The sequence below is a fragment of the Mesorhizobium sp. M0998 genome (genome assembly GCF_040318885.1).
Lineage (GTDB): Bacteria > Pseudomonadota > Alphaproteobacteria > Rhizobiales > Rhizobiaceae > Mesorhizobium.
Map to the genome: position 1 here is coordinate 1 of NZ_JAMYND010000010.1, position 53861 is coordinate 53861.

Annotated in this window: 59 protein-coding genes, 1 tRNA gene and 2 pseudogenes (1 of these 62 running past the window's edge); 36 read left to right on the plus strand and 26 right to left on the minus strand. The window is 62.0% G+C overall.

Going from position 1 to position 53861, the window contains the following annotated elements; translation table 11 throughout:
• Positions 1 to 159: 159 nt before the first annotated feature.
• Both NKH59_RS11600 and NKH59_RS11605 read right to left on the minus strand, forming a co-directional pair.
• Positions 160 to 300 (minus strand): DUF1127 domain-containing protein, encoded by a 141-nt coding sequence (locus NKH59_RS11600; RefSeq protein WP_023678493.1) that lies wholly within the window; start codon positions 298 to 300, stop codon positions 160 to 162.
• Between the two features lie 132 nt (positions 301 to 432).
• Entirely contained in the window at positions 433 to 1443 is a 1011-nt protein-coding gene (locus tag NKH59_RS11605; protein WP_352471150.1) for an NAD(P)H-quinone oxidoreductase, read from the minus strand.
• A gap of 124 nt (positions 1444 to 1567) precedes the next feature.
• On the opposite strand from NKH59_RS11605, the gene NKH59_RS11610 reads away from it, so the two are divergent.
• From NKH59_RS11610 to NKH59_RS11620, 3 genes are all read left to right on the plus strand, one after another.
• Complete coding sequence (locus NKH59_RS11610) at positions 1568 to 1762, plus strand: DUF1192 domain-containing protein (RefSeq protein WP_023678495.1); 195 nt, start codon at positions 1568 to 1570, stop codon at positions 1760 to 1762.
• A 96-nt stretch (positions 1763 to 1858) separates the two neighbouring features.
• Entirely contained in the window at positions 1859 to 3106 is a 1248-nt protein-coding gene (locus NKH59_RS11615) for an MFS transporter (protein ID WP_352683429.1), read from the plus strand.
• Positions 3107 to 3137: 31 nt separating this feature from the next.
• The gene (locus NKH59_RS11620) at positions 3138 to 3425 is read left to right on the plus strand and encodes an ArsR/SmtB family transcription factor (protein WP_023678497.1); all 288 of its coding nucleotides are present in this window, start codon (positions 3138 to 3140) and stop codon (positions 3423 to 3425) included.
• Between the two features lie 143 nt (positions 3426 to 3568).
• On the opposite strand, the gene NKH59_RS11625 is transcribed toward NKH59_RS11620, so the two are convergent.
• A complete protein-coding gene (locus tag NKH59_RS11625) occupies positions 3569 to 4225 on the minus strand; it encodes a glutathione S-transferase family protein (protein WP_353021950.1) in 657 nt (218 codons plus the stop codon).
• 59 nt (positions 4226 to 4284) lie between these two features.
• Positions 4285 to 5136 (minus strand): alpha/beta fold hydrolase, encoded by an 852-nt coding sequence (locus tag NKH59_RS11630; RefSeq protein WP_353021952.1) that lies wholly within the window; start codon positions 5134 to 5136, stop codon positions 4285 to 4287.
• Between the two features lie 97 nt (positions 5137 to 5233).
• Here NKH59_RS11630 and NKH59_RS11635 point away from each other — a divergent pair, with 97 nt between their 5' ends.
• The 3 genes and pseudogenes from NKH59_RS11635 to NKH59_RS11645 all read left to right on the plus strand — a co-directional run bounded on the left by NKH59_RS11635 (position 5234) and on the right by NKH59_RS11645 (position 6574).
• On the plus strand, positions 5234 to 5758 hold the full coding sequence (locus NKH59_RS11635; RefSeq protein ID WP_353021954.1) for a winged helix-turn-helix transcriptional regulator: 525 nt from the start codon (positions 5234 to 5236) through the stop codon (positions 5756 to 5758).
• Between the two features lie 75 nt (positions 5759 to 5833).
• The gene (locus NKH59_RS11640) at positions 5834 to 6064 is read left to right on the plus strand and encodes a hypothetical protein (protein ID WP_023678501.1); all 231 of its coding nucleotides are present in this window, start codon (positions 5834 to 5836) and stop codon (positions 6062 to 6064) included.
• Positions 6065 to 6161: 97 nt separating this feature from the next.
• Positions 6162 to 6574 (plus strand): annotated as a pseudogene (locus NKH59_RS11645) (GlcG/HbpS family heme-binding protein).
• Positions 6575 to 6584: 10 nt separating this feature from the next.
• Here NKH59_RS11645 and NKH59_RS11650 read toward each other — a convergent pair.
• The 3 genes from NKH59_RS11650 to NKH59_RS11660 all read right to left on the minus strand — a co-directional run bounded on the left by NKH59_RS11650 (position 6585) and on the right by NKH59_RS11660 (position 8266).
• Entirely contained in the window at positions 6585 to 6986 is a 402-nt protein-coding gene (locus NKH59_RS11650; RefSeq protein ID WP_353021956.1) for a hypothetical protein, read from the minus strand.
• Between the two features lie 199 nt (positions 6987 to 7185).
• Complete coding sequence (gene rpmF / locus NKH59_RS11655; RefSeq protein WP_006203806.1) at positions 7186 to 7368, minus strand: 50S ribosomal protein L32; 183 nt, start codon at positions 7366 to 7368, stop codon at positions 7186 to 7188.
• Between the two features lie 139 nt (positions 7369 to 7507).
• Positions 7508 to 8266, minus strand: a complete 759-nt coding sequence (locus tag NKH59_RS11660; protein ID WP_353022123.1) for a biosynthetic peptidoglycan transglycosylase — start codon at positions 8264 to 8266, stop codon at positions 7508 to 7510.
• A 79-nt stretch (positions 8267 to 8345) separates the two neighbouring features.
• On the opposite strand from NKH59_RS11660, the gene NKH59_RS11665 reads away from it, so the two are divergent.
• Positions 8346 to 9263, plus strand: coding sequence for a polyprenyl synthetase family protein (locus tag NKH59_RS11665; protein ID WP_352457948.1), 918 nt, complete (start codon positions 8346 to 8348; stop codon positions 9261 to 9263).
• A 169-nt stretch (positions 9264 to 9432) separates the two neighbouring features.
• On the opposite strand, the gene NKH59_RS11670 is transcribed toward NKH59_RS11665, so the two are convergent.
• From NKH59_RS11670 to tkt, 3 genes are all read right to left on the minus strand, one after another.
• Complete coding sequence (locus NKH59_RS11670; protein ID WP_353021959.1) at positions 9433 to 11322, minus strand: potassium/proton antiporter; 1890 nt, start codon at positions 11320 to 11322, stop codon at positions 9433 to 9435.
• Positions 11323 to 11539: 217 nt separating this feature from the next.
• Positions 11540 to 12550: a type I glyceraldehyde-3-phosphate dehydrogenase gene (gene gap, locus NKH59_RS11675; protein WP_353021962.1), complete on the minus strand. Its 1011-nt coding sequence runs from the start codon at positions 12548 to 12550 to the stop codon at positions 11540 to 11542.
• Between the two features lie 158 nt (positions 12551 to 12708).
• A complete protein-coding gene (tkt, locus tag NKH59_RS11680; protein ID WP_353021964.1) occupies positions 12709 to 14700 on the minus strand; it encodes a transketolase in 1992 nt (663 codons plus the stop codon).
• A 260-nt stretch (positions 14701 to 14960) separates the two neighbouring features.
• On the opposite strand from tkt, the gene NKH59_RS11685 reads away from it, so the two are divergent.
• From NKH59_RS11685 to NKH59_RS11700, 4 genes are all read left to right on the plus strand, one after another.
• Positions 14961 to 15233, plus strand: a complete 273-nt coding sequence (locus NKH59_RS11685) for a DUF4164 domain-containing protein (RefSeq protein ID WP_006200774.1) — start codon at positions 14961 to 14963, stop codon at positions 15231 to 15233.
• A gap of 4 nt (positions 15234 to 15237) precedes the next feature.
• Positions 15238 to 15603 carry a cell division protein ZapA gene (locus NKH59_RS11690; protein WP_254816554.1) on the plus strand — a complete coding sequence of 122 codons (366 nt, stop codon included), beginning with the start codon at positions 15238 to 15240 and terminating at the stop codon, positions 15601 to 15603.
• Between the two features lie 174 nt (positions 15604 to 15777).
• Positions 15778 to 16437 (plus strand): peroxiredoxin, encoded by a 660-nt coding sequence (locus NKH59_RS11695; RefSeq protein ID WP_023678511.1) that lies wholly within the window; start codon positions 15778 to 15780, stop codon positions 16435 to 16437.
• Between the two features lie 150 nt (positions 16438 to 16587).
• On the plus strand, positions 16588 to 17460 hold the full coding sequence (locus tag NKH59_RS11700; RefSeq protein WP_352471144.1) for an MBL fold metallo-hydrolase: 873 nt from the start codon (positions 16588 to 16590) through the stop codon (positions 17458 to 17460).
• Between the two features lie 182 nt (positions 17461 to 17642).
• Here NKH59_RS11700 and NKH59_RS11705 read toward each other — a convergent pair whose 3' ends face one another.
• The 3 genes from NKH59_RS11705 to NKH59_RS11715 all read right to left on the minus strand — a co-directional run bounded on the left by NKH59_RS11705 (position 17643) and on the right by NKH59_RS11715 (position 20729).
• The gene (locus tag NKH59_RS11705; RefSeq protein WP_352471143.1) at positions 17643 to 18155 is read right to left on the minus strand and encodes a hypothetical protein; all 513 of its coding nucleotides are present in this window, start codon (positions 18153 to 18155) and stop codon (positions 17643 to 17645) included.
• Between the two features lie 434 nt (positions 18156 to 18589).
• Positions 18590 to 19501: an RNA polymerase sigma factor RpoH gene (rpoH, locus tag NKH59_RS11710; RefSeq protein WP_023678514.1), complete on the minus strand. Its 912-nt coding sequence runs from the start codon at positions 19499 to 19501 to the stop codon at positions 18590 to 18592.
• 187 nt (positions 19502 to 19688) lie between these two features.
• A complete protein-coding gene (locus tag NKH59_RS11715; RefSeq protein WP_352613500.1) occupies positions 19689 to 20729 on the minus strand; it encodes an RluA family pseudouridine synthase in 1041 nt (346 codons plus the stop codon).
• Positions 20730 to 20755: 26 nt separating this feature from the next.
• Between NKH59_RS11715 and NKH59_RS11720 the strand changes: the two genes are divergently transcribed.
• The 3 genes from NKH59_RS11720 to NKH59_RS11730 all read left to right on the plus strand — a co-directional run bounded on the left by NKH59_RS11720 (position 20756) and on the right by NKH59_RS11730 (position 21708).
• Complete coding sequence (locus NKH59_RS11720; protein ID WP_352540246.1) at positions 20756 to 21139, plus strand: fimbrial protein; 384 nt, start codon at positions 20756 to 20758, stop codon at positions 21137 to 21139.
• The gene (locus NKH59_RS11725; protein WP_353021967.1) at positions 21136 to 21543 is read left to right on the plus strand and encodes a VOC family protein; all 408 of its coding nucleotides are present in this window, start codon (positions 21136 to 21138) and stop codon (positions 21541 to 21543) included. Before NKH59_RS11720 ends, NKH59_RS11725 begins: the two co-directional genes overlap by 4 nt.
• Positions 21544 to 21633: 90 nt before the next feature.
• Positions 21634 to 21708: transfer RNA gene (locus tag NKH59_RS11730), tRNA-Glu, on the plus strand.
• A gap of 512 nt (positions 21709 to 22220) precedes the next feature.
• Here the strand turns inward: NKH59_RS11730 and NKH59_RS11735 are convergent.
• Positions 22221 to 23288: an adenylate/guanylate cyclase domain-containing protein gene (locus NKH59_RS11735; protein ID WP_353021970.1), complete on the minus strand. Its 1068-nt coding sequence runs from the start codon at positions 23286 to 23288 to the stop codon at positions 22221 to 22223.
• Between the two features lie 114 nt (positions 23289 to 23402).
• Between NKH59_RS11735 and NKH59_RS11740 the strand changes: the two genes are divergently transcribed.
• From NKH59_RS11740 to tolA, 4 genes are all read left to right on the plus strand, one after another.
• Positions 23403 to 23843 (plus strand): SRPBCC family protein, encoded by a 441-nt coding sequence (locus tag NKH59_RS11740; protein ID WP_008873905.1) that lies wholly within the window; start codon positions 23403 to 23405, stop codon positions 23841 to 23843.
• Between the two features lie 407 nt (positions 23844 to 24250).
• On the plus strand, positions 24251 to 24832 hold the full coding sequence (locus NKH59_RS11745) for a VOC family protein (protein WP_353021972.1): 582 nt from the start codon (positions 24251 to 24253) through the stop codon (positions 24830 to 24832).
• Between the two features lie 27 nt (positions 24833 to 24859).
• On the plus strand, positions 24860 to 25726 hold the full coding sequence (locus NKH59_RS11750) for a glutathione S-transferase family protein (protein ID WP_352821290.1): 867 nt from the start codon (positions 24860 to 24862) through the stop codon (positions 25724 to 25726).
• A 377-nt stretch (positions 25727 to 26103) separates the two neighbouring features.
• A complete protein-coding gene (gene tolA, locus NKH59_RS11755; RefSeq protein WP_353022124.1) occupies positions 26104 to 26490 on the plus strand; it encodes a cell envelope integrity protein TolA in 387 nt (128 codons plus the stop codon).
• A 137-nt stretch (positions 26491 to 26627) separates the two neighbouring features.
• Here tolA and NKH59_RS11760 read toward each other — a convergent pair whose 3' ends face one another.
• Positions 26628 to 26843 (minus strand): hypothetical protein, encoded by a 216-nt coding sequence (locus tag NKH59_RS11760; RefSeq protein ID WP_023678527.1) that lies wholly within the window; start codon positions 26841 to 26843, stop codon positions 26628 to 26630.
• Positions 26844 to 27176: 333 nt separating this feature from the next.
• Between NKH59_RS11760 and NKH59_RS11765 the strand changes: the two genes are divergently transcribed.
• On the plus strand, positions 27177 to 28148 hold the full coding sequence (locus NKH59_RS11765) for a DUF2865 domain-containing protein (RefSeq protein WP_353021975.1): 972 nt from the start codon (positions 27177 to 27179) through the stop codon (positions 28146 to 28148).
• A gap of 83 nt (positions 28149 to 28231) precedes the next feature.
• Here the strand turns inward: NKH59_RS11765 and NKH59_RS11770 are convergent, their stop codons facing one another.
• Positions 28232 to 28585: a hypothetical protein gene (locus tag NKH59_RS11770; protein WP_352540241.1), complete on the minus strand. Its 354-nt coding sequence runs from the start codon at positions 28583 to 28585 to the stop codon at positions 28232 to 28234.
• Positions 28586 to 29239: 654 nt separating this feature from the next.
• On the opposite strand from NKH59_RS11770, the gene pstS reads away from it, so the two are divergent.
• Genes pstS through phoB form a run of 6 tightly spaced genes read left to right on the plus strand, consistent with a single transcriptional unit; the run spans position 29240 to position 34451 of the window.
• Complete coding sequence (gene pstS / locus NKH59_RS11775) at positions 29240 to 30301, plus strand: phosphate ABC transporter substrate-binding protein PstS (RefSeq protein ID WP_352685935.1); 1062 nt, start codon at positions 29240 to 29242, stop codon at positions 30299 to 30301.
• 59 nt (positions 30302 to 30360) lie between these two features.
• Positions 30361 to 31350, plus strand: coding sequence for a phosphate ABC transporter permease subunit PstC (gene pstC / locus NKH59_RS11780; protein ID WP_352634128.1), 990 nt, complete (start codon positions 30361 to 30363; stop codon positions 31348 to 31350).
• Positions 31351 to 31353: 3 nt separating this feature from the next.
• Entirely contained in the window at positions 31354 to 32205 is an 852-nt protein-coding gene (gene pstA, locus NKH59_RS11785) for a phosphate ABC transporter permease PstA (protein WP_353021978.1), read from the plus strand.
• Positions 32202 to 33005 carry a phosphate ABC transporter ATP-binding protein PstB gene (gene pstB, locus NKH59_RS11790; protein ID WP_353021980.1) on the plus strand — a complete coding sequence of 268 codons (804 nt, stop codon included), beginning with the start codon at positions 32202 to 32204 and terminating at the stop codon, positions 33003 to 33005. Before pstA ends, pstB begins: the two co-directional genes overlap by 4 nt.
• Before the next feature lie 32 nt (positions 33006 to 33037).
• Positions 33038 to 33745, plus strand: coding sequence for a phosphate signaling complex protein PhoU (phoU, locus tag NKH59_RS11795; protein ID WP_254816572.1), 708 nt, complete (start codon positions 33038 to 33040; stop codon positions 33743 to 33745).
• Between the two features lie 16 nt (positions 33746 to 33761).
• Entirely contained in the window at positions 33762 to 34451 is a 690-nt protein-coding gene (gene phoB, locus NKH59_RS11800; RefSeq protein ID WP_031212149.1) for a phosphate regulon transcriptional regulator PhoB, read from the plus strand.
• A 9-nt stretch (positions 34452 to 34460) separates the two neighbouring features.
• Here the strand turns inward: phoB and NKH59_RS11805 are convergent, their stop codons facing one another.
• On the minus strand, positions 34461 to 35705 hold the full coding sequence (locus NKH59_RS11805) for an ROK family protein (RefSeq protein ID WP_353021982.1): 1245 nt from the start codon (positions 35703 to 35705) through the stop codon (positions 34461 to 34463).
• Between the two features lie 285 nt (positions 35706 to 35990).
• On the opposite strand from NKH59_RS11805, the gene xylF reads away from it, so the two are divergent.
• The 4 genes from xylF (at position 35991) to NKH59_RS11825 (ending at position 41105) form a co-directional block, all read left to right on the plus strand.
• Positions 35991 to 37031, plus strand: a complete 1041-nt coding sequence (gene xylF, locus NKH59_RS11810) for a D-xylose ABC transporter substrate-binding protein (protein WP_352685929.1) — start codon at positions 35991 to 35993, stop codon at positions 37029 to 37031.
• 141 nt (positions 37032 to 37172) lie between these two features.
• Positions 37173 to 38537 carry a sugar ABC transporter permease gene (locus tag NKH59_RS11815; protein ID WP_353021984.1) on the plus strand — a complete coding sequence of 455 codons (1365 nt, stop codon included), beginning with the start codon at positions 37173 to 37175 and terminating at the stop codon, positions 38535 to 38537.
• A 15-nt stretch (positions 38538 to 38552) separates the two neighbouring features.
• The gene (locus NKH59_RS11820) at positions 38553 to 39353 is read left to right on the plus strand and encodes an ATP-binding cassette domain-containing protein (RefSeq protein WP_352613525.1); all 801 of its coding nucleotides are present in this window, start codon (positions 38553 to 38555) and stop codon (positions 39351 to 39353) included.
• A 129-nt stretch (positions 39354 to 39482) separates the two neighbouring features.
• Positions 39483 to 41105, plus strand: a complete 1623-nt coding sequence (locus NKH59_RS11825) for a CHASE domain-containing protein (RefSeq protein ID WP_352979222.1) — start codon at positions 39483 to 39485, stop codon at positions 41103 to 41105.
• Between the two features lie 98 nt (positions 41106 to 41203).
• Here NKH59_RS11825 and NKH59_RS11830 read toward each other — a convergent pair whose 3' ends face one another.
• From NKH59_RS11830 to NKH59_RS11855, 5 genes are all read right to left on the minus strand, one after another.
• Positions 41204 to 41449, minus strand: coding sequence for a YMGG-like glycine zipper-containing protein (locus NKH59_RS11830; RefSeq protein WP_006328050.1), 246 nt, complete (start codon positions 41447 to 41449; stop codon positions 41204 to 41206).
• A gap of 344 nt (positions 41450 to 41793) precedes the next feature.
• Positions 41794 to 41973 (minus strand): hypothetical protein, encoded by a 180-nt coding sequence (locus tag NKH59_RS11840; protein ID WP_352814969.1) that lies wholly within the window; start codon positions 41971 to 41973, stop codon positions 41794 to 41796.
• A 125-nt stretch (positions 41974 to 42098) separates the two neighbouring features.
• On the minus strand, positions 42099 to 43133 hold the full coding sequence (locus tag NKH59_RS11845; protein WP_352451150.1) for a sensor histidine kinase: 1035 nt from the start codon (positions 43131 to 43133) through the stop codon (positions 42099 to 42101).
• A 191-nt stretch (positions 43134 to 43324) separates the two neighbouring features.
• Entirely contained in the window at positions 43325 to 43489 is a 165-nt protein-coding gene (locus NKH59_RS11850; RefSeq protein WP_023678541.1) for a DUF1328 domain-containing protein, read from the minus strand.
• A gap of 224 nt (positions 43490 to 43713) precedes the next feature.
• The gene (locus NKH59_RS11855) at positions 43714 to 44508 is read right to left on the minus strand and encodes a response regulator (protein ID WP_352471123.1); all 795 of its coding nucleotides are present in this window, start codon (positions 44506 to 44508) and stop codon (positions 43714 to 43716) included.
• 217 nt (positions 44509 to 44725) lie between these two features.
• Between NKH59_RS11855 and NKH59_RS11860 the strand changes: the two genes are divergently transcribed.
• Both NKH59_RS11860 and NKH59_RS11865 read left to right on the plus strand, forming a co-directional pair.
• Positions 44726 to 44929, plus strand: a complete 204-nt coding sequence (locus tag NKH59_RS11860; RefSeq protein ID WP_023678543.1) for a NepR family anti-sigma factor — start codon at positions 44726 to 44728, stop codon at positions 44927 to 44929.
• Positions 44930 to 44932: 3 nt separating this feature from the next.
• On the plus strand, positions 44933 to 45484 hold the full coding sequence (locus NKH59_RS11865) for a sigma-70 family RNA polymerase sigma factor (protein WP_023678544.1): 552 nt from the start codon (positions 44933 to 44935) through the stop codon (positions 45482 to 45484).
• A 29-nt stretch (positions 45485 to 45513) separates the two neighbouring features.
• Here the strand turns inward: NKH59_RS11865 and NKH59_RS11870 are convergent, their stop codons facing one another.
• A complete protein-coding gene (locus NKH59_RS11870) occupies positions 45514 to 45894 on the minus strand; it encodes a response regulator (protein ID WP_353021986.1) in 381 nt (126 codons plus the stop codon).
• 226 nt (positions 45895 to 46120) lie between these two features.
• Between NKH59_RS11870 and NKH59_RS11875 the strand changes: the two genes are divergently transcribed.
• Both NKH59_RS11875 and NKH59_RS11880 read left to right on the plus strand, forming a co-directional pair.
• Positions 46121 to 46447 carry an ElaB/YgaM/YqjD family protein gene (locus NKH59_RS11875; RefSeq protein ID WP_023678546.1) on the plus strand — a complete coding sequence of 109 codons (327 nt, stop codon included), beginning with the start codon at positions 46121 to 46123 and terminating at the stop codon, positions 46445 to 46447.
• A gap of 10 nt (positions 46448 to 46457) precedes the next feature.
• The gene (locus NKH59_RS11880) at positions 46458 to 46937 is read left to right on the plus strand and encodes a hypothetical protein (RefSeq protein ID WP_352918433.1); all 480 of its coding nucleotides are present in this window, start codon (positions 46458 to 46460) and stop codon (positions 46935 to 46937) included.
• A gap of 48 nt (positions 46938 to 46985) precedes the next feature.
• On the opposite strand, the pseudogene NKH59_RS11885 reads toward NKH59_RS11880, so the two are convergent.
• Positions 46986 to 48511, minus strand: a pseudogene (locus NKH59_RS11885) (sensor histidine kinase).
• A 146-nt stretch (positions 48512 to 48657) separates the two neighbouring features.
• On the opposite strand from NKH59_RS11885, the gene NKH59_RS11890 reads away from it, so the two are divergent.
• Positions 48658 to 48831 carry a hypothetical protein gene (locus NKH59_RS11890; protein ID WP_292659198.1) on the plus strand — a complete coding sequence of 58 codons (174 nt, stop codon included), beginning with the start codon at positions 48658 to 48660 and terminating at the stop codon, positions 48829 to 48831.
• 58 nt (positions 48832 to 48889) lie between these two features.
• Here the strand turns inward: NKH59_RS11890 and NKH59_RS11895 are convergent, their stop codons facing one another.
• Positions 48890 to 49810: a diacylglycerol/lipid kinase family protein gene (locus tag NKH59_RS11895; protein ID WP_352471119.1), complete on the minus strand. Its 921-nt coding sequence runs from the start codon at positions 49808 to 49810 to the stop codon at positions 48890 to 48892.
• 252 nt (positions 49811 to 50062) lie between these two features.
• On the opposite strand from NKH59_RS11895, the gene NKH59_RS11900 reads away from it, so the two are divergent.
• On the plus strand, positions 50063 to 51430 hold the full coding sequence (locus tag NKH59_RS11900) for a PRC-barrel domain-containing protein (RefSeq protein ID WP_353021989.1): 1368 nt from the start codon (positions 50063 to 50065) through the stop codon (positions 51428 to 51430).
• Positions 51431 to 51482: 52 nt separating this feature from the next.
• Here NKH59_RS11900 and NKH59_RS11905 read toward each other — a convergent pair whose 3' ends face one another.
• The gene (locus NKH59_RS11905) at positions 51483 to 53060 is read right to left on the minus strand and encodes an alkaline phosphatase family protein (protein ID WP_353021992.1); all 1578 of its coding nucleotides are present in this window, start codon (positions 53058 to 53060) and stop codon (positions 51483 to 51485) included.
• A 224-nt stretch (positions 53061 to 53284) separates the two neighbouring features.
• Here NKH59_RS11905 and NKH59_RS11910 point away from each other — a divergent pair, with 224 nt between their 5' ends.
• Positions 53285 to 53861, plus strand: partial view of a VOC family protein gene (locus tag NKH59_RS11910; protein WP_352540230.1) — the 5' portion only. It continues 356 nt past the right edge of the window; only the first 577 of its 933 coding nucleotides appear in the window; its start codon is at positions 53285 to 53287; its stop codon lies off the right edge, out of view.

The following is a 53861-nucleotide window of genomic DNA, read 5'->3' on the forward strand; positions in this document are numbered from 1 at the left end:
GGCCTCCACTCCAGCCAGCATCTTGAATCACAAAACCGACTGATCCGGAATCCCCTTCGATTCCGTCAAATCAGGAACCGCTCTAAAGCTTGATCCCGAACCGCGGCTCGGCGTTGCCGAAAAGCGGCGCCCGGTCTTCGAGCGGGATCGTGCTCGAGATCAAAGCCCTTTGCGGGCGATTCTCTCGATGTCGCCGCGGTTGATGCCGAGGTCGTTGAGCTGACGAGCATTCAGCCGGTTCAGTTCGCGCACGGTTTCGTTGTACATGCGCCAGTTACGGAAAGCGCGGATCGGGTTCATGATAGTCCTCCATCGTTTTGATGCCGCGTAAATAGGCATCGGCGATGAAAAATTGAACAGACGCTTTTGCATGGCCGCAATGCGTTTGTTGCATTGCACCATTAAGCTTTCGTTCAGCCTGTTTGCGGGCCGTCAGGCGACATCGAGCACAATCTTGCCGATGTGCTCACCCTCCTCCATCCGCTCATGCGCCCGCCACGCTTCCTTGAGCGGGAAGATCGTATCCATCACCGGCGCAACCTTGCGCGTGCCGAGCAGCGGCCAAACCTGCGCCTCGAGCGCAGCCGCAACTGCCGCCTTGAACTCCACGGTGCGTGGCCTGAGCAGCGATCCTGTGTGCACGAGCCGCTTGGCCATGATCTTGAAGAAATCGGCGCTCGCCACTGCCCCGCCCTGCGTCGCGATCTGGACGATGCGGCCTTCCATGGCTGCAGCCTCATAGTTTCGCGCCACATAGTCGCCGCCGACCATGTCGAGGATGACATTGGCACCCTTGCCGCCGGTTGCCTCCTTGACTGCGGCGACGAAGTCCTCCTCGCGGTAGTTGATCGCCCGGTCGGCGCCGAGCTTGAGGCAGGCGTCGCATTTCTCCTTGCTGCCGGCGGTGGTGACGACATAGGCGCCGAAAGCGGCAGCAAGCTGGATCGCCGTGGTGCCGATACCCGACGAGCCGCCATGCACGAGCAGTGTCTCGCCGCTCTTCAGGCCGCCGCGCTCGAAGACATTGTGCCAAACAGTGAAGTAGTTTTCCGGCAGCGCCGCCGCTTCGGTGTAGGTAAAGCCGGCGGGCAGCGGCAGCACGCTGCCGGCGTGCACTCTGACATATTCGGCATAGCCGCCGCCCGCCGTCAGCGCACAGACCCGGTCGCCGACGCGCCAGCGCGATATCTCGTCACCAAGGGCAGCGACTTCGCCTGCCGCCTCCAGCCCCGGCAGATCCGACGCTCCCGGCGGTGGCGGATAGGCGCCCTTGCGCTGTTGCACGTCCGGCCGGTTGACGCCGGCGGCCCGCACCCGGATCAGGATCTCGCCGGAACCGGGAACCGGTACGTCGCGGGTTTCCGGTTTCAGCACTCGCGGCCCGCCCGGTTCCGATATGGCGATCGCCATCATCTTCGCCGGAATTTTCTGTGCGTTCGCCATGAATTTTCCCGTCGTGCTCCGCCGGTTTCTCGTGCCAGCTCTTGCCCGCCATTTGCATCCATACCCTTGCCCTATGTATGCTCATTGGCAAATCAGGCAAATGGGCAATCACGGAGGAGCGACGATGGCGATCTTCGACGACGAACCCAAGAAGAAAGCGCGCCCGCACGAGATCGGGCAGGATCTGTCGCTGCTTTCCGTCGATGAATTGTCCGAACGGATCGGCATCCTGCGCGACGAAATCGCCCGGCTGGAAGCCGAGCTCAAGACCAAGGGCTCGACCAAGTCGGCCGCAGAGGCGCTGTTTCGCCGCGGGTAGTTACTGCGGGCAATTCCAAAAGCTCGGGCACGCCGCCGAAAAGCCCGAATGCCGCTGTCTCCAGACTTGTGCCCTAAACCCCAGCCGGATTGAAAAATGTTCGCAAGCTACAGACCGATCCTCTCGCTGCTGCGCGGCACCGCGTTCCTGTTGGCGGCATCCGGACTGCACGGTCTGCTGTTGCCGCTGCGCGGCCAGGTGGAGGGCTTCTCGACGGCATCGCTCGGCCTGATGGGCACGGCTTGGGCCGGCGGCTTCGTCACCGGCTGCTTCTTTGCGCCACGCATCGTGCGCCGCGCCGGTCATGTCAGGGCTTTCGGCGCCTTTGCCGCATCGGGAGCGATCGTCGCACTGCTCACCGGCCTGATCATCGACGAATATACCTGGATCCTGCTGCGCGCCTTCACCGGCTTCACCATGGCCGGCGCCTTCATGGTCATCGAAAGCTGGCTCAACGAGAAGGCCACCAACGAAAACCGCGGCACCGTCTTCGGCCTCTACATGATGGTCACCTATGCCTCGATCATGGGCGGTCAGATGATCGTTGCCGGCGGCGATGTGAGATCGGCGTCGCTGTTCATGATCACCGGCATTCTGTTCTGCCTGTCGCTGATCCCGACGGCGGTCTCGACGGCGTCTCACCCCAAGCCGCTGCAGGACGTGTCGCTTGACGTCAAGGGGCTCTACGTCAATTCGCCGGTGTCGGCGATCGCTTGCGTGCTGATCGGCATCGCCAACGGCGCCTGGGGTACACTTGGTGCCGTCTATGGAGCGCGCATCGGCATCTCGACAGCCGAGATCGCGCTGATGATGAGCCTCGTGGTCATCGCCGGCGCCGCCATGCAGCTTCCGGCCGGGCGGCTCTCCGACACGACGGACCGTCGTTTCGTGCTGGCGGGCGCGGCCTGCGGCGCTGCGCTGTTTGCCATCGCCATCTTCCTGTTCGAACCGCGCTCCGGCGTCTTCGTCATCGTCTGCACCGCCGCCTACGGCGCCTTCGCCTACACGCTCTATTCGATCGCGGTGGCGCATGCCAATGACCATGCGCGATCGGAGGACTTCGTCAAAGTGTCGGGCGGCCTGCTGCTGCTTTATGGCTTCGGCACGATGATCGGTCCGCTGGTGGCCGCCGGCCTGATGGGCTGGATGCGCCCTGAGGGGCTGTTCCTGGCCACTGCGCTCGCGCATCTCAGCCTGGCTGGCTATACGCTGCTGCGCATCAGCCGTCGCGCGCCGGTGCCGATCGAAGGCCGCGATGCCTTCAAGACCCAGCCGGCCGATCGTTCGGTGACGCCGGAAGCGTTGCGGCTCGACCCGCGCAGAAAAGCTGAAGCCGACAGTTGAGATTCGAGGCGCTTTGCCCCACAAATAAGGCATGATGCTTTCCGACGCCTTCATGGCGATTGCCGATCCCAACCGGCGCCATCTCTTGGAAGAGCTCCGGCGCGGACCGAAGACCGTCAACGAATTGGCATCCGGCTTGCCGGTGTCCCGCCCGGCCGTTTCGCAGCACCTGAAGGTGCTGCTTGATGCGGGGTTGGTCAACGCCAAGCCGGAAGGCACCAGGCGCGTCTATACGGTCAGCAATGCCGGCTTCCTGAAGCTCAACATCTGGCTTGACCAGTTCTGGGATGCGGAGCAGCTCGGTTCACCCGGAAGCTGAGAGGCATCGTCAGCGCGTCGAGCAACTATGCAGCATCGAGCCTAGAGCAATTCCAGGAAAAGTGTGAAACGGTTTTCCGTCCGGAATTGCGCAAAAACAAAGAGATAGAGCGATTCGGCGTTTCCGTGAAACGATGAACCACTCTAGCCATTGTTGTAGGGGAAGAGCTTGAAATACGGCTGCGCTTCCTCGATCACACGGGCAACCGAGGGGCGTTGCAGCAACCGGTCGTGATAGCGCCTGACCGCAGGATATTCGTCTCCGAACGGCTCGACCTTGTTGGCGTAGAACAGCGCGGGGGCGGCAGCGCAGTCGGCCATGGTGAAGCTCGCACCCACCGCCCATGTCCTCGACCGCATGTCCTGTTCAATGATGGCGTAGGAGCTGCGCAGCTGGGCGCGGGCCTGCTCGACGCCGAACGGATCGGTCTTGCCCTCCGGCCGCAGCCGGTCGCCAACGATCTTCTGCATCGGTTCCTGGACGTAGAAGTCATAGAAGCGGTCGGCGAGCCGGGTCTGGCGAGCGAGATCGAGATCGGCGGGGATCAGTTCGACCGGCCCAGGATAATACGCGTTGAGATATTCGATGACGATCGTCGATTCCGGCACGGTCCGGTCAAGCGCTTCATCGCGCAGCACCGGCATCTTGCCGAGCGGCCACAATTTCAGAAACGCCGCGCGCGATTGTTCATTGCCGAGATCGACAACGACGGATGTGAATGGCGTGCCGTTCTCATAGAGCGCGATCAGCGGCTTCCAGCAGAAGGAGGCCAGTGGATGAAGGTGCATAATCAGGGACATTGTTGTCGTTCCTCAGGGGGGTTCGTCTCGCGGAAATTCGATGTCGAGTCGGCTCGGTACTATTTGGCCTGGCTGTGGGTGACGATGGCATCGATGATCGCGGCCCAGTCGTCGGGATGCAGCTCGTGGCCGCCGCCCTCGATCCGGACCAGTCTTGCACCGGCGACCGCGTCGGCAAGAGCGGCGCCATGCTCGGCTGGAAAGATCGGATCGTCGGTGCCGTGGACAACGAGGAGCGGAATCTTCATCTCGTCCAGCCGCCCCGTCCAGTCCTCGCCGCTCCGATCTTCGCCGCCCCTGAGCATGAAGTGATTGGTCGCGCTGAGAAAGCCGCCGGACCGGTCGTAGTCCTGTTCCACGAACGCTCTCGTCCGCGCCTCATCGAACGGATGCGCGGTGCCGGCGAGCGCACGCGCGTTTTTGACCATGAAATCGACCGCTTGGCCACGGTCAGACCAGTCGACCTTCGCGCCTTCGGCCGAATATTTCCTATAGGCCTCGGTGGTTCCGGGCAAATGCGACGTATCGATGCCCAAGGGCGAGCTGCTGATCACCGTCAGCGAAGTGACACGCGACGGGTATTTCAACGCAACGAGCTGCGCGATCATGCCGCCCATCGACATGCCGACCACGTGCGCCTTTCGGATTCCCTGGTCGTCAAGGACGCGGACGGCATCGTCCGCCATGTCGTCGAATGTATAAGGCGGCTCGCCCGGCGCGTATTTGGTCGAACGGCCGGTATCGCGATTGTCATAGCGGATCACGAAGCGACCCTCGCCGGCCAGCTTCCGGCAAAACGCTTCGGGCCACCAAAGCATGGAAGCCATCGCGCCCATGATCAACAACACCGCCGGATGGGCCGGATCGCCGAACGTCTGGGATGCGATTTCGGGGTGTTCGGCGTTTTTCATGGCTTTGCTCCCTGGGCTTCCAATCCGATTGCATTTTGCAATCAGTTGCACGATATTAAAACCGATACAATAATGCAACCGGTTTTTGGAGATTCGCATGAACATCGATCGTCGGTCCGGATGCCCCATCAACCTGTCGCTCGAAGTGTTCGGTGACCGGTGGAGCCTGATCCTCCTTCGCGACATCATCTTCGGCGGCAGACGCCACTTTCGCGAACTGCTCAACGGCTCGATGGAGGGCATCGCCTCCAACATCCTCGCCGACCGGCTGAAGCGGCTGATGGAGCTCGGCATGCTGACCAAGGCGGACGATCCCTCCCACAAGCAAAAGGCGATCTACAGCCTGACCGAAATGGCGATTACGCTGGTGCCGATCCTGGCGCATCTCGGCGCCTGGGGCCGCGTCTGGCTGCCGGTCAGCGAAGAGCTCTCTATTCGTGCCGAGCTTCTGGAAAAAGGCGGCCCGCCGATGTGGGATAAGTTCATGAACGAGTTGCGCCACGAGCATCTGGGTGCGTCTCCCGCCCCATCTGGACCCACCGTCCGCGCGACTTTGCAGGCCGGGTACGATGCGGTCGTCGCCCGCAAGGCGGCGCGAGTCGGTTGCGACCCGGCGCCATGACCAACTTATTTTCCCAATTGCGGGCTGGCTCTGCTATCAAGGGACTGAAGATAATTTACGGATTGGATAACGCTCTTGGTCGAGAACTCTAAGGACACTGCCCGTGCGCGGGCCGATTTGCGTTTCAAGAAACAGGAAGAGGCAGCCACGGTTCGCCAGAAGGCGATGGCGGAATATGTCGCCGAGAGCGACGCTCGCCAGGCCAAGACCAACAAGCTGCGGGCGCTGCGCCTCGCCAAGGAAGCGGAAGACCTGGCCAATGCGCCTCCGGCCCCGGTGAAGAAGCCTCGGGCCAAGAAGAAATAGGCCGGCGCTCCCAGAATTCATGCTTCCTTTCGCACGCGAAACAGTTCACTCGGAGTCTGTTCTGCCGGTTGATAACTGGCGCGTTCAGGAGACGGCCATGACCGCACTGACGCTCGACAAAGCCCTTGAAATCATCGCCGCCGCCTTTGCCAAGGGTGCCTAGCTCAAGCTCAGGCCGCTTGGCGTCTCGGTGCTCGACGCCGGCGCCTATCTGGTCGCGTTCCAGCGTCAGGACGGCGTCTCGTTCGTGCGTCCGCAAATGTCGGCCGGCAAGGCCTATGGCGCGCTCGCTATCGGCATGGGCTCGCGCCGGGTGGAAGCTTTCGCCAAGGAGCGCCCGCATCTGATCGCCGGCGTCTCCGACGTGTCGGGCGCGCGCGGCGTGCTGATCCGCGACAACGCCGGCACGATCATCGGCGCCATCGGTATTTCCGGCGACACGTTCGACAATGATGAAACGGCAGCCATCGCTGGCTCGAGGCGGCTGGCTTCACCGCTGACCCGGGCTGAGCCGGGATCCTTAATTCATATTGATGTCGCGGGTGGCCGACCGCATTGACACCGAAAAGCCGGCCAGCACGTCGATCAGCGCTATGATCATCAGTGTGAAGAAGACGGAATGGGCGGCGCCCTTCACCAGCAGGAACTCGACCAGATAGGCCACAAAGACGAAGGTCGACAAAAGATGGTCCATGATCGAGGCACTTGTCGTGCGCGTCGACTTCACCACTTCGACGAACAAGAAGATCAGTGCGATCAGCACGATGAGGTCGCCGAGGGTCATCGAGAACACGCCACCCGACATCATCCGGACCGAAAACATTTCGGTGGCCCACGGATCGTCGCCGCTGCCGAATATTCCCAGAAGCCCAAGATTGTAGAGGATGAAAGGCACGATCAGCAGCGGGATGGCACCGAACATGTGGCGGCTCCGGTTGGACTGATCTTTGTAGAGTGCGCCCGGCGTTCGCCGTCAAGAATTTTCGTGCGGCCGATAAACACGGACAAAGACGGCGTGAAACAACAATGTCAGGCCCGGCTGATAGATCAGTTGTCGCAAACGCAAAAAGACCGGCCAATGGCCGGTCGTTTCGCAACCCAATAAACCGTCGAAAGCTCTATCAGCTTTCCTTCGGCTCCAGAACCTGGCGACCGCGATACATGCCGGTCTTCAGGTCGATATGGTGCGGACGGCGCATCTCGCCGGAGTTCTTGTCCTCGACATAGGTCGGGGCCTTCAGTGCGTCGGCAGAACGGCGCATGCCGCGCTTCGACGGAGAGGTTTTTCGTTTCGGAACGGCCATGGATATGCTCCACTACATGGTCAAAACGCCCCGGCCGCCCTCGTGAAAGGGCCACATCAGGGGCCGGAATCTGAGAAAGTCGGGTGCCTATACACGCCCGACGGCGTTTTGGCCAGCGTCGCCGTGTTTTTTTTTGACACTATCGCAGGCAACCGCCATAGGCGCCGGCGCGGCCTGCGCGCCGTTCGATCAACGCGGCAAGCCGCCTCAGTCCCGGCCCGGGCTTCGCCGGATTGCGCACGATCGGATTCGGCAAGGTGACGGCAAGCAGCGCTGCCTGCCGGCGCGACAGCTGTTTTGCCGAGACGCCGAAATGATGCTGGGCGGCGGCCTCGATGCCGTAGATGCCCGGCCCCCATTCGGCGATGTTGAGGTAGATCTCCATGATCCGCCGTTTTGACAGCACCGCATCGAAATAGACGGCCAGCGGCAGTTCGACGACCTTACGGACCGAGCCCAACGGCCGCGACCATAGATAAAGATTCTTTACCGTCTGCATGGTGATGGTCGAGGCGCCACGTGTCATCTCGCCGGCGAGCGCATCGTCGACGACGCCGCGCAACTCGCCCAGATCGACGCCGCGATGGAAACAGAACTGCCCGTCCTCCGACATGATTACCGAATATGCCAGCACCGGCGCGACATCGTCGATGGAAACCCAGCGCCGATCGTAGCCGGAAAACGTCGCCAGGTCCTTCAGCATCAATGTCGACACCGGATGCACGAATGACGGCAGATACAGGAAGGTCAGCACCACCGGCACCAGCGCCAGCACGACGGCGACGGCAATGCCGCGCCGGACCCAGCGTTGAAGACCGATGCGGCTGCCGCGTCTCGGTCTCGCCATGTCCAACCCTTCGGTTTCGTGATCGACGATCGGTTCCGCCAAGCCACCCAGTCCGCGCTACTCCCTGCCCCCGGCATAATGGCGCTCGGCTTCTTGCGCAATGTCTGAGTGTCGGCTACCGCTCCCGACCATGACGAAAGACGACCAAATGGCGTTCGAAGCTGCACTTATTGCCCGGGCAGTTCCGCTCGAGGCGCTGCTGAGGCGGTTGCTCGACGGACGGACGCTTTCGGGCGAGGTCGCGCGGCCCGAACGCCTGATGGCGGCAATGCGACATGGCGTGCTGAACGGCGGCAAACGACTGCGTCCCTTCCTGGTCATGGAAAGTGCTGCACTGTTTTCAGCCGACGGCGAGGCGGCGCTGCGCGTCGCGGCGGCGCTCGAATGCGTGCACTGCTATTCGCTCATCCATGACGATCTGCCGGCCATGGACGACGACGATTTGCGCCGCGGCCAGCCGACCGTGCACAGGGCTTTCGATGAGGCGACCGCCATTCTTGCGGGCGACGCCTTGCTGACACTTGCCTTCGACATCCTTGCCGACGAGGCGACAATGCTGCCGGCCGAGCGCAGGGCAACGCTGGTGCTGGCACTGGCCCGCGCCGCCGGGGCGGGAAGCATGGTCGGCGGCCAGATGCTCGATCTCGAAGCCGAACAAAGCCGGCCGGACGAGGCCGGCATCATCCGGCTTCAGGCGATGAAAACCGGTGCGCTGATCCGCTTTGCCTGCGAAGCGGGCGCTATCCTTGCCGGCGCGCCGTCGGGCGACCGCGAAAGGCTGGCCGAGTTCGGCTCGGCGATCGGGCTTGCCTTTCAGCTTGCCGACGATCTGCTCGACCTGACCGCCGACGCGCATCAGATGGGCAAGGCGACCGGCAAGGATGCCGCGGCCGGCAAGGCGACGCTGGTCGCGCTGCACGGACCGGACTGGGCGCGGGGCCAGCTCCATGGCCTCGTTGACCAGGCTCATGCGTTGCTCGAACCTTTTGGCGAGCAAGCTGCGCTTCTGAAACAAGCGGCGCAGTTCGTAGCGGCCCGCAACAATTAAGCGCGCCCCTATGGCGCGCCGGAGAATTGGCGACTGATCGGCCGAACGTCCTCGCAACCGGCCGAACGGGATCATTTCCGGCGATGTCGGACCACATGGACCCGCCACACCAGTTGCCGAGCCATTCTTCAGCCTCGCGGCAGGGTTCCGCGGCTTGGGTGGACAGCGGTCAGCCTTCGCCAGTTGTCTTTTCCACCACGGGCTGCGGAACCGTTTCCATCTCGGCCGCCGCCTCGACCGCCTGCGCCTCGGCCGGCTTGCGCCGGTTGCGGATGAAGGCGGCGATGCGGTCGCGGATTTCGCCGGCACTGAGAAACACCGGAACGCGCGCCACCGGCGCGGTCGGCTCAAAGGACAGGCCAAGGCCGGTGATCCTGCCCTTGTCGTCGACGTCGCGGACGATCAGCTCGATCGGACCGAGCAGCACGCGGTCGGCATATTCGGCGTGGCCGCCGAGCCGCGTAGTGACCAGGTCGCCAATGCTGAGCTTGCGTTCCGCTTCGGTCAGGCCCGGCGCGTAGGCGGTTTCCAGTTCCTCGGCGGGGCGTGACGGATCGACGGCGAAGGCGCCGAAGAAATCCGCGTCCTCGGGATCGACCACGGCACGGCTGGCGAACAGCTTGTCGAGCAGGCGCGGATAGCGGTCCGGCACGAAGATGTAGACATGGTCGCCGGCCGCGAGCCGGCCCATATCCTGGAAGCGCATCGAGCGTCCGTCGCGCAGCACCAGCGACGGCCGCGCCCAGCGCGGAATGCGTTCGCCGCGCGCCACCGGGCTGCCAGGTGACACGCGGTAGGCGAGAAGCTCATGATGGGCGGAGCCCGGCAGTTCCAATTCGACCTTGTCGAGCGGTCCCAGGCGGGCCGGCACGATAAGGCCGAGACGGCGCGCCAGCGGCCCGACGGTCCATCCCTGGATGATCAGCGAGACCAGCACGATGATGAAGGCAGTGTTGAAGATGAGGCGGCCGTTCTCAAGACCGCCGAGCAGCGGCGTGATGGCAAGCAGGATCGACACGGCACCACGCAGGCCAACCCACGAGACGAAGGCGACTTCCGGGCGTGGCAGACGGAACGGCACCAGGCAGAGCCAGACGGCGATTGGCCGTGCCACAAATACCAGGAACAGGCCGAGCAGCACTGCCGGCACCAGGATCGCCGGAAATTGTGAAGGCGTCGCGAACAGGCCGAGGATCAGGAACATGATGATCTGCGCCAGCCACGACATGCCGTCCTGGAAGCGCTTGAGGATGGTGACGGCCCGGATATCGGAATTGCCGGCAATCAGGCCTGCGAGATAGACCGCCAGGAAGCCGGAGCCGCCGACGGCACCGGCGGCAGCGAACACCATAAGCGACAGCGTCAGCACGAAGATCGGCAGCAGGCCGTGATCGAGATTGAGGCGATCGACAAGGCGCACAATGGCCATGCCGCCGAGAATGCCGATGACCGCGCCGAGCCCCATGTTGACAAGGAAGCCGACGGCAAGATCGGTGACCAGCACCTTGGCCTCGGGGTGGGTATTGGCGGCGATGACCTCGACCAGCGTGATGGTCAGGAAGATGGCGATCGGGTCATTTGTGCCGGATTCCACCTCGAGCGTGGACCGCACGCGCTCGCGCAAATTGATCTCGCCGGCGCGCAGCAGGAAGAACACCGCCGCGGCGTCGGTCGAGGCGACGGCGGCACCGAGCAGGAAGGATTCCAGCCAGGTCAGGTCGAGCAGATAATAGGCGGCGGCGCCGAAGAGCCCGGTGGTCAAAAGGACGCCGAATGTGGCCAGCGACAGCGCCGGCCCGGCCGCCTGCCGCAAGGCGTTGAGCGGCGTGCCGAAGCCGGAATCGAAAAGGATGACCGCCAGCGCCAATGAGCCGGCAAAATAAGCAACTCGGGCATTGTCGAAATGGATGCCGAGACCGTCGGTTCCGGTGGCGAGGCCGATGCAGAGAAACAGCAGCAGGAGAGGGGCGCCGAAACGGAAGGCGATCAGGCTTGAAAACGCGGCGGCAACGACAAGTGCTGCGCCAACGAGCGTCACAAGATAGATACCATGCTCCATTCGTTGGTCGCCCCTAGTCGATATGCTCCGGCATCACGGGAGAGTGGGGCGAAGACATGGCCGCTGCAAGGCAGCAGCGTGGCTTTTTGCCCCACGCTGCCGATCGTCGAAAGTTTTGGCACCCCCGAGCAGCGGAGCGTGCCTCGGCGGTTCGTGCTGCAATGAAAAACGCCCGGACTGAGCCGGGCGTCTCCAGGTCGAGAAGCTGGCTCTGCGATCAGGCGATGGTCTTGCCGAAGGCGACGGCGGTATCGCCCATGCGGTTGGAAAAGCCCCACTCATTGTCGTACCACGACAGCACCGAAACGAAGTTGCCGTCCATGACCTTGGTCTGGTCGAGCGCCACGATCGAGGAATGCGGATCATGGTTGAAGTCGATCGAAACATTGGGGTGACGGGTAACGGCGAGGATGCCCTTCAGCTTGCCGTTCGAGGCGGCGATCACCGCGTCATTGATCTCCTGGACGCTGGTCGGCCGCTTGGCGATAAACTTGAAATCGACGAGCGAGACGTTCGGGGTCGGCACGCGGATGGAGATGCCGTCGAGCTTGCCCTTGAGTTCGGGCAGTACCAGGCCGATGGCCTTGGCAGCACCGGTCGAGGTCGGAATCTGCGACAGCGCGGCGGCGCGGGCGCGGTAGAGGTCCTTGTGCATGGTGTCCAGCGTCGGCTGGTCGCCGGTGTAGGAATGGATCGTCGTCATCATGCCCTTCTCGATGCCGACCGCCTCATTCAGCACGGCCGCCAGCGGCGCCAGGCAGTTGGTGGTGCAGGAGGCGTTTGAGATGACGATGTGGTCCTTGGTCAGCTTGTCGTGATTGATACCATAGACGACGGTGAGATCGGCGCCCTCCGCCGGAGCGGAGACGAGAACGCGCTTGGCACCGGCGGTCAGATGGGCGACGGCCTTGTCGCGGGCGGTGAAGATACCGGTGCATTCGAGCGCGATGTCGATGCCAAGCTCCTTCCAGGGCAGTTGCGTCGGATCCTTGATCGCGGTGACCTTGAATTTTTCCTTGCCGACGATGATCTGGTCGCCGTCAACCGTCACCTCATGCGGAAAGCGGCCATGCACGCTGTCGAAGCGCAGCAGATGCGCGTTGGTCTCGACCGGGCCGAGATCGTTGACCGCGACGACGTCGATATCCTTGCGGCCGGATTCATGGATGGCGCGCAGGATGTTGCGGCCGATGCGGCCGAATCCGTTGATGGCAACTCTGACGGTCATTGTTCTCTCCCTGGGAGTTGGAGGCCGAAGATCAAGTCCGCAGCTTCATAACGGCGGACGAGCAAAGAATCCAGCCGCCGAGGCGTGGATTTAAATCGATTAGTGCTCCACCGCCCGGCAAAACCGCTATGCCAGCCTTTGCCGGGCGGGGCTCACTTTCATTTGCCATGCAGACGGGCTTCCGCCGCCTTCACCGTTGCCTCGGCTGTGATGCCGAAATGCGGGTAGAGCTGTTCGATGGTGCCGGAGGCGCCGAAGCCGGTCATGCCGACAAAGATGCCGTCGGTGCCGATGAAGTGATCCCAGCCCTGACGGATGCCGGCTTCGATGGCAATCTTGAGCGGCGCATTGCCGATCGTCCTGCTGCGATAGTCGGCGCTCTGCTTGTCGAACAATTCGAAACACGGCACCGAGACGACGCGGGTCGCGTGGCCGTGCTTTTCCAAGGCCTCGCGGGCGGCCAGCGCGATCTCGACCTCGGAGCCCGACGCGAAGATCGTCACCGCCGCCTCGCCACTGGCGGCGGCAAGTTCATAGGCGCCGCGGCTGGAGAGGTTTTCCGCAACGAAGTCGTTGCGTACCGTCGGCAGGTTCTGCCGGGTCAGCGCCAATGTCGAAGGCGTCTTTTCCGACTCAATGGCCAACTGCCAGCATTCCGCGGTTTCCACCGCATCGGCGGGGCGGAAGACATTGTGGTTCGGAATGGCGCGAAGTGCTGCCAGATGCTCGACCGGCTGATGGGTCGGGCCGTCTTCGCCAAGGCCGATGGAATCATGGGTCATGACGAAGATCGAGCGGATGCCCATCAGCGAAGCAAGCCGCATCGCCGGACGGGCATAGTCGGAAAAGCACATGAAAGTGCCGCCATAGGCGATAATGCCGCCATGCAATGTCAGCCCGTTGAGCGCGGCCGCCATGCCGTGCTCGCGAACGCCGTAATGAACGTAGCGCTGGCCGTAATCGTCGGCGGTGATGTTCTTGGTCTGGCTGGTCTTGGTGTTGTTGGAGCCGGTCAAATCGGCCGAGCCGCCGATGGTTTCGGGCACGGCGCCGTTGATGACCTCCAGCGCCATTTCCGATGACTTACGGGTGGCGACCTTCGGCTTGTCGGCGACGAGCTTCTTCTTGTAATCGCCAATGACGGCGTCGAAGTTGGCCGGCAGCGTGCCACTGATGCGGCGTTCGAACTCTGCGCGCAATTTGGCATCAGCCTTGGCAAGGCGGCTTTCCCAGTCGGTGCGCGCCTTGACGCCGGTCCGCCCGGCGGTACGCCATGCGTCGAGGATATCGGCCGGAACCTCGAAGGGCGGATAATCCCAGCCGAAGAATTTTCTGGCGCCAGCGATTTCCTCGGCGCCGAGCGGCGAGCCATGCGCCTTGTTGGTGCCGGCCTTGGTCGGCGCGCCGAAGCCGATCGTCGTCTTGCAGGCGATCATCGTCGGCTTGTCGGAGTGGCGGGCCGCTTCGATGGCATAGGCGATCGCTTCCGGGTCCTGGCCGTCGATATGGCTGGCATTCCAGCCGGACGCCTGGAAGCGAGCGACCTGATCGGTGTTATCGGCGAGCGACACCGGGCCATCGATCGAGATGTTGTTGTTGTCCCAGAAGACGATCAGCTTGTTCAGCTTCAGATGCCCGGCAAGCGCGATGGCTTCCTGGGATACGCCTTCCATCAGGCAGCCGTCGCCGGCCAGCACATAGGTGTAGTGGTCGACGAGATCTTTGCCGAAAGCGGCATTCATGATGCGCTCGCCGAGCGCGAAGCCGACCGAATTGGCAAGGCCCTGGCCGAGTGGGCCGGTCGTCGTCTCGATGCCCGCGGCATGGCCGTATTCCGGGTGGCCCGCCGTCCTCGACCCCAATTGGCGGAACTGCTTGATCTGGTCGATGGTGATGTCTTCGTAGCCGGTCAGATAGAGCAGCGAGTAAAGCAGCATCGATCCGTGGCCGGCCGACAGGATAAAGCGGTCGCGGTCCGGCCAATGCGGGCTTTTCGGATCGTATTTGAGAAAGCGGGTGAACAGCACCGTGGCGATGTCGGCGCAGCCCATGGGCAGTCCGGGGTGGCCGGAATTTGCCTTCTCGACGGCGTCCATGGCGAGAAAACGGATCGCATTGGCCATCCGGTCATGTTGTTCGCGCGAGGTCATGCTTCCTCCAAAATGGGGGTTTGGGCCTTGGGAAAGCCCTTGAAAAGGGTGCGCGACACATAGCAGGCGCGGCCTTTTAGTCAACAAATCGGTGTGCTTTTGCCGGTCTTGTGATGGCCGTGCGCGACTTACATTAGCGTTAGCAGGGGACAGTCGCGACAGCTTTATTGACGTGCGGTTCACACGACGCGTAATGTTTCAGGGATAACGCGTTCTGAACGTGGATGATTCGGTGATGGGCAGGGCGCAGGACGAAAGCCATGACCGGGGAAACGACCCTCAAGGAAGTCATTGCCAGGCTGGGTAAGGCCATCGAAGGGCTGGAAAACGCCGTCGCGGCCAAGCTTGAGCATGAGCGGGACTATTCGGAAGCCGAGGCCGAAGTGCAGCGGATGAACGCCGACCGCTCGCGGCTGGCGCAGGAGCTCGACAATTCCGAGGCCCGCGCCGAACGGCTGGAAGATGCCAACAAGGAAGTGTCGCGAAGGCTGGTGACAGCTATGGAAACCATCCGCGCGGTACTGGACAGGTAGGCCAATGGCACAAGTCACGGTTTCCATCGACGGCAAGCAGTATCGGATGGCCTGCGACGAGGGCCAGGAAGAGCATCTGATCGATCTTGCCGAGCGCTTCGACCGCTATGTCTCGCATCTGAAGGATTCTTTTGGCGAGATCGGCGACCAGCGGCTGACCGTGATGGCCGGCATCATGGTCATGGACGAGCTTTCGGAACTGCAGAAGCGGGTCAAGGGCATGGAAAGCGAAGTGCTGACGCTGCGCAAGACGCGCGACGACGCACTGACCAAGGCCGACAAGAACGATTCCGTGCTGACCGGGGCGCTCGGCGCACTGGCCCAGCGCATGGAAGACCTGGCGACGACGTTGGCAGTGAACAAGGCCTGAACCAGCGCAGCGAAAATTCCTGCTGCATTTGCCGAGAAGCAATGAAAATATTTCGCCGCCGGCCTTGATGCGGCGCAACAGGCGTTTGAAGGATGACGCCGGAGTGATAGAAAGGCAAAAGCAGCGCCGGCCAACGCCGGCTGCGATCTGCACGCACAGGGTAAGGGACACGTCATGAGCCTTCGCATCAACGATATCGCACCGGACTTCACCGCTGAGACCACGCAAGGACCGATCAGCTTCCATGAATGGATCGGCGATGGCTGGGCGGTATTGTTCAGCCATCCGAAGAACTTTACGCCGGTTTGCACGACCGAACTCGGCACAATGGCCGGGCTCGAAGGCGAGTTCAGGAAGCGCAACGTCAAGATCATCGGCATCTCGGTCGATCCCGTCCAAAGCCATGAAAAGTGGCAGAACGACATCAAGACCGCGACCGGTCATTCGGTGAACTACCCGCTGATCGGCGACAAGGATCTCAAGGTCGCCAAGCTTTACGAGATGCTGCCGGCGGGTGCCGGCGAGAGCTCGGAAGGCCGCACGCCCGCCGACAATGCCACGGTGCGTTCGGTTTACGTCATCGGGCCCGACAAGAAGATCAAGCTGGTTCTCACCTACCCGATGACGACGGGCCGCAACTTCGACGAAATCCTGCGCGCCATCGATTCCATGCAGCTGACCGCCAAGCACCAGGTGGCGACGCCGGCGAACTGGAAGCAGGGCGAGGACGTCATCATCACCGCTGCCGTCTCGAATGAGGATGCCATCAAGCGCTTCGGCGCCTATGAGACGATCCTGCCATATCTCAGGAAAACCAAGCAGCCTTCCGCCTGAGCAGGCAGAGGCGGCACAGAGAGTTTTCGGTTTTCCTGGCCGTGTGAGCATGGGGTGCTTGACGATGCCTGGTTGACGGACAACCATGCCTTTAATTTGCCGTGGCAGAGAAAATCCTTCCTGCCGTGGTGAGGGGCGAAGGAGGCTGGATTGGACGCATTATCGGCCAGGTCGCAGGTCACCGGCTTCTATGACAAGCCGAGCGGGTCCGTCCAGTATGTGGTCGCCGACATGGCGACCCGCAAATGCGCCATCATCGATCCGGTGCTCGACTTCGACGAAAGGTCCGGTGCAACGGCAACGAAAAACGCCGACGCCCTGCTCGACTTCGTCAGGGAAAGCGGGCTGGAGGTCGAGTGGATCCTCGACACGCATCCGCATGCGGATCATTTCTCCGCCGCCCATTATCTGAGGGGGAGAACCGGAGCGCCGACGGCAATCGGCGAGAAGGTCATCGACGTCCAGAAATTGTGGAAGGTGATCTACAACTGGCCGGAATTCCCCGCCGACGGTTCGCAATGGGACAGGCTGTTCGCCAACGGCGCAACTTTTTCGGTCGGCGGCATTGCGGCAAGAGTGCTGTTCTCGCCGGGCCACACACTGGCCTCGATCACTTACGTCATTGGCGACGCCGCCTTCATCCACGACACGCTGTTCATGCCGGACAGCGGCACCGCAAGGACAGACTTTCCGGGCGGCAGTGCCGAGCGGCTCTGGCGTTCGATCGAGGACATCCTGGCGCTGCCGGACGAGACACGTCTGTTCGTCGGTCACGACTACCAGCCGGGCGGTCGCGAAGCGCGGTGGGAAAGCACGGTCGCGGAGCAGAAAGCCGGCAACATCCATGTTGCCGGCTGCAAGACGGAAGCCGACTTCGTCGCGCTCCGCCAAGCCCGCGACAGGACGTTGCCGATGCCGCGGCTGATCCTGCACGCGCTGCAGGTCAATATGAATGGCGGACGCCTGCCGGAACCGGAATCCAACGGGCAGCGCTATCTGAAGTTTCCGCTCGATTGCCTGTGAGAGGATGGGTCGCTGGCACTACAATGCCATTCAGACTCGGCGCCGCCCTCATCGTTCCGCGATGGTCATCCAAGCTATTGATCCTGATTCGATTTTTGCGATGTTTGAATCCGATAGGTCTATGCGGGACGACGGTGGCGGCAGCCGGATGAGGAGCAGCGCAGACGCCAGCCAGTCGAGCGTCAGGGTTTTGTTCGGCGGGCTAAATGTTCATACGTGATTTGCCAAGGATCGCTCTCGGAAGATCTTTCCTCGCCGATCCAATGGAAGCTGGTGGCAGTGATCTCGGTGAAACGCCATCGAGTTTGCAGACCGCGCGAGTCATTGCCGAGCTGGACAATGTCCTTACCCTCGGCCCGCCCGATCTGGCGCGAGTGATCCCGGTTGAGCGGGTCGTTCCATATGATATGCCAGCCATCGATCCCAGGGTCGAAGATGCGCAAGGTTGTGCCATACATCGCGGACGGAGCAGGGCGCTTGGGCCTGATCCAAACGTCCTGAATCGCGCGGCCTTCGAGCACCCAGCCAAAATGGCATTCGCCATCCCATTTCTGGATTGTGCCGTCGTCGAGGTAGTGGACCGAGTCCATCTCCCAGCTTCCAATTAGCCATCCATACAGGGCCATGTCTTTCGCTCGATCGGCTGGCGGACCGTCGGATCCGAGGGCGGCCAGAAACGGAGAAATCGTCATCATCACACTTCCTTTCGTTTCCAATAGACGAACTCAACTGCCCGACGGACCGTTGTCGCGCCCGCCTGCCGCAAGCGCCGGGTTGTGGAATGCCGCGGTCGGCGCCGCAACATTGCCGCCACAGCTTGCAGCCTTGCGGTTTTCAGGGCTTGGGGAAAATTGCGACAATGCCGCTATCAATGAGATCGTCTGGGGACGCCTGGCAAGGCTACTGAGCAGTTAGGGCGACGGATCGGACATCCGCGAAGGCGCCGCGGAACCGGCAACCCGCTAATGCATGTCGCGCAAAAGTGTGCAGCGGTTTTGCGATAACGACATGCATAAAAACAAGAATCTAAAGCGCGCCGCACAAGGCCGGCCCGAACGCGACGCGCTTTAGAAAAAAACGGCGGCGCCAGTTACCTGACGCCGCCGTTATTTGTTTCTACCGGAAGGCCTTACGCCGCCGGCTGCGCCTCGATGGTGCGCAGCGCCTGCGTCTGGCGCTTGGCTGCGGCCTTGACCGCGTCCTGCACCTTCTCGAAGGCGCGCACCTCGATCTGGCGCACGCGCTCGCGGCTGATATCGAACTCGGCCGACAGCTCTTCAAGCGTCAACGGCTCATCGGCGAGGCGGCGCGCCTCGAAGATGCGGCGTTCGCGGTCGTTGAGCACGGCAAGAGCGCCCGACAGCATGCCGCGCCGGTTTTCCAACTCGTCCTGCTCGATCAGCATCTCTTCCTGGCTTTCGTGGTCGTCGACCAGCCAGTCCTGCCATTCGCCGGACTCGCCTTCACTGGCCCGGATGGGCGCATTGAGCGAGGCGTCGCCCGACAGGCGGCGGTTCATCGACACGACTTCCGCTTCCGAGACGTTCAGCCGGGTGGCAATCTCGGTGATCTGATCGGGCTTCAAATCGCCTTCGTCGAGCGCCTGGATCTTGCCCTTCACCTTGCGCAGGTTGAAGAACAGGCGCTTCTGGTTGGCGGTGGTGCCCATCTTGACCAGGCTCCACGAGCGCAGGATGTATTCCTGGATCGAGGCCTTGATCCACCACATCGCATAGGTGGCGAGACGGAAGCCGCGCTCCGGTTCGAATTTCTTGACGGCCTGCATCAGGCCGACATTGCCTTCCGAGATCACCTCGCCGATCGGCAGGCCATAGCCGCGATAGCCCATGGCGATCTTGGCGACGAGCCGAAGGTGGCTGGTGACGAGCTTGTGCGCAGCTGTGGTGTCCTCATGCTCGGCATAGCGCTTGGCGAGCATGTACTCTTCCTGCGGCTGAAGCATCGGAAAGCGGCGGATTTCTTCCAGGTAGCGGCTGAGACCGCCTTCGCCGGAAACGATACTGGGTAATGACTGGGCCATGATAGCGCCCCCTCTCTATTGGAGTGATGCCCCCGAAACGCGGCGGGCATGTGGCGCGAATGCCAAAGGCACATTCGCGCCAACCGACATATATAGGAACAAAACCAGAAAGACAGGCATTTGTTCAACACGAAACAGTGTGTCACGTTGAAGTGAACAACGCCGGTCAGGTTTTCAGGTGGTTGGTTCAGAGCTTGCGGAAGCCGTCGACGAGTTCCTCCATGTCCCACGGTATCGGTGCTTCGAACCTCATCGTTAGATGGGTATCGGGATGCCGAAATGCAAGGAGGCGGGCGTGCAAAGCTTGTCGCGGAAACGCCTTTACCTTGCTTCTTAGCGGCTCGGGCAACCGATTGGCCTTGGTGCGGAAAGCCTGGCCGTATTCGGGGTCGCCAATCACCGGATGGCCGATATGGGCCATGTGGACGCGTATCTGGTGAGTGCGACCGGTTTCCAGCCGGCATTCGACCAGGCTCGCCGTGGCGAATTCCTGCTGCTGCTCGCCAAAGCGCTCAACGACGATGAAATGCGTGACGGCGTGGCGGGCATCGTCGCGGCCTTGCGGCACCACGGCGCGGCGTACCCGGTCGGCGGCGCGGCCGAGCGGCGCGTCGACCGTCCCGGTCGGCCTTGCCGGTATGCCCCAGACCAACGCCAGATAGGCCCGCTCGAGATCGCCGGTCAGGCCGTGGTCGGCAAAGGCCTCCGACAACGCCTTGTGGGCGCGATCGGTCTTGGCGACGACCATGACGCCGCTGGTCTCCTTGTCGAGGCGATGGACGATGCCCGGCCGTCTCACCCCGCCGATGCCAGACAGGCTGTCGCCGCAATGATGGATCAGCGCGTTGACCAGCGTGCCGGTCCAGTTGCCGGCGCCGGGATGCACGACCAGCCCGGCCGGCTTGTTGATGACGATCAGCTCGCTGTCCTCGTAGAGGACGTCCAGCGCAATATCTTCGCCTTGCGGCGCCGCTGGTTCCGGCTCCGGCATATCAACCGACACGCTGTCACCTTGCGCCATCTTGCGCTTCGTTTCGCTGGCTGGCTTGCCGCCGATCCTGACGGCGCCCTGCTTTATCAGCATCTGTACCCGGCTGCGCGACATGTCGGGGCCGAGCCTGGCCGCCAGCCATTGGTCGAGCCGCTGGCCGGCCGCATCAGCGCCCGCCTCCAGGACGATCGGTCCGGCCCCTATTAATTGTCTGACCACTTCGTTATGAGCGCTCATCGAAAACAGTTCCGGAATCTGCTGCCATGGCCCGGCCGCTTGCCGACGAAGACGAGGAAAAGCCGCTCGACCCCGAGGTCGAAAAGGTGCGGAGGAAGCTCGTCCGCTTCGTCGCCATCAATCTCGGCCTGCTGTTCCTCGCCCTTATGGTGGTGATCGCGGCACTTGTCTACAAAGCGCGCAACGCGCCGCCTGCCGCCCCTCCGCTAAGCAGCGACATCCAGGTGCCGATCGGCGAGACGGTCAACGGCGACATCGTGCTGCCGGTCGGCGCCAGGGTGATCAGCCAATCGCTGTCCGGCAATCACCTGTCGATCGACGCAGAGCTGCCCGACGGCAGCCGCGCCATCTTCGTCTATGACATCACCGAGCGCCGCATCGTTGGCCATTTTTCGATCAGGAACAAATGACCGGTTTTGCCGAACACCGCAGCATTGCCACGGTCGCGCTTGTCGTCGCAAATTATGACGAGGCGATCTCGTGGTATGTCGACCGGCTGGGTTTTGTCCTCACCGAAGATGTCGATCTCGGCGGCGGCAAACGCTGGGTCACGATCACGCCGCGCAACGGGCAGGGTGCGCGCCTGCTTCTCGCCGAGGCATCCGGCGATGCGCAAAGGCACGCCATCGGCAGCCGGACCGGCGGCCGGGTCTTTTTGTTCCTCGAAACCGACGATTTTGCCCGCGACTATGCGCTGATGCTCGAAAAGGGCGTTGAGTTCCGTGAGGCGCCCCGGCACGAGACCTATGGCACTGTGGCGGTTTTCGCAGATCTCTATGGGAATCTCTGGGACCTGATCGAGCCAAAACGCTAGGCTTGCAGCGGATACTTCACCGGCGCGATCGGCAGCCTTAAGCCTAGTTGCTTTTTGCCAGCCGTCAGCCTATATCGCCGGTTCTTGAACGCGCCCATCGTCTAGCGGTCAGGACACCGCCCTCTCACGGCGGGAACAGGGGTTCGATTCCCCTTGGGCGTACCAAGTCTCTCCAAGCTCTCGGCAAACCATCAATCCGATCCATCGCCTTGGGTCGCGGCGGGTTTGGCTCATTGCCGCTTCTGGTGAAGCGGAGCCGATTGCATTAGCATTGCATCGTGGGTCTTGAGGCACAGCGTTAGCGGCGCGCAGAACGTCGCGCTGAACAGGGCAGTCGATGCCACGCGGGGAGGAGCCAGATACAGAAACTACAATCACAAGGCGTCCATCACGCTGGTCGGCACTGCCTGGAGCCGACCTGAGCTACAGCTGCCGGCGGCGGATCGTTTTGGCGAACTCGGCGAAGGCGCCTCTCCCTCGAAGGGTGGATGCCGGGAAGGCCCTTAGCACCGGCCAGCGAAAGCGGCGCGCGACGCGCATGGCTGGGCTCTAAACGCGCCATACTCCAGTTGCAGTATCGTAGCTTCTTTGCCGTTCGAATTTCTCTCAGTCATGGCTTCGCACGATACCAAGATATGCTGCGAACGACACATCCACGGCGGGCTCAACCATTCGATCTATTCCGGCAAGCCGAAAAGTGTTTGCGCGCCTGCTATTCCTCCGAGCGGATGACTGCCCATGGCGATCATCCGCTCGGTAGTTTCTGCCTCGAACACTGTCGACGCGAGCACCGTCCGTCCCAAAGGCTTGCACAGCCCTTCGATGCGGCTGACAAGATTTACAGCCTTGCCGATCGCGGTGAAGTCCAACCTGCCGGCAGTGCCGATATTCCCCCAGAGTATCTCGCCGACATGCAGGCCAATGCCATATCCGAGCTCAGGGCCGCCATTGCGGCGCCGAGTTTGGTTGAGATGATCTATCCCGGCGCGCGTGGCCTTCACGGCGCGTACCGCCGCGTCACATGCGGCATTTGCATCGCGCTCGCCAATCGGGAAAATCGCGAGGACGCCATCACCTATAAACTTGAGAACCTCACCACCAAATGCGTGCACCGCGCCGGCGACGCAATCGAACCAGGCATCAAGTACCAATACGATCTCGTCTGCATCATGAACCTCGGATAGATCGGTGAAACCTCGAAGGTCCGCGCACAGAAGCGCAGCCCGTATCGTCTCTCCCTTTACTCGACGAGAATGACCGTTGAGCACATGTGCTGCACTGCGCTTTCCCAAATATGCCTCGAGCAATGCGCGTTTCGCGGACCGTTCTGCGAGTGCGGTCATCGGAGCCGCAGCAAACCGGGAGATTTGCCGCAGCAGCTCTGACTGCGCCTCATCCGGAGTATGATCGAACGCCCACACCAAAGTCGGTGCGACACCGCCCGCTCGCTCGTCGAACACGATCGCCCGCGTCGTGCCAAGCCACTCCCGCAGCACGAGCCGGGGATCGGCATTCTGGCGGTCGGCGCCTATCCCCAAAGCCTTGACCACTTCACCCCCAGGCGCTCGCCAGAGCCAGATGCGGCGTGAGATAATCGGGTCGGGAGCATCCTGCGCCAGCGCGCCGGCGATGATCGGCAAGCCGTCTTCCATCAAATGCGTTGAGAGCTGCAATAGAAGTCGCCCACCGTCGCCAATATGCGCGGCGTCGTCCAGAAGGAATGAAAGCGACTTTGCGAGAAGCATCGGTAGAGGGTCACTCGGCACCGGCTTATGCTTACGCCTCGAACATCTTCTTGCAACTCCCCACATTCGCTTAAATAGCACGGTATTCGATGCGGATGTGACCTGGAGTGAGCGATGGCGGAATCGGTTTACACAGAGATTGAGGTCGCGGCGCCACAAGCGACCGTGTTCGCGCTTTTGACGGATCCGGACCAGATTGTGCGATGGATCGGGACCGAAGCGAATTTGGATGCAACGCCGGGCGGTCTGTTCCTCGTCAATGTCGGTGGTCGCCATATGGCGCGCGGTGAGTTCACCGAGGTGATCCCGGTCCACCGTCTTGCCTACAGTTTTGGCTGGGAAGACAACGAGACCGTGCCGCCCGGCTCCAGTCATGTCGAGATCGACCTGATCGCGAGGGATGCGGGGACACTGATCCGCTTCACGCACAGCGGACTGCCGAACGCAAAGGAGCGTGACAGCCACCGAAGGGGATGGGAGCACTACCTCTCAAGGCTCAAGATCACTGCCGATGGGGGACATGTCGATCCCGACGTGCCGATGAAGAATATGTGATTTTCATCTAAGGGCCGCGGATGCCCGTAATCCGAACCAGGCGCGGCATGCGTCAACGAGGCCCCCTTTGACCTGCCGTCGCCAAACCGGCCGCTCGGGAAACCCAGCGACCTGCGGGCCGCCGCACCATTACAGCTGCCGGCGACGGGTCGTTTCAGCGAGCTCGGCGAAGGCGTCCGCGATCCCGGTGCCGCTCTTGGCGCCTGCGTGGAGTTCTTGAAACTCAGCGCTTCTGGCGCAACGCCTCGGATTGAATTAGCATCCGTTCATCAAAGCTCCGGCCGCACTCCTGCAGGATGCGGAATGCGGAGCGCAGGCGAGCGAGGCCGGGCGCGGTCACATGCCAAGCGCGACTGGGCATCCGAACTTCCGTTCGGCGGCAAGACGGCGTGGCCGGGAGGAGTCAGATGCAAAAGCTGCAATCGCAAGGTGTTCATCACATCACGCTGGTCGGGGCCGGGCGCCAGACTTCCATCGGTTTCTGGGAGGGCGTGCTTGGCATGCCTTTCATCTTCGAGCAGCCCAATCTCGATAAGGCGAGCGAAAGCCATCTCTATTTCGATCCGGGCGACGGCCGGCTGATCACCGTCTTCACCGACGAAAGCCGCACGCCGGTCAAGCGGCGCACGCCGACCGACACCGGCTGCGTCCATCATATCGCTTTCGCGGTGTCGCGCGTCACCTTTCTGCAGGCGGTTGCCCGGCTCGACGAGCGCGCCATCAAGCACAGCGGCGTCAAGGATCGCGGCTTCATGGACTCGATCTATTTCGAGGATCCGCTCGGCCTGCTGATCGAACTCGCCTCCTACCGTTTCGAACCGCCGGCGGGCTTCACCCATGCCGACGTGCTGATGCAGGCGCACAAGATCCGCGTCGCGCGCGGCGACTACAACATCGCCGAAGTGCACCTTGCCGATGCGATCCAGGCGCTTGTCGAGCGCTCGCGCACGACCTTGTCGGAGGATCGCGCACCGAAAAATCCATACTGACGACACGCCGAACAAAGGGAGGATACAATGGCGAAGACAGCAACCAAGAGTGCCACGAAGCCCGCCGCCAAGGCAGCCAGGCCAGGAGCGGAGCCGGCGGCCAAAGCCGCCGCCAAGTCAGCGGCGAAAGTGGCAAAGCCGGCGGCCAAGGTCTCCGCCAAGAAGCTGGCGCCGAAGGCCAAGGCGAAACCGGCGAAAAAGCCCGCGCTCTCGCTCAGCATGCTGAAGCCCAGCGTCAACAATATGAGCGTTCGAGTGTTTGCACGCGCCGCCGGGCTCGATCATTCCGAGACCGACGTATGGGGTCTCACGCGCTCGCCCGAATACATGGCGCGAAACCCGGCCCATCTTACGCCGATGATCGAGGACAAGGGCCTGCCGAGAGGTGTCTTATGGGAAAGCTGCGCCATTATGCAGTACCTCGCCAACAAGCACGGGCTGGAGAAACTATATCCCAAGGCGCCGGCCAAGCGGGCAATGATCGACAGTGCCATGTTCTACCTGATCGGGACGCTCTACCCCTATGTGGCGCGCGCCACATATCCTGTGCTGAATTTCCCGCAATATGCCGGCGAGGTCGGCCACAGCGACGCCCACCCCGACAAGAAGTCGGAAGCCCAGAAGGCCGCTATAGAGGCGATAGCCGAGCCGCTGGAGGTGTTTCACAGCTTCTTCAGGAACGGCAAGCCGTTCATCGGCGGCAAGAACCCGTCGATCGCCGACATCCGCCTGGCGGCGACGCTCGAGTTCCTCGCCGTCATCGACTACGCGCTGCCCCAATGGGCAAAAGACTATATGGCGGCGATCGAGAAGAAGCTCGGCAAGGCCTATGCCGAGCCGGCCGGCGACGTGCGCGGCTATATCGCCTATGTGAGGTCGCAGGCCAACGCCTGAGTCACATGCCAATAGCGGTCGTCCGCACGTCTGCAGGAGCCGGTAATGAACTGGGGATTTTCTTAATCTCCCCTGTTTGCACGATGTGGGGAGCTTAAGGTTTCGTTAACCTAAACCCTTTCTACTGAATCCACCTCCAGCCCGCGACCACGGATGTACTGGCGCGGATGGGAAGCAAAGGTCGGCTGCGCGCCGGCCTTTTGCTTATTTCAGCCCCTGCCGAAGTTGCGCCAGACGGCGTTTCACGACGCCTGCATGGCTGATGAAACGCGTCGCCGCCATCTTGTCATCGCCGCTGTCGGCCCTACCATCGAAGTTCGTCCCGTCCTCGAGGGCGGTTCAAGGACAGAGGCCCTGCCATGAAAAGCATTGCTGGAATGATCGTGATCGCAGGCGCCATGCTGGTGGGCGCAACCGGTCAATCGAATGCAGCGACGCTCAACACCATGCCCGAGGTCGGGGCTGCCATCCAGGCGTGCTGGACCCCTCCGGCGAATGCCGGGAATTCCACCGTCACCCTGAGCTTCAGCTTCAGGCGCGATGGCACGCTGATCGGCCGGCCCAAGCCGACCGCCATCCGCGTCGCCGGCGAGGAGAAGACGCGCCAAGCTTTTGTCGACGCGGCGGTCGCGGCCGTGGACCATTGCCTGCCGTTGAGCTTTTCACCGGCGCTGGCTGAAGGCATCCCGGGCAAGGTGTTCACTCTGCAATTCAACTCGCCCAAACAAGAACAGGCTGCACCGCGAGTGAAGGCTTCGCCTTGATCTTTTCCGACAACCGGATTCCACTTTTCGGGACCTAATGCATGTCGCGCAAAAGCGTGCAGCGGTTTTGCGACAACGACATGCATTAGACAAGAACCTAAGCGCGTCGCATGAGGCCCGGTCGACCGCGATGCGCTTTAGTGGCGCCTTCGTCTCGCCTCGACATGTCGCGCCAGTTCCGGCATCTCGAAGACATAGTCGCTCCAGGCCGATTCCGGTATCTGGCCGGCGAGATAGCATTCCAGCAAAAGCCTCTGCTCGTGGTCGAGTGGCCTCGGTGCGCGTTCATGGTCCAACCCAAGTGAATGGAACAGATTCCTGGTCAGGTCCGCGACAGTGAAGTGGATCGACATTTGCGGTCTCCTCCTTTGGCCGCTCAACGCCGATCCCAGGGCTAAGGTTTTCAGCAACGGCCGGCCGGTAACGCCGGATTGATCGCGATGCCGAACCCGCCGCGCGCATCAAACTTCGCCGTGGGGGCGTCCGCCGGCGTTGCTGCCGGTTCGTCTCAATCTTGAAATAAAAATGTAATATTGAATTTACACGAGGGGATCTAATACACTAGAGCTAAAGTCTCTTGTGGCGGTTTGATCTACTTCAATTAGGAAAAACTGATTTAGCTAGTACTTATCCATAGTCGACAAAGAAATCCTGTTCTCGGTGCAACAAGGATAATGGTCGTTCCAATGACACGCTTCTGGCCCCTCACGATTCTGATGCTGGTGTCGGCAATAGCCGTTGCGCTCGGCACATCCTTCTCCTATGCGGATAGCTGCGGTGCCATCAGGAGCCAATTGCTTTCGGCGGGGCGCAGCGGCGGGACCAGCCCCGAGCTTGCCCAACTGCGCCGGCAACTCGCCGCGATTCAAAAGCTTGAGAGACAACGCAGATGCACGGCGAAAACCGCCGGCTTCTTCTTCAATCCCTGCGCCGACCTAGTCAGCAGCAAGGCGGAGGTGCAACGGCAGATCGCCAGACTGTCGAATTCGAGCAGGGACACGTCCGGACTGAAGGCCAGGTTTGTCGCGCTGGGCTGCGCCGCCCCCGCTGCCAAGAAACAGCCGGCGCAGCAACGCACGGCACCCAAGGCCCAGTCCGCAGGCACAACAATTGGCGGCAATCGGATGCTGTTTTGCGTTCGCTTGTCGGACGGATATTTCTTCCCCGCGCCAAAATCGCAGTTCGCCAAGAGCGACGATCAGAAGGAAACGGTCGATCAGTGTCGCTACATCTGCGACGATGCCGGCGTCGACCTCTATATGCTGAGCGACGCCACTCGCGAGACCGAGGAGATGGTCGCGCTCGAGTCGGGAAAACCCTATGTGGAGCTACCTGCCGCGTTCCGGTACCGCGACGACGCGAACTTCAAGGCCTGTGACGTCAAGCGCTATTACCAGCGCGTTGCCGAACTCAGGGCACGAACCGTGACACCGGCCAACATGAGCAACGCCATCATTCCGTTGCCGACCGCAAAGCCGGATCTTGGCGTCGTCGCGGAAATTCCTGAATCCGGGATCGAAACTGCCGGTGCGGCTCTCGCAGGGGCAAAAACGTCGGTTTTCGAGGTGCCAGGGACTGCCCAGCATCAGTCGATCGAGAAAGCGATCGGCGCGCGGCCGGTGAGAGTGGTCGGGCCGGCCTTTTTCCCGGCGGACTGACCAGGGCGGGCGATGTTCCGAGACGGCTGGCCGGATAGCCGCTTCAAGGCCTGGAGCCGTGCGCATCGACCGACGTCGGCTGGTTATTCGCAGACCATGCGGGCCCGTTTACCGGGCTCGCTGACATTTTTGCAAGTTAGCGGCTTCGTCGACTCCGGCGACAGCATGGGCGGGTTGTTGGTGACCCTCCTCCGAGGCGTTGCAACGGAAGCCGCGCTCCTGCGCACCGCCGGCCTTTTCGGCGTTTGCGGCGCCACTGGAAAGACGTCGGTCTCCAGTTGCGACTGTTCGGCTTGCGCCTGCGGCGAAGGCCTGTCCCAGAAACGGCGAACATCGAGCGGCTTGGGAATGATGACGGTGCCGTCATAGCTGCGCGCGCAGCCGCTTCCCAGAGGCAGCGCCAGGCACAGGAAGACAGGCAGAATCCGTCGAGACATCAGCAATACCCCTGCAAGCTTATAACGCTGCTTCGGCCTAACCGACAACCGGCGGAATAGGGCGAAGGGAGTAGATACCGTGAAGTAGAAGTCGCCGCACTTCCAGTGGAAGGCGTTGCTCGAAGATCGAGCGCCGGGTCGGGCGCGGATGGAGGTCCAGCGCGAGTTAGAACCTTGCGATTCGTCAACGCTTCCAGCGTAAGGCCATGGTGCGATCGCACCATACCAAAGCCGCGCTCAGTGGCGACAATGGGATATTCGAAGTTCCGCTCCTCCAGTTACGGGCGGGAGCAGCGACCGCCGGCAAGAAACAGGGTCAGATTTACCCCAACGGACCTGTTTCGGCGATGGCGCGGCCATGACACGTTCTGGCTGCATGCAACGCGCTCCCGTCCGGCTTTTTTCTTTTAAAGCCGGTGGCTGCGATCGCCGAGCAGACGATGCCGGCCGGAATTCACGCAAGCTGCTGATTCCAGCGGCAAACCGCGGCCCATGCCGACAAAAGCCCGCGGCCGCTCCTTCTTAACCCGGCTGGACGTCGTTACCGGAGCGACATGAAACTGTCATGCGACTGTAATAATCGGGGGCTATTGGCCTCAGCGGGCGCCGGAGGAATGGCGCCGAGAGACCATATTCCGAACAGGAGCAGGCCACATGAGACATTTCATCCGCTCGGCGGCCGTTGCGATTGCAATGGCTGCGGCGACGACCACCCTCACCCTGTCCGCCGCGCTCGCCGCGGACATCTCCGGCGCCGGCGCCACCTTCCCCTACCCGATCTATGCGAAGTGGGCCGACACCTACAAGAAAGACACCGGCGTTGGCCTTAACTACCAGTCGATCGGTTCCGGCGGCGGCATCAAGCAGATCAAGGCCAAGACCGTTACCTTCGGCGCTTCGGATGCGCCGCTCAAGGGCGACGAGCTTGAAGCGACCGGACTGGCTCAGTTCCCGATGGTGATGGGCGGCATCGTTCCCGTCGTCAATCTCGAAGGCATCAAGCCGGGCGAGTTGGTTCTCGACGGCCCGACGCTGGCCGACATCTTCCTCGGCAAGATCACGAGCTGGGATGACGAAGCGATCAAGAAGCTCAATCCCGACGTCAAGCTGCCTTCGCAGGCGATCGCGGTCGTTCACCGTTCCGATGGTTCGGGCACGACGTTCAACTTCACCTATTACCTCGGCGACGTCAGCGCGGTCTGGAAAGAAAAGGTCGGCGTCGACAAGGCCGTGGAATGGCCGGTCGGCATCGGCGCCAAGGGCAATGAGGGCGTTGCCAACAACGTCTCCCAGACCGGCGGCGCGATCGGTTATGTCGAATATGCCTACGCCAAGCAGAACAAGCTCACCCACACCGATATGATCAACAAGGACGGCAAGAAGGTCGAGCCCACCGCGGCGGGGTTCTCGGCGGCAGCGGCCAATGCCGACTGGAGCTCGCAGCCGGGCTATGGCGTCATCCTCGCCAACGAGCCGGGCGCCGAGTCCTGGCCGATGACGGCGGCAACGTGGATCCTGCTCTACAAGAAGCCGGATGATGCCGCGACCACCGGCGAAGCGCTCAAATTCTTCGCCTGGGCATACGACAAGGGCGACGAGATGGCCGGCGAGCTGGACTACGTTCCGATGCCCGACAAGGTGGTTGAGAGCGTCAAGGCCATGTGGGCCAAGGAAGTCGTCGGCGACGACGGCAAGCCGCTCTACTCGGCTATGTAATCTCCTCCAGGGAGGGCGTCGACGGCGCCCTCCCTGTTGCCTTTAATCGCGAGGACCCAATGACCATCGCTTCCGATGCCATGCCATCATCTGCAGCAGCCCGGGCCAGGGAAGCTACTGTGCGGCGCTTCGCGCTCACAGATGCCATATTCCGCGGACTCACCCGCGCTTCCGCAATTCTTGTGCTGGTCATCCTCGGCGGTGTCGCCATCTCGCTGTTTGCCGGCTCATGGCAGGCGCTGTCGTCGTTCGGTTTTTCTTTCCTGACGACTGAGAGCTGGAATCCCGTTACGGAAAAATTTGGCGCACTGGCGCCGATCTACGGCACGCTGGTGACGGCGGCCATTGCCATCCTGATCGCGGTTCCGATCGGCATCGGCATTGCAATCTTTCTCACCGAGCTCTGCCCGCGCCCGCTCAGGCGCCCGATCGGCATAGCGGTCGAGCTGTTGGCCGGCATTCCTTCGATCATCTACGGCATCTGGGGCCTGTTCGTGTTCGCGCCGTTCCTGCAGACGACGATACAGCCCTTCATCATCAACATCTTCCACGGCGTGCCGGGACTATCCAGCCTTTTCGCCGGCCCTCCTTACGGCATCGGCCTTCTGACCTCGGCGCTGATCCTCGCCATCATGGTGCTGCCCTTCATCACCTCGATCACCAAGGACGTCTTCGATACGGTGCCGGCGGTGCTGAAGGAATCGGCCTACGGCATCGGTTGCACGACCTGGGAAGTGACCCGGCGCGTGGTCATTCCCTATACCCGCATCGGTATCATGGGCGGCGTCATGCTTGGCCTCGGCCGGGCACTCGGCGAAACCATGGCGGTGACTTTCGTCATCGGCAACGCACATCGCATCAGTGCCTCCCTGTTCGCGCCGGGCACGACGATCTCGGCGACCATCGCCAATGAATTCACCGAGGCCGACGGCGACCTCTACACCTCCTCGCTGGTTTCGCTCGGCCTGATCCTCTTCGTCATCACCTTCCTGATCCTCGCCGCCGCCCGCTATATGCTGATGCGGATCGACGCCCGTACGGGAGCCTGACCGATGTCGACATCCTCATCGCTCCACAGCCGCCGCAAAGCCAGGAATTCGGTGATGATGGCGCTTTGCGTCGTCGCCGCCGGCATCGGGCTTGCCGGGCTGGCGCTCATTCTCGGCGCGTTGGTCTATAAGGGCACAGCCGGGCTTTCGCTCGCGGTCTTCACCGAGATGACGCCACCACCGGGCGAGGCCGGCGGCTTGCTCAATGCCATCACGGGCAGCCTGCTGATGACGATCATCGCCGTTGTCGTCGGCACGCCGATCGGCGTGCTGGCGGGAACCTACATGGCCGAGTATGGACGCTTTTCGCGCATCACCACCGTCGTCCGCTTCATCAACGACATCCTGTTGTCGGCGCCGTCGATCATCATCGGCTTGTTTGTCTATGAGCTGATGGTGCGGCCAATGGGACATTTCTCGGCCATTGCCGGCGCCGTGGCGCTTGCCATCCTGGTCATTCCGGTGGTCGTGCGCACCACTGAAGACATGCTCAACCTGGTGCCGAACGCGTTGCGTGAAGCCGGTGCCGCGATCGGCGCGCCGCGCTGGGTGGTGATCCGTTCGGTCGCCTACCGCGCCGCATTGTCCGGCATCGTCACCGGCATATTGCTGGCGATAGCACGCATTTCCGGCGAGACGGCGCCGCTGCTCTTCACCGCGCTCAACAACCAGTTCTGGAGCAGCAATATCAACGCGCCGATGGCCAGCCTGCCGGTGACCATCTTCCAGTTCGCTCTCAGCCCTTACGAGGAATGGCAGCAACTGGCGTGGACCGGCGCACTCATAATCACCCTGACGGTTCTGGGCTTGAGCATCCTCGCCCGCAGCCTTACCGGACGCAGAGAGGACAGATGACACAGATGTTGTCCCCAGACATGACGATGACCGAAACGGTCACCGAGAAGACGAAGATCGAGGTCAAGAATCTCAACTTCTACTACGGCCAGAGCAAGGCGCTGAAGGACATCAGCCTGTCGCTGCCCGAGCGCAGCGTCACGGCCTTCATCGGCCCTTCGGGCTGCGGGAAATCGACGCTGCTGCGTGTGTTCAACCGCATCTATGAGCTCTACCCAAAACAGACGGCCGAGGGCCAGGTGCTGCTCGACGGCAAGAACATTCTCGACCGGTCGCAGGATCTCAACCTCCTCAGGACCAAGATCGGCATGGTGTTCCAGAAGCCGACGCCGTTCCCGATGTCGATCTACGAGAACATCGCCTTCGGCGTCAGGCTCTACGAGAACCTCGGCAAGTCCGAGGTGGACGGCCGCGTCGAACAGGCGTTGAAGCGCGCCGCGCTGTGGAGCGAGGTCAAGGACAAGCTCAACGCCAGCGGCTTGAGCCTGTCCGGCGGCCAGCAGCAGCGGCTCTGTATCGCCCGCACCGTGGCGGTGAAGCCGGAAGTCATTCTGCTCGACGAACCGGCTTCGGCGCTCGACCCGCTGTCGACGGCCAAGATCGAGGAACTGATCGACGAATTGCAAGCCGACTACACGATCGTCATCGTCACCCACAACATGCAGCAGGCGGCGCGCGTGTCGCGCCAGACGGCCTTCATGTATCTGGGTGAACTGGTCGAGTTCGACCGGACCGAGAAGATCTTCACGTCGCCCCGCGAGAAGCGCACGCAGGACTACATCACGGGCCGCTTCGGCTGAGCCGTTCCGATCATGCATATGAGGACAGGACCATGGGCGAACACACAGTCGCTTCTTTCGACGAGGATCTCGAGCAGATCAGCAAGCTGATCCGCGACATGGCCGACCTCGCCGGTTCGATGGTCGGCGGGGCGACCAAGGCGCTGTTGAATTCCGACAACGTGCTGGCGCAACGCGTCGTTTCCGACGACGCCATCATGGATGCGCGTCAACGCGAACTGGACGACCGCGCCATCACCCTGATCGCCAAACGCCAGCCGATGGCCCACGATCTTCGCCATGTGGTCGGAGCGATCCGCATGGCGGGCGACCTCGAACGCATCGGCGACCTTGCCAAGAATATCGCCAAGCGCGTGAGTGCGGTCGGCCTCAGCGTCACGCCGCGGGACCTGTCGCATTCCATCGACGCGATGGCGCAGCTGGTTCTCATCCAGGTGCAGGGTGTCATCGAGGAATATGCTGCAGGCGATGCGGCCGCGTTGGCCAAGCTTCGTGCCGCCGACGAGCGCATCGACGTTAAATACACGTCCGTGTTCCGCGAGCTGTTGACCTACATGATGGAAGATCCGCGCAACATCACCGCTTGCACGCACCTGCTGTTCTGCGCCAAGAATCTGGAGCGGATCGGCGACCATGTCACCAACATCGCCGAAAATGCGTATTATGTGCTGACCGGCGAGCAATTGCCGGTCAATCGTCCGAAGCAGGACGAAACGACAATGTCCGCACCGGTGACATGATGGGGGTGCCCAGCCGATGATCGCACCACGCATAATGGTGGTGGAGGACGAGGAGCCGTTGGGTGTGCTGCTCCGCTACAATCTCGAATCCGAAGGCTACCAGGTCGAGGTGGTGACACGCGGCGACGAAGCCGAGATCCGTTTGCAGGAGAATGTGCCCGACCTTTTGGTGCTCGACTGGATGATACCAGCGGTTTCCGGCATCGAGCTCTGTCGTCGGTTGCGGGTGCGCCCCGAAACCGAGCGGCTGCCGATCATCATGCTGACCGCGCGCGGCGAGGAGAGCGACCGGGTGCGCGGTCTTTCGACCGGCGCCGACGACTATCTGGTCAAGCCGTTTTCGACACCGGAATTCATGGCCAGGGTCAAGGCGCTGCTGCGGCGCGCCAAGCCGGAAGTGCTGTCCAGCGTGCTGAAGGTCGGCGACATCGTGCTCGATCGCGAATCGCACAGGGTCTATCGCAAGAAGAGCGAAATCAGGCTCGGGCCGACCGAATTCCGGCTGCTCGAGTTCATGATGCGGCATCCGGGCCGTGTCTTCTCGCGCAGCCAGTTACTCGATAATGTCTGGGGCGAGACAATCTACATCGACGAACGCACCGTCGACGTGCATGTCGGGCGGCTGCGCAAAGCCGTCAACAACGGCCGGATGCCGGATGTCATCCGCACCATCCGCGGCGCCGGCTATGCGATCAGGGAAGATTGACCCGCCTGGTCAGGCTACGTTCTTTCTGACGCTGGGCCTCATTTGCGCGCCCGGCGCGAAAATCTCCTGGTCGACGAAGCTTAACGCCCGCATCGCGCAGCCTTCGCGGATCAGCGGCAATTCGTTCGGCTCTGTATCGAAGGAGATCGAGCCTGAATGCTGGCCGCCGGCGGTCTGGGCGATTGCCTTCCGCAAGGCCGGCTCGATCAGATCGAAGGCGGCGGCACTGGCGCCGACCATCGCGACCGGTGCCGGATCGATCAGCGCGAACAGCGAGCCGAGACCGAAACCCAGCGCTTCGCCGGCCTTGCGGTAGGCCTCGCGTTCCGGCCCATCTTTCTCGCGCGCCCGGGCCGCCAGTGCTCGCATGTCGGCGTCGCTGACGTCGGCGACCGGTTCGCTGTCTTCGCTCATCTGCCTGGCGTTGCGCCAGATGGCGTAGTTGCCGGCATACGCCTCGATGCAGCCGCGCCGCCCGCAACGGCAGCGCGCGCCGCCCGGACGATGGATCATGTGGCCAAATTCGCCGCCCGAGGAATGCGTCCCGGTGAACAGTTCGCCCTTCAGCACCAGCCCCATGCCGATGCCATGCGAAAGCAGGATGGCGATGAAGTCGTCGCGATAGCGATCCGGATTGCGCCAGCGCAAAGCCACCGCCATCATGTTGCAGTCGTTCTCCACCGTTGCCGGGATGCCGAATTCGTCCTCCAGCATGTCGGCAAAGGCGATGTCGGTCTGCGGCGTGATCGGCGACCACAGCATGGCGCGTGCAGGGGAGTCGGTAATGCCCTGAATCGCCAGGGCGATGCGGGCGACACTGCGGACGTCAAGGTCTGGATCCTGCAGCCGGCGCCGGACGATGGCCATGCATTCACGGATCAGCTCGTCGCGCGGCATAGTCAGCGTGTCCAGCCGGCGCTGTTCCTCGGCGACCACCTGTCCCGTATAGTCGATAATGGCGGCCGAAAGGAAATTCAGCGACAACACCACGGTCAGCACCGCCGCCGCTTCCGGGTTGAGGGCGAGGCCGACTTGCGGACGACCGCGTTTCAACGAAACGGGCTCACTTGGCTTGCTCTCGGCGAGGATGCCTTCCCGTATCAGGTCGGAAGAAATCGCCGATATGGTCGAATGACTGAGGCCGGTGGTAGCTGCGATCTCAGTACGCGATGGCTGGCCGGCCCGGCGCACCGCCGAGATCACCATCGCCCGGTTGCGCCGGCGCAAATCGTCATGGCGGATTCCGACCGACATTGTTTTGCTTTCCTCCCGGTTGCCGCGGCCGCTCATGAACCGGAAGCCGTCGGTAATGTCCGACAAATAGTGTCGGATGAGGCAAATAGTGTCAGATGCAGGTGGCGCTGTCATCGTTTATTCCGACGCTCGAAAAAACTCGCAGAGTCATCAAAATTCATCAGAATCGATGTTGACAGCAGCCGGAGATCGGACCAGTATTTTTTCGAGGCTCGAAAAAATTAGAGCTTCTAAGCTGGTCTTTGAGCCAATTGGTCACGCCGTACGCGGCGCAGGGAGGATATGATGAAGAAATTCACGACCGCCATTCTGGCGGGTGTCGCCATGACGCTGGCGCTGGCGTCGGTGGCGCAGGCTAAAGACAAGGTCATCGGCGTTTCCTGGTCGAACTTCCAGGAAGAGCGCTGGAAGACCGACGAGGCCGCAATGAAGGCGGCCATCGAGGCCGCAGGCGACAAGTATATTTCCGCCGACGCACAGTCCAACCCCGGCAAGCAGCTCACCGACGTCGAGAGCCTGATCTCGCAGGGCGCCAACGCACTGATCATCCTGGCGCAGGACGCCTCGGCCATCGGGCCGGCCGTGCAAAAGGCGCTGGACGAAGGTATTCCGGTTGTCGGCTACGACCGGCTGATCGAGAACAAGGACGTCTTTTACCTGACCTTCGACAACAAGGAAGTCGGCCGCATGCAGGCCCGGGAAGTCTTCAAGGTGAAGCCGGAAGGCAACTATGTCTTCATCAAGGGTTCGGGTTCCGATCCGAATGCCGATTTCCTGTTTGCCGGTTCGATGGAGGTGCTGAAGGCGGCAATAGACAGCGGCAAGATCAAGAATGTCGGCGAGGCCTATACCGACGGCTGGCTGCCGGCCAACGCTCAGAAGAACATGGAACAGTTCCTGACCGCCAACGACAACAAGGTCGATGCCGTGGTCGCGGCCAATGACGGCACTGCCGGCGGCGTCGTCGCCGCGCTGACAGCGCAAGGGCTGGCCGGATCGGTTCCGGTTTCGGGCCAGGACGGCGACCACGCCGCGCTGAACCGCATCGCGCTCGGCACACAGACCGTGTCGGTGTGGAAGGATGCGCGCGAGCTCGGCAAGAATGCCGCCGAGATCGCCTCGCAGCTGGCCGACGGCAAGCAGATGACCGACATTGCCGGCGTGAAGGATTTCACCACGCCCGGCGGCAATACCGTCAAGTCGCTGTTCCTGACCCCGGTCGCCATCACCAAGGACAACCTCAACGTCGTCATCGACGCCGGCTGGATCAAGAAAGAAGAGGTCTGCGCCGGCGTGACGGCTGGCACTGTTGCAGTCTGCAACTGAGCCGACGTTTCCGAGAAGTCCGAACGCCGCGGCCGCTCGCCGCGGCGTTTTTCAACAAGAGTTGTTTTTCCGCTTCCGGCGGATAACTTCTAGGCTGCTTCCGGCATCCGCGGCAGACGGCAACCCGGCGGGAGAAACATCATGACCGACACGACGTCCAACACGCCGGTCGACAGCACGGCAGACCGGGCACGGGAATCCGAGCTCGGCATCGTTGCCCGATTTCTCAAGGCAACCGAACTCGACACGCGCATGCTCGGCATGGTCGGCGCGCTGCTGGTCATCTGGGTCGGCCTGCATGTCATTTCCAGCGTACGGCTCGGCGTCAATCCGTTCGACTTCGACAGCCGGACCTTCCTGACGCCACGCAATCTCTGGAACCTGTCGGTGCAGACTTCCGCCGTGGCCATAATGGCCGCCGGAATGGTGCTGGTTATCGTCATGCGCAATATCGACCTGTCAGTCGGTTCCGCCGAAGGCCTGATCGGCGTGGTCATGGGCTTTGCGCAGGTGCATTTCCTGGTGCGAATGATCGGTCTGCAATTAGGCAATCCCTGGATCTGGATCCTGGCACTGGCCATCGGCCTGGCGCTTGGCCTTCTGATCGGAGCGTTCCAGGGATACATCATCGCTTATCTCGAGGTGCCGGCCTTCATCGTGACGCTGGGCGGCCTTCTGGTCTGGCGGGGTGCCGCATGGTGGGTCGTCAGTGGGCAGACGATTGCGCCGCTGGATGCCACTTTCCAGCTGATGGGCGGCGGACCGACGGGTTCGATCGGCGCGCGATGGAGCTGGATCGTCGGAATTGTCGCGTGCCTGGCGGTTGTGTTCATGCTGCTCAACGGGCGGGTGCAGCGCAAGCGGTTCCGCTTCCCGTTACGCCCGATCTGGGCCGAGACGTTCCTCGGGGCCGTCACTTGCCTTGTCATCATGGGCGCCATATGGCTTGCCAATTCCTATCCTTGGCCGGTCGGCATCGTGAACAGATATGCGGCGGCCAACAATATAACCGTTCCCGAAGGCGGGCTGTTCATCGCCCATGGCATCGCCATACCCGTGCTGATGGCTGTTGCCGTAGGGCTGATCATGACCTTCATCGCCAAGCGTACCCGTTTCGGCCGCTATGTCTTCGCCATCGGCGGCAATCCGGAAGCAGCCAACCTTGCCGGTATCAACACGCGCTGGGTGACCATGAAGGTGTTCATGATCATGGGCGTGCTGGCGACGATCGCCGCGGCGATCTCGTCAGCCAGGCAGAACTCGTCGACCAATGCGCTGGGCACGCTGGACGAGCTCCTGGTCATCGCGGCGGCGGTGATCGGCGGCACGTCGCTCGCCGGCGGCTCCGGCACAGTGCTCGGCGCCATGCTCGGCGCGCTTTTGATGCAGTCGCTGCAGTCCGGCATGGTGCTGCTCGGCATCGATTCACCGCTGCAGAGCATCGTTGTCGGCGCCGTGCTGGTGCTCGCGGTGTGGCTCGATACCGTCTATCGCAAACGCGTTTAGGGAGGAGGAACGATCATGGCAGACAAAACCGCTCCCACGGGCACGCCGCTGATCGACATGCGCAACATCTCCATCGCTTTCGGCGGCATTCGCGCCGTCGACGATGCCTCTGTCGACCTTTTCCCGGGCGAGGTGATGGCTTTGCTCGGTCACAACGGTGCCGGCAAATCGACGTTGATAAAAATCCTGTCCGGCGCCTACAAGCGCGATGCGGGCCAGATTTTGGTCAACGGCGAGGAGGCTTCGATCTCCAATCCCCGCGACGCCAAGAAGTACGGCATCGAGACGATCTACCAGACGCTGGCGCTGGCCGACAATGTCGATGCGGCCGCCAACCTGTTTCTCGGCCGCGAGCTGATGACCGGCTGGGGAACGCTCGACGACGTCGCCATGGAGGCCGAGGCGCGCAAAGTGATGGGCAGGCTCAATCCGCGTTTCCAACGCTTCAAGGAGCCGGTGGTAAAGCTTTCGGGCGGCCAGCGGCAGTCGGTGGCGATCGCCCGCGCCATCCTGTTCAATGCTCGCATCCTGATCATGGACGAGCCGACGGCTGCACTCGGGCCGCAAGAGACGGCGCAGGTCGGCGAACTGGTCAGGCAGCTCAAGGCCGACGGCATCGGCATCTTCCTGATCAGCCATGATATTCACGACGTGTTCGAGCTTGCCGACCGTGTCTGCGTCATGAAGAACGGTCGGGTTGTCGGAACGGCGCGCACAACCGACGTCACCCAGGACGAGGTGCTCGGCATGATCATCCTCGGCAAGTGCCCACCCGGCGCCATTCCGGGGCCGGGCGCGCTGAAGATCGCCGCATGAACGAGAATTAGCCGGCTAATCACACGCCGCCAAAATGTGCCAGCCGTCACCATGCTTTGGCCTCGCCATTGTGTTGGCGTCAGGACTTGCCCATAAAGATGCCGAACCGTCCACGGGACGTATCAGCAATTGAAGAAGCTTTTTCCGACCGTCGCTTTTATCGCCGTCGCGCTGATCAGCCTGACGATGGCGGGTTTTGCCTATTTTGCCACCCAGGAGGCGGCCCGCATTAAATTCGAGGCGACGGCAGACGACGCGCTTAACCGGATCGAAAGCCGCATCGACCTGGACCTGTCGCTGCTGCGTTCGACCCGGGCGCTGTTCGACGCACGCAATGGCGGTATCTCGCAGGGCGAGTTCAAGGCTTTCTTCAACGCGCTCGACGTCGACAATAATTTCGCCGGCCTGCGCGGCATCGGTTTCCTCCGCCTGGCGAAAACTGGCAACGAGGCGGCGGTCGAGCGCGACATCCTGCACGATCACGGCGCAAGCCATCCGATCTATCCCGACACGAACTTACCGTGGCGTACGCCCATCGTGCTGTTCGAACCGCTGGATCCGTCCAACAAATCCAGCATCGGCTACGACATGTTCACCGGGCCGGCGCGGCGCGAGGCAATCGAAAAGGCGATGGCCGACGACCAGCAGCACGCCAGCGGGCTCGTGCAGCTCGGCAAGGATACGGGTGCCGCGCAGACCTTTACCGGGTTCCTCGTCTTCGTCCGGCTCAATGTCGAAACCGCGCCGGACGCCGTGAACGCGACGAGATCCTCGACTGCCGGCTTCCTTTATGCGGCCTTCCGCGCCCGTGATCTGTTCCAGGCTGCGCTCAGCCGGGCACCATTGCTGCCGGTCAACACCGAGATCTATGACGGCACGGTGGACAGCGACAACCTGCTGTTCCAATCGGAAACGCCGCCTGTTTCGAGCCTCGGCGACAGGCTGCTGGTCACCCGCAAGGTCACCGTCGCCGGCCGGCCGTGGGTCGTCCTGTTCAGGCCGACAAGTGCTTTCTCGCAACCTTCCTCGCGCGCCATCCCGGTGATGCTCGGATTGTTCGGACTGCTGCTTGCGGGCGCCATCGCGCTGGTGGCCCGCTATCAGGAGCGGGCCTATGAGGCGGTCTCGCTGCTTCACGAAACGACCGAAAAGAGCCTGCTGGAAAAAGACCTGATGCTGCAGGAGATGAAGCATCGCATCAAGAACTCGATCACGCGGGTGCTGGCAATCGCGCGCCAGACAGCATCGCACACCACCGACGTCCAGGAATTCTCGGCTTCTTTCTCGGCCCGGCTGCAGGCGATGGCGGCTTCCCAGGACATGCTGACGCGCTCACGCTGGCAGAAAGCCGATCTCGGCGACCTGCTGCGCATCGAGCTAGGCCAGGTGTTCGGCAGCGAGCTTCCTGAAGGGCTGCTGTCGGGACCGCAGGTTCTTCTCGATGAAAAGACGACGCAGGCACTCGGCCTCGTCTTTCACGAACTGGCGACGAATGCGCTGAAGCATGGCGAAGCCGGCAATTCAGTCGGTGCGCTGAAGGTCGACTGGTCGCTCGAAGCCCGTAGCGGCACCCGGACATTGGCTCTCAACTGGCGCGAGGCCGGTCAGAAGAAGCTCGAGAGACCGGCAAAGAGCGGTTTTGGCACCAGACTGATCGATCTCAACGTCACGCGCGAATTGCGTGGCACAATCAGGCGCGATTTTCGCGAAGATGGCTTGAACGTGGAAATCAAGGTTCCGCTGCCGGCCTGAAACGCCGTCTCGTGGGCCGCATCGCAACAGCGCTTTAAAGAGCAAACGCGGAGACAGGTGGCCTGCCTCCGCGTTTGCTGTCCGCCTGGAGCTCGAAACTAGTTGCAGCGAGCTGTGTAAATCCGGCCGTGACGATCTCTGTATTGGCAGTAGCCATTTTGCAGACGGCGAACGAGCAGACCGCCAATCGCACCAGCGCCGGCGCCGATCAAAGCGCCCTTGCCGCCGCCGACAGCGCCACCAATGAGCGCGCCGCCCACAGTGCCGATACCCACGTTCTCTTCCGTGGTGGTGCAGCCGCTGACCGCAACCACGGCAACCATGGCAATAATCATCTTCCGCATGGAGTCATCCTCACTTTTGTCCTCACTTTAATAAGCTCCAGCCGCCATTTAGCATGAAAGTACGGCCTTTGCCTGCACGATTTCATTGTTGATTAAGATAGTCTTTTTCGGGGCGTGCGCCGTTTGATGCTACCACGAACCCGGAAATCTCCAAGGACGCATCGAGCGTGCCGCTGGGACGCACGTTCCAGACGATCCTGTCATAGTCGTCCCCGAGTGCCGGTCGACGGCAAGGCATCTGGCGACGACATGTTGGGCCTGCCCTGCAGGTCGGTGACCGCGAACGGGCACGGCCGAGCACTCGGGCAGTGGTTTCAAAGCGATCAAGCAGAGGCGAGTTCGATTCAGATCAGTTGGGACGCGGCGGTCAGGACGATCGCGGCCATAAGCGCGACGGCGGCGAAGCGCAGGGGCGAAGCACGAGGCGCGGGCGCTGTGGACGCGTCGGGATCCTGAAAACCGCCCATCGAGACGCGAGCGGCCTGTTCCAGTCTGTTCAAGTCGGCAGCCGTCAAGGACCCCATTCCCTTCATTTTGTGCCAAACTCAATCCGGTGGATCGGTGCGTTCGGACAGGATCGGACTTTATGGTGAACAGTCGGTTAAAGATGGCGATGCGCAGCAAGCCTTCGCGCGACGACCGCCGCTCGTTAATCCGTCTCGAAATTGCCGTGAGGAACGACAAGGCGGTATTCGAGGCGATTCCCGGTGATTTCGAGTGTCGCCGTTCCATTCAATGAAGTGGGCACGACGCGTTCAAGCGCGACGCTGCCAAAACGTTTCTCGCTGCGCTGATTGTCGTTGGCTCCGATCACTTCGGCCCATGTCAGCGACAGCGCAGGCTCGCCAGCGGAAGCTGCCGTCAGATCGGCCGTCACCTCGACGAAACCGTCGCTGCGCGACAGTGCGCCATAGCTGACCGAATTGACGGCGAGCTCATGCATGGCCAAGCCGATGTGCAAGGCGGCATTGGGGTTGAGATATGGATTTGCGCCGCGGAAACGTAGGCTGTGCAAGGGATCCGCGCCGTACCTGCCGACCTGACCGGAAACCAGCTCGCGCAGCGCCGCTCCTCGCCAGTTGGATGACGTAACCAAATCCTGCGAGGAGGCCAGCGACTGCAGTCGGCCCCGGAAGCGCGTCAGGAAATCGTCAATGCTGCCGGAATAACGGCCCGTCTGGGTGGCGATGCTCTGGATGATGGCCAAAAGGTTCTTGGAGCGATGACTGACTTCGCGCAGCAGCGCCTTCAACGTCTGCTCCCGGCGTTTCTGCTCGGTTGTTTCGACCATGGTGGTCACGACGCCCTGCACCGCGCCGGTCTCGCTGCGGTCGGCGTCTATCCACACCTGAAACCAGCGGGCGCCGTCATCGGCCGGCACGCTGAGCTCAAGATGTTGAGGATTGCCGGAGACGATGACGTCGTGCTTGGCGGCGCCGATACGCTCCGCCTGCGCCGGCGGCAAGATGCCGTTGTTGTCGGAGGCATCGGAAGTCCAGGGCGCGCGCATGTTGCGCGCCCACACCGTCTTCATCTCGCGATCCTGGTACAGGACGGAAATCCCGGCATTGTGCAGTGCATGGAGAAGGGCCCGACCAAGCTGCATCCCGCTTTCGGCGGGATGCAAAGCGATGATCTCATCACTCTGGCCGCGGTCTTTCATTTTTCCGACTCTGGAACGCATCGGTCAATTTGCTCAACCCATGTCGGGCTGAACGGTTCGCGGAAAAATGGGTTCCAAAAGGAGGAGGTTCGTATCAAACCTTAAAAAGCGGTCCGCCGAGCGGCATCCCGTTGGAGGACACTGCCCGGCGGTGGCTGGAAACCGTTTGAGGGGTGCGGCTTCCAGTGTTCGCTTGAATGGCCGCTTGGCATTCACGCTCGTCTGATCAGGCCGGCAATAAGCGATATGATCAGGAAGGCGAGAAAGATGAAGAACAATATTTGCGCTATGCCGGCCGAGGTGCCAGCGATGCCGCCGAAACCAAGCGCACCGGCGATGATCGCCACGACGAGAAATACGAGCGCCCAGTAAAGCATGATCGATCTCCTTCCAATGCTGCGGTGAAAACGTGATTCGCCTCCGTTTGTTCCACCATTTTCCGAAAAAGACGATGCTGAAAATCTTCAGCGCCGAATTGCCGCGGTGTGTGGAAAGGTCCAGTTGGTTGCCCCAGTTGGTTGCCAGTGAATTGAGCCGGCGTCACGCCCCTTTGATCCTAGGGAGCGGCTGTCTCGGCGGCCGCAGTTCGGCCGCCCGCTGTTCATGCCGCGGCTTTCGCGTGCCGGTCAAAGAACAGGGCCTGGCTGATAAGAGCCTTGACCATGTCCGGATTGAACGGCTTGGTAACCAGGAAAGCCGGTTCCGGCCGCTCGCCGGTGAGCAGGCGCTCGGGAAAGGCGGTGATGAAGATCACCGGTACCGAGGTCGACGACAGGATCTCATTCACGGCCGCTATGCCCGAACTTCCGTCGGCAAGCTGGATATCGGCAAGCACCATCTTTGGCCGCGCCTTGCCGAACATCGCCACCGCCTCGGCGTGGGTGCGCGCCGTTCCGACGACGCGGTGGCCGAGGCTTTCGACCATTTCCTCGATGTCCATGGCGATCAGCGGCTCATCCTCGATGATCAGCACGTCGGTTGCCACCTGACGGGAGATCTCGTTGCTCGCCTGCGCGAGGAGTTCGGAGAATTCCTGTTCGTCGACGTCGAGAATCTCCGCCGCCTCGTCTTCACTGAAGCCTTCGACCGCCACCAGCAGAAAGGCTTGGCGGGGGCGAGGCGCAATTGCATTCAGATTGGCCGCGGCACGCTGTTCCCATGCCGACTGGGCATGCTCCTGCGGAACGCGAATGGCCACTGAGGTGAAGAGCTTGGCAAAGACCTTGTAGAGCGCGATGCGGTCGTTCGATGCGTTCGGAAAGATGTCGACATCGGCAATGATGGCCTCGAGCATTGCGGCGACCAGCGCATCGCCGCTCTCCTGCGATCCGGATACTGCGCGCGAGAAGCGACGCAGGAACGGCAGGTGCGGAGCGATGGTTGCTGATAGGCTCATATTGGACGTCTCCCTCATATGACGTGATTGCATGTTACAGCTAAAAAACGGTTCGCAAGCCCAGAGTTGAAAACGCGGGTTCTGCGAAAAAGTTCCGATCATGCGGAACTAAATATATGGGCTGGCGTTTAGGGGCGGGTTGGGCAACCAGACGAGGCTGCCGCTTGCCTTGCGTTATGTGTTGAAGGGCGGCTTAAGGCTGGGAAAAAAGGGCGAAATGAAGAACATGACGAAAGCTACCATGGGTGGCGTTGGCAACGGGCGCCGGGCTGCTTCCCGCGACCCGCTTGGGCCGAACTCGGAAATCGGCCGCAAACTCAAACAATACTACGACGAGCTGGTCTCCGACAATGTGCCGGATCGCTTCGCCCAACTGCTCAGCCAGTTGGAAAAAGCCGAACCTGTACAAAAGAAGGACTGAGGCATGGCGGCCGTCTCCCAGGGCTTCAAGACCGACTTGCTCGGCTCGATCCCGAGCCTGCGGGCTTTTGCCGTGTCGCTGACGCAAAACGCCGACAAGGCCGACGACCTGGTGCAGGAAACATTGGTCAAGGCATGGGACAAGCATGAAAGCTTCCAGCCCGGCACCAATCTGAAGGCATGGCTGTTCACGATCTTGCGCAACGAATTCTATTCGCAGATGCGCAAGCGCGGCCGCGAGGTGCAGGACAGCGATGGCGTCATGACGGCCAGGCTTGCCGTTCACCCGGCCCAGCACGGCCAACTTGACCTCGAGGACTTTCGCGGCGCGCTCGAATTGCTGCCAGAAGACCAGCGCGAAGCCATTATCCTCATCGGCGCGTCGGGCTTCTCCTACGAGGAAGCGGCCGAGATCTGCGGCTGCGCCGTCGGAACGATCAAGAGCCGCGTCAGCCGCGCCCGCACACGGCTGCAGGAAATTCTGAAGATCTCCGGTGAAGACGAGTATGGCCCGGACGCAATTTCGGCTCAGGTAACCGGGTCGACGGCTGCGTGAAGCGCGGCGTGTTCGAACCGCTCCGCGCCTCAGCGGAGATGCGTTCGCCTGCAGGCCGCCGCCACTGCCTCGACGAGATCGTCTCCCGAATAGGGCTTGGTGACCAGTCTGACGCCGGGAAAGGATTTCTTGATCTCGTCCGTATCCGAATAGCCCGAGGCAAAGACGAACGGGATGCCCGCTTCACGCAGCCGCGAAGCAAATTGGAGCGTCGAAACGCCGCTCAGCATGAGGTCGACGATGGCCACATCGAACTGCGCGGCAACGTCTTGCTGTTCGATCTCAGTCAGATCACGGGCGATGACCACATTGAGCGCGCCGTAGTCGCGGCAAAGCTGCTCGATATCCATGGCAATCAGGAACTCATCTTCCAGGATAAGAATCCGCAAACCGTCAAGTGATGCGCGCACGCAGCAATATCTCCTTAAATTCGTCTCGATCGTGAAACGGGGGAAGTCATGATCGTTATTTGGCATGCTGTCATTTAAAAAAGACGCGCTGGCGCGGATGCGTCGGCCTCGCCCATGCAAGGCATTTGCAACGCGCGCTGCCGGAGATAGGGTTAGAAGAGGTTCGTGCCGGAACCTTGGGGTCTGTCGGGCGTTTCGACCGAGCAAAAGCATGGAGAGTGAAGCAATGGCGACTGCCGCAGGAAAGGCCGCGAACGAAGCCCGCACGAATTCCGATATTGAGGCCGACATCGCACAACTGAAGGCCGACATCGACCAACTTACCAAGCTGTTGGCCAAAACTGGCGAACATGGCTACGGGGCAGCGCGGCGAGCCGCCGCCGAAAGCGTCGAGCAGTTGCGAACCCAGGGCGAGGCAGCCTTCGACAGCCTGCGCAGCAACGCCAGGGACATCGAGGCGCAGATGATAGCGCATATGCGCGAGAAGCCGGTGACGTCGCTGGCGATCGCCGCCGGCGTCGGGTTCCTCTTCGCGCTTCTCGCGCGCCGCTAGTTCTGCACGCATGGGAATGCTTGCATCGCTGATCTCGGGCCTCGCCTCGGGCGAAACCATTGCGGCGGTGCAACGCGCGCGTGTGGCTGCAATTGTCTATTCGGTCGCAGCGGTCGTAGCGCTGTGCGGCCTCGGCTTCCTGGTCGGGGCGGCCTATATCTGGACGGCGGCCCGCTATGGGCCGATGGCAGCTTCCCTGAGCTTCGGGATCGGCTTTCTCGCAATCGCCGGTCTCATCCTGCTCGTCTACCGGATGTCGGCCGGCTCGCGCGCCAGGCGCCGGGCGAAGCGACGCAACGCTGACATGAAGGCTATCGGCATCACTGCGGCACTCGCCGTGCTGCCGGCGCTGCTCAAGGGCAAAGATGGCCCGGGAAAGGCCGGACTGAGCGCGATTCTCGGTCCGGCGATAGCACTCGCTGCCTACGCCATCTACCGCGAGAACGTGAAGCGCGGCTCCGATGATCCGGATACCGGCAAACGCGAATAGTTCGGAGGGGAGAGTTCGGGGCAAACGATTCTGGCGCCGGTCGCAAAATCACAAATCTTCGAGCGGAATCGATATTTCCGCGACCACGCCGTCCGGCCGGAATTCATGGATCACCTCGCTGGAAATGACCTTGGCCAGGCTGCGGCGGATCAGGATCGAGCCGAAGCCATGGCGTTCGGGCGGCGCAACCCGCGGGCCGCCGCTTTCGCGCCAGGCCAGCAACAGACGGCGTGCGCCCTTCCTGCCTTGTACCCTCCAATCGAGATCGACCTTTCCGGAGGAAACCGAGAGCGACCCGTATTGCAGTGCATTGCTTGCCAGTTCATGCAGGATCAGCCCGAGCCCGACTGCCTGGTCGGGTGAGAGCAGGACATCGGCGCCGGAGATCGCCATGCGCGATTGTCCGGCGGCTTGGAACGGCTTTAGCTCGATCTCCACCAGCTCGTGGATGCCGATGCCGCGCCACTCGCGGTCCGACAGCAGGCTGTGCGCAACGCCCAGTGCCTGCAGCCTGGCGCTGAAGGCTTCGAGGAATTCGCTTGGCTGGCGGGCATGGCGAACGGTCTGCGTCGCCAGCGCCTGTACGGTTGCCAAAGTGTTCTTGACGCGGTGATTGAGCTCGCGCAGCAACAGTCGTTGACGTTCGTCGCCAAGCTTGCGTTCGGTAATGTCGTAGTTGACGCCGAAGATCAGCGTCGGCTTGCCATCGCCGTCGCGTTCTATGACGCGGCCGCGTGTTGCGATCCATCGCGGCGGATCGAGGCCTTTGACACGGTATTCGCCAAAATAATCGTCACTGCCGGTCAGCGCGTCGCGAAAGCGTGTTTCGGTCTGGTGAACGTCGCGCGGGTCGATGGCGGTCAGGATGTCGCGCGCCCTCAGCCTGTTCGACTTCGGCAGGTTGAACAATTCGGACAGCAGGACATCGCAGTCGATCATATCGCTGCGGATATCCCATGCCCAGCTGGCAAGCGAAGCCGCGTCGAGCGCGATAGCGCGCCGCTTTTCCTCTCGAACCAGTGCTGCCTTGGCAATCGCCGCACTGCGGGTTGCATCCTTCAGCGTGAACAGGCTCGCGGCGAGGCCGGCTAGCGCCGACAGCTGGTCGAGCTGGACAGAGGAAGGACGTGCGTGCGGCTTCCGGTCGAGCACGCACAGCGTGCCGATCAGCGCGCCGTCGACTACGATGGGCACGCCTGCGTAAAAGCGGATATGATGCTTCCGGTGACCAGCGGATTGGCTTTGAACCGCGGATCCGCCGCCGCGTCGGCCACCACCATCGGCACGTCGCCGGCTGCGATGGTATAGGCGCAGAACGATGTCTCGGTTGCGATTTCGGTCTCGTCGAGGCCGATACAGGACTTGAACCACTGCCGCTCGGCATCGACCAGCGTGATCAGTGCGACAGACGTTTGCATAGCCGAAGCGGCAAGACCGCCGATACGATCGAAATCAGGGTCGGCAGCCCCGTCCAGCGTGTCGAGGCCGTGCAGCACGGCAAGACGGTCCGCGGCGCCCACCACACGGCGAATATCGGCCGGCAGGCCCGGCGTGTTCTGGCTATTGTCGTCCACTATGCCCCCGGAGGCCGGCTCCGCTGATTGGTCAGGCCAACCGGCCCGTCTGCCGCCTTGCAGTGCCGGAACTTTCGCGGCGGGGGACCGTTACCAGCCAACGCCCCTCGAGTTACGCCTGCCGGCGCCAAATATGGAGCCAGACAATGCCAAAAACCATTCCTGAAAACAAAGCCCGTCAAGGGCGGCGGGGTCGGCATGTCCTTCGTATCCTGATCGCCGCGCTGTTGCTGGCTTTTATCGCCTGGGGCGTCGCCGAAATCTACGGCTGGATGATCGAGACGCCGAAGACCGAACAGGGCAACACGCCCAGCGGCTAGGTTCTCTCCATCGCTCGCGCCAGTTTGCATCACGCAACCCCACATCACGCATCCCACGTCAGGCAACCTTTGCCTCGACAGCGCGCGCCGGGACGAGAACATTCAACGCGCGCGGATGGATTTCGACGGTCGTCTCGCGATCGAGCTTTACCAGTTCGCCGTCCATGACGGCCTGAACTTTCCTGTTAGTCGAATGGATTTTCAAAACGGCGCGGTTTGCCTGATGGATTTCGACATGCTCGTTGCCGCGCCATTTCCCACGGGCGACGTCAAAGAGGAACCTGATCAATTCGCCGCGCCGCCGCGCCACGGTGACATAGATGCCCAGCACGCCGCCTGCCGGATTATCGGCATAGGGCAGGTGGCCCTCGCCAAACAGATTGTTGGTGATCCCGATACCGGTGATCCGGGTTCTGATCTCGGCCTCGCCGATCATCAGCGTTACGTTCATCGCCGGTGGATTGTTGATCGTCGCCCAAGCGGCTCGCACCGAGGCGCGCATCTTCCCCAACCGCGAGCCGAATTCCATCTTCTGGCGCAGTTGCACCATCCTGGCGTGCATGCCGATCGAGAATTGATGCACGAAGGGCCGGCCGTTGGCTGTTGCAATGTCAATCGCCATCACCTCGCCGTCGGCAAACGATTTCAGTGCCGCATCGAGGGTCTGCGGGATACCGAGGCCGCGCGCAAAAAGGTTCATTGTGCCAGCCGGCAGAATTGCCAGCGCCTTCTCCCCATTCATCAAACGGGCTGCCGCGGCCGAAATGGTGCCGTCGCCGCCGCCAGCCAGCACGACGTCGATGCCGCGCCTGGAAGCTACGCCGTCCAGCGTGGCGACGATATCCTTGCCGGCGACGATTTCGATATCAATCGAGTGGCCGGCAGTCTCAAGTGTGCTGCGCATCCGACTGGCGAAGGCCTCAAGATCGATGGTGCGCAGGGTGCCCCCGTCCTTGTTCAGCACCGCTGCAAACCGCATGGCCGTTCCATTTTCCAGCACTTATCGGGCCGGGACGGAGCCCCAGCCGGGAGTGGAACGGGGCGGCCGAGAAAATGTTCCTTTCGAGCAACGCGGCGAATCCGAGAACCATTGACATCGCACCGGGTGCACCACGGCTTTTTTCGGAACAACAGTGTGGTCACAACGTTGTGAACATGCAGAAGACGCTGCGCCCGCAGTGACGCCAGGCGGGCACGGCGTGCACGAAATCACCGACGAGGAGACACTAAGATGATCCGCACCCTTTTAACCACGACAGCAGTCGCAACATTGATTGCGACGGGTGCATTTGCGCAGTCGGCGACGACCCCGGCGCCGGCGCAACCACCCGCCGTAGAGAATTCCGCTCCAGCCGCTCCGGTGCAACGCGCCGAGGGCAGCCTTGTCACCAATATCATCGGCGAGTCGGTCTATAACGGCACCGGCGACAATGCAGAGAATATCGGCAAGATCACCGATGTCGTCTTCGACGAGCGCGGCGAGGTAAAATCCGTCGTCATCGGCGTTGGCGGTTTTCTTGGCATAGGAACCAAGAACGTCGTTTTCGACTACAAGAAGATGCAATGGGCCGAAAGAAATGGCGACCGTTGGCTGATAGCGCAAACGACGAAGGATGAGTTGACGGCTCAGCCGGATTTCGACCGGAGGCCTTACGATCCGACTCCGCCACCAGCTTCGGCGGATAATGCGGCGCCTGCCGCCCCTTCCACCAGCGCGCAAAATACAACCCCGGCGCCTGCCGCGCCGGCTGAGCCAGTGAAGCGCGCCGAAGGCAATCTCGCCACCAATATCATCGGCGAGACCGTCTATAACGGCACCGGCGACGACGCCCAAAACATCGGTGACGTGAACGACATCGTCATCAACAAGGAAGCCAAGGCGCAATCGCTGATCATCGGTGTCGGCGGCTTCCTCGGCATCGGCGAAAAGAACGTCGCCTATGACTTCGATAAGGCGCAGTGGGCCGAGAGGAACGGCGATCGCTGGCTGGTCGCGCAAACGACCAAGGAAGAGCTGCAGGCGCAGCCAGACTTCAACCGCAAGGCCTATGATCCGGCCCCGGCAACCACTGCGTCGAACGATGCCAATGCGCCTGCTACCGTCACGCCCACCGTGATGGCCAGCAACACTGCGCCGAACGACAACACCGCAACGACCAACAACGCTGACCAAGCCGGCAAGACGGCTCAAAACGCTCCGGCAGCGGCGCCTCCGGCTAATTCCACGGCCGACCAGACCAAGACCGGGTCGATCGACAAGTCGACGCTAACCGAAATGCCGATGGGCGAAATCCGGGCCGAGGATCTGGTTGGAACAACCGTCTACGGCGCCAACGATGTCAACGTCGGCGAGATCGGCGATATCGTGCTGGGCAGCGACAAGAAGGTCGACGCAGTCATCATCGACGTTGGCGGCTTCCTTGGCGTCGGCGAGAAGGAGGTGGCGGTCGGCATGGACAACCTGAAATTCATGACCGACAAGAACGGCAAGCGCTATCTCTACACGAACTTCACCAAGGAGCAGCTTGAGGCGCAGGCCCCCTACGACAAGGCCAGCTATGCGCAAAATCGCGACAAACAGCGCCTGATCATGCGCTAAGCTGCTCACAGGCCGACAGAGAAGCCCGCGCCGGCAACGGCGCGGGCTTTGCTTATCTCGAGGGGAAGCCCGCGACATGGCCGGCAACGCCATTGTCCGTCAATTCGGCGAGCGCCAGAGATTGGTCGAGATGCTCGGCCCGCCAGGCGAGCAACTTCTCGGCAAATTCCAACCGCACCGGCAGATAGGCTGGGTCGTCAGCGACGTTGGTCAGCTCGCCGGCATCTTTTTCCAGGTCGAAGAGCAAGGGCGGCAGGCCGCCGCCGAAATTCACATATTTGAACTTTTGCGTGCGGATGACGGCGAGATTGCACTGACGCGGACCGATGCCGAAATAGCGTTCTGCATCACCATCCGCAATCGAGCGGAAATCGAACTCCCAATGCGCCGCATCGCGCCAATTGTCCGGCTCCGTTGCGTCCAGGAAAGGCGCCAGCGAGCGGCCGTCGAGATGCGGCAGGACTTCGCCGCCAGTGAGCTCGAGCCCAGTGAGCTCGACCAAGGTCGGTGCCAAATCGACCGCCTCGGTGAAGCGGTCGACACTGCTGCCGGCCGCCTTGCGGCGGCGCGGATCGCGAATGACCAGCGGAATATGGAAGCTGCCGTCGAAGAAGCCGCCCTTGCCCAGCATGAAATGATCGCCCATCATCTCGGCGTGATCGGAGGTCAGCACGATGACGGTGTCGTCCCATGCATCGGCCGCCTTGACCGCTTGCCAGACGCGGCCAAGCTGCGCGTCGACCTCCGAGATCATGCCGTAATAGAGCGCCCGGATGCGGCGAAAATTATCGTCGCCCCAGTCGCGCACCTTGCCCTCCGATCCGGGACGGAATTTCGACCGTTCCTGCAGGTTAAGTTCATAGGCGAGATAGGGGTGGCTTGCTGCTTCGGCCTGCCAGCTTTCCGCCCGGTCAAAAGCTGGACCGATGGCCGGATCGTACATGGCGTTGTAAGGCGCCGGCACGATGAAGGGCGGGTGGGGGCTGATCAAGGAAAGATGCGCGAACCACGGCGCATCGCGCTCCTGCTCGCCGAGCCAGCGGATGAATTCGCCGGCCAGGAAGGCCGACGGCGTCTCGTCCTTCGAATAGATTGGCGGACCGTTGCTGATCGCGCCGTCGTTTTCCAGGATTTCGCGCGCCGGGCGATGAATGTCGGGGGAGCCGGCGCCGGCATCGACGCCGCGCGCCTTGAGCCATGACAGCCAGGGCTTCTGGTGCTCGGGCAGAAGCTGGCGCACGGTGAAGCCGGGCAGCACGCCTTCATAGCTTTTCAGCTGCGGGTCGCCAGGCGCCAGCGTGCGCGGGTCGCGCGCCGTGTCGGTATAGCCGAACAGCGTCGGATCATAGCCGAGGGCGCGCGCCCAGAGCGCTATATTGCCGTGCCGGGCGTCGAGCGGTGTGCCGTTGCGGCAGACACGATTGTTCATCTGGTAAAGGCCGGTGTAGAGGCAGGCGCGTGCCGGTGAGCAAGGTGCGGCGCCGCCATAGTGCTTCTGGAACAAAACGCCCTCGGCAGCCAGCGCGTCGGCATTCGGCGTCCTTACCACCTTGTGCCCAGCAGCTGACAGGCAGTCGCCCCGCCATTGATCGCAGGTGATCAGGAGAATATTGGGGCGTTTTCCACTCAACCGCTGTATCCTCACGCTGGCTACATGCGTCGCTCATGGAGCGCAATTTCGGCGAGTATGCAAGCCGGTCCAGTTTGCCGAATGGTGAACAAAACCTGCTTCGTCGTTCACTTTAACAGCACAGTCCATTCTGTGTTTGCCGCCTTTGCGGCCAGGAGGCGGATCCTCATATTTGCGTGGACAGCGGCAAGGGCCGCACCAGCACAAGGGAAGGAGCAACAGACATGCTCGACCAGGTCAAGGGCCTGCATCACGTCACCTCGATGGCCAGCGATGCGCGCCAGAATAACGAATTCTTCACCGGGACGCTCGGCCTGCGGCGGGTCAAGAAAACCGTCAATTTCGACGCACCCGACGTCTACCACCTCTATTACGGCGACGAGGTCGGCACACCCGGCTCGGTGATGACCTATTTCCCGTTTCCCAACATCGGCAAGGGCCGCCATGGCGTTGGCGAGGTCGGCACCACCGCTTACTCGGTGCCTGAGGGCACGCTCGGCTATTGGGAGAAACGGTTTGCCGAGCAAGGCGTCACCGGGCTGTCCCGCGAGGAGACGTTCGGCGAGAAGCGTCTTGCGTTCGCCGGTCCCGACGGCGACGGGTTTGCGCTGGTCGAAGACAGAGCGGACAACCGTGCGCCATGGGCCAAGGGTGGCATTCCCACCGACGTGGCGATCCGCGGCTTTCACTCGGTGTCGCTCAGGCTGAAAGATGGCGGCGCCACCGAAGAGCTGCTGAAATTCATGGGTTATGAGGAGGTCGACAAGTCAGGCAACATCAGGCGGCTGGCGGTGAAGAACG

Excerpts from the sequence above, each read along its gene's own strand:
- NKH59_RS11685 (WP_006200774.1), top strand. The coding sequence starts at position 14,961 with ATGACCGGGGAAACGACCCTCAAGGAAGTCATTGCCAGGCTGGGTAAG.
- NKH59_RS11770 (WP_352540241.1), bottom strand. The coding sequence starts at position 28,585 with ATGTCTCGACGGATTCTGCCTGTCTTCCTGTGCCTGGCGCTGCCTCTG.
- NKH59_RS11855 (WP_352471123.1), bottom strand. The coding sequence starts at position 44,508 with ATGAGCCTATCAGCAACCATCGCTCCGCACCTGCCGTTCCTGCGTCGC.
- NKH59_RS11760 (WP_023678527.1), bottom strand. The coding sequence starts at position 26,843 with ATGTCGATCCACTTCACTGTCGCGGACCTGACCAGGAATCTGTTCCAT.
- tolA (WP_353022124.1), top strand. The coding sequence starts at position 26,104 with ATGATCGTGATCGCAGGCGCCATGCTGGTGGGCGCAACCGGTCAATCG.
- NKH59_RS11815 (WP_353021984.1), top strand. The coding sequence starts at position 37,173 with ATGACCGACACGACGTCCAACACGCCGGTCGACAGCACGGCAGACCGG.
- phoU (WP_254816572.1), top strand. The coding sequence starts at position 33,038 with ATGGGCGAACACACAGTCGCTTCTTTCGACGAGGATCTCGAGCAGATC.
- NKH59_RS11725 (WP_353021967.1), top strand. The coding sequence starts at position 21,136 with ATGACCGGTTTTGCCGAACACCGCAGCATTGCCACGGTCGCGCTTGTC.
- NKH59_RS11860 (WP_023678543.1), top strand. The coding sequence starts at position 44,726 with ATGAAGAACATGACGAAAGCTACCATGGGTGGCGTTGGCAACGGGCGC.
- NKH59_RS11745 (WP_353021972.1), top strand. The coding sequence starts at position 24,251 with ATGCAAAAGCTGCAATCGCAAGGTGTTCATCACATCACGCTGGTCGGG.
- rpoH (WP_023678514.1), bottom strand. The coding sequence starts at position 19,501 with ATGGCCCAGTCATTACCCAGTATCGTTTCCGGCGAAGGCGGTCTCAGC.
- NKH59_RS11650 (WP_353021956.1), bottom strand. The coding sequence starts at position 6,986 with ATGTTCGGTGCCATCCCGCTGCTGATCGTGCCTTTCATCCTCTACAAT.
- NKH59_RS11750 (WP_352821290.1), top strand. The coding sequence starts at position 24,860 with ATGGCGAAGACAGCAACCAAGAGTGCCACGAAGCCCGCCGCCAAGGCA.
- phoB (WP_031212149.1), top strand. The coding sequence starts at position 33,762 with ATGATCGCACCACGCATAATGGTGGTGGAGGACGAGGAGCCGTTGGGT.
- NKH59_RS11735 (WP_353021970.1), bottom strand. The coding sequence starts at position 23,288 with ATGCTTCTCGCAAAGTCGCTTTCATTCCTTCTGGACGACGCCGCGCAT.
- NKH59_RS11850 (WP_023678541.1), bottom strand. The coding sequence starts at position 43,489 with ATGCTTTACTGGGCGCTCGTATTTCTCGTCGTGGCGATCATCGCCGGT.
- NKH59_RS11830 (WP_006328050.1), bottom strand. The coding sequence starts at position 41,449 with ATGCGGAAGATGATTATTGCCATGGTTGCCGTGGTTGCGGTCAGCGGC.
- rpmF (WP_006203806.1), bottom strand. The coding sequence starts at position 7,368 with ATGGCCGTTCCGAAACGAAAAACCTCTCCGTCGAAGCGCGGCATGCGC.
- NKH59_RS11865 (WP_023678544.1), top strand. The coding sequence starts at position 44,933 with ATGGCGGCCGTCTCCCAGGGCTTCAAGACCGACTTGCTCGGCTCGATC.
- NKH59_RS11630 (WP_353021952.1), bottom strand. The coding sequence starts at position 5,136 with ATGAAAAACGCCGAACACCCCGAAATCGCATCCCAGACGTTCGGCGAT.
- NKH59_RS11705 (WP_352471143.1), bottom strand. The coding sequence starts at position 18,155 with ATGATGACGATTTCTCCGTTTCTGGCCGCCCTCGGATCCGACGGTCCG.
- tkt (WP_353021964.1), bottom strand. The coding sequence starts at position 14,700 with ATGACCTCGCGCGAACAACATGACCGGATGGCCAATGCGATCCGTTTT.
- NKH59_RS11665 (WP_352457948.1), top strand. The coding sequence starts at position 8,346 with ATGACGAAAGACGACCAAATGGCGTTCGAAGCTGCACTTATTGCCCGG.
- NKH59_RS11805 (WP_353021982.1), bottom strand. The coding sequence starts at position 35,705 with ATGTCGGTCGGAATCCGCCATGACGATTTGCGCCGGCGCAACCGGGCG.
- NKH59_RS11875 (WP_023678546.1), top strand. The coding sequence starts at position 46,121 with ATGGCGACTGCCGCAGGAAAGGCCGCGAACGAAGCCCGCACGAATTCC.
- NKH59_RS11670 (WP_353021959.1), bottom strand. The coding sequence starts at position 11,322 with ATGGAGCATGGTATCTATCTTGTGACGCTCGTTGGCGCAGCACTTGTC.
- xylF (WP_352685929.1), top strand. The coding sequence starts at position 35,991 with ATGAAGAAATTCACGACCGCCATTCTGGCGGGTGTCGCCATGACGCTG.
- NKH59_RS11880 (WP_352918433.1), top strand. The coding sequence starts at position 46,458 with ATGGGAATGCTTGCATCGCTGATCTCGGGCCTCGCCTCGGGCGAAACC.
- NKH59_RS11820 (WP_352613525.1), top strand. The coding sequence starts at position 38,553 with ATGGCAGACAAAACCGCTCCCACGGGCACGCCGCTGATCGACATGCGC.
- NKH59_RS11690 (WP_254816554.1), top strand. The coding sequence starts at position 15,238 with ATGGCACAAGTCACGGTTTCCATCGACGGCAAGCAGTATCGGATGGCC.
- NKH59_RS11605 (WP_352471150.1), bottom strand. The coding sequence starts at position 1,443 with ATGGCGAACGCACAGAAAATTCCGGCGAAGATGATGGCGATCGCCATA.
- gap (WP_353021962.1), bottom strand. The coding sequence starts at position 12,550 with ATGACCGTCAGAGTTGCCATCAACGGATTCGGCCGCATCGGCCGCAAC.
- pstC (WP_352634128.1), top strand. The coding sequence starts at position 30,361 with ATGACCATCGCTTCCGATGCCATGCCATCATCTGCAGCAGCCCGGGCC.
- NKH59_RS11740 (WP_008873905.1), top strand. The coding sequence starts at position 23,403 with ATGGCGGAATCGGTTTACACAGAGATTGAGGTCGCGGCGCCACAAGCG.
- NKH59_RS11610 (WP_023678495.1), top strand. The coding sequence starts at position 1,568 with ATGGCGATCTTCGACGACGAACCCAAGAAGAAAGCGCGCCCGCACGAG.
- NKH59_RS11615 (WP_352683429.1), top strand. The coding sequence starts at position 1,859 with ATGTTCGCAAGCTACAGACCGATCCTCTCGCTGCTGCGCGGCACCGCG.
- NKH59_RS11600 (WP_023678493.1), bottom strand. The coding sequence starts at position 300 with ATGAACCCGATCCGCGCTTTCCGTAACTGGCGCATGTACAACGAAACC.
- pstB (WP_353021980.1), top strand. The coding sequence starts at position 32,202 with ATGACACAGATGTTGTCCCCAGACATGACGATGACCGAAACGGTCACC.
- NKH59_RS11890 (WP_292659198.1), top strand. The coding sequence starts at position 48,658 with ATGCCAAAAACCATTCCTGAAAACAAAGCCCGTCAAGGGCGGCGGGGT.
- NKH59_RS11620 (WP_023678497.1), top strand. The coding sequence starts at position 3,138 with ATGATGCTTTCCGACGCCTTCATGGCGATTGCCGATCCCAACCGGCGC.
- NKH59_RS11625 (WP_353021950.1), bottom strand. The coding sequence starts at position 4,225 with ATGTCCCTGATTATGCACCTTCATCCACTGGCCTCCTTCTGCTGGAAG.
- pstS (WP_352685935.1), top strand. The coding sequence starts at position 29,240 with ATGAGACATTTCATCCGCTCGGCGGCCGTTGCGATTGCAATGGCTGCG.
- NKH59_RS11715 (WP_352613500.1), bottom strand. The coding sequence starts at position 20,729 with ATGAGCGCTCATAACGAAGTGGTCAGACAATTAATAGGGGCCGGACCG.
- NKH59_RS11845 (WP_352451150.1), bottom strand. The coding sequence starts at position 43,133 with ATGCGTTCCAGAGTCGGAAAAATGAAAGACCGCGGCCAGAGTGATGAG.
- NKH59_RS11720 (WP_352540246.1), top strand. The coding sequence starts at position 20,756 with ATGGCCCGGCCGCTTGCCGACGAAGACGAGGAAAAGCCGCTCGACCCC.
- NKH59_RS11695 (WP_023678511.1), top strand. The coding sequence starts at position 15,778 with ATGAGCCTTCGCATCAACGATATCGCACCGGACTTCACCGCTGAGACC.
- NKH59_RS11895 (WP_352471119.1), bottom strand. The coding sequence starts at position 49,810 with ATGCGGTTTGCAGCGGTGCTGAACAAGGACGGGGGCACCCTGCGCACC.
- NKH59_RS11635 (WP_353021954.1), top strand. The coding sequence starts at position 5,234 with ATGAACATCGATCGTCGGTCCGGATGCCCCATCAACCTGTCGCTCGAA.
- NKH59_RS11900 (WP_353021989.1), top strand. The coding sequence starts at position 50,063 with ATGATCCGCACCCTTTTAACCACGACAGCAGTCGCAACATTGATTGCG.
- NKH59_RS11840 (WP_352814969.1), bottom strand. The coding sequence starts at position 41,973 with ATGGGGTCCTTGACGGCTGCCGACTTGAACAGACTGGAACAGGCCGCT.
- NKH59_RS11765 (WP_353021975.1), top strand. The coding sequence starts at position 27,177 with ATGACACGCTTCTGGCCCCTCACGATTCTGATGCTGGTGTCGGCAATA.
- pstA (WP_353021978.1), top strand. The coding sequence starts at position 31,354 with ATGTCGACATCCTCATCGCTCCACAGCCGCCGCAAAGCCAGGAATTCG.